This is a genomic window from Celeribacter baekdonensis (assembly GCF_900102315.1).
In the GTDB taxonomy this organism is placed as follows: domain Bacteria; phylum Pseudomonadota; class Alphaproteobacteria; order Rhodobacterales; family Rhodobacteraceae; genus Celeribacter; species Celeribacter baekdonensis.
Map to the genome: position 1 here is coordinate 1 of NZ_FNBL01000006.1, position 57671 is coordinate 57671.

General features: G+C 57.2%; 53 protein-coding genes, 1 tRNA gene and 2 pseudogenes (1 of these 56 running past the window's edge). 29 read left to right on the plus strand and 27 right to left on the minus strand.

Features of this window, described 5'->3' with window-relative positions:
- Positions 1-83 precede the first annotated feature (83 nt).
- Positions 84-1473 (plus strand): annotated as a pseudogene (locus tag BLT54_RS11195) (transposase).
- A 282-nt stretch (positions 1474-1755) separates the two neighbouring features.
- Positions 1756-3100 (plus strand): annotated as a pseudogene (locus tag BLT54_RS11200) (IS1182 family transposase).
- A gap of 451 nt (positions 3101-3551) precedes the next feature.
- On the opposite strand, the gene BLT54_RS11205 reads toward BLT54_RS11200, so the two are convergent.
- Together BLT54_RS11205 and BLT54_RS11210 are read right to left on the minus strand one after the other, a co-directional pair.
- Positions 3552-3628: transfer RNA gene (locus BLT54_RS11205), tRNA-Pro, on the minus strand.
- 48 nt (positions 3629-3676) lie between these two features.
- Entirely contained in the window at positions 3677-4621 is a 945-nt protein-coding gene (locus BLT54_RS11210) for a DMT family transporter (RefSeq protein ID WP_074645430.1), read from the minus strand.
- 102 nt (positions 4622-4723) lie between these two features.
- Here BLT54_RS11210 and BLT54_RS11215 point away from each other — a divergent pair, with 102 nt between their 5' ends.
- A complete protein-coding gene (locus BLT54_RS11215) occupies positions 4724-5008 on the plus strand; it encodes a hypothetical protein (protein ID WP_074645002.1) in 285 nt (94 codons plus the stop codon).
- A gap of 51 nt (positions 5009-5059) precedes the next feature.
- Here the strand turns inward: BLT54_RS11215 and leuB are convergent, their stop codons facing one another.
- The 3 genes from leuB to BLT54_RS11230 form a co-directional block, all read right to left on the minus strand.
- The gene (gene leuB, locus BLT54_RS11220; RefSeq protein ID WP_074645004.1) at positions 5060-6163 is read right to left on the minus strand and encodes a 3-isopropylmalate dehydrogenase; all 1104 of its coding nucleotides are present in this window, start codon (positions 6161-6163) and stop codon (positions 5060-5062) included.
- A 58-nt stretch (positions 6164-6221) separates the two neighbouring features.
- The gene (locus BLT54_RS11225; RefSeq protein ID WP_176832870.1) at positions 6222-7199 is read right to left on the minus strand and encodes an endonuclease/exonuclease/phosphatase family protein; all 978 of its coding nucleotides are present in this window, start codon (positions 7197-7199) and stop codon (positions 6222-6224) included.
- 71 nt (positions 7200-7270) lie between these two features.
- Complete coding sequence (locus BLT54_RS11230) at positions 7271-8107, minus strand: hypothetical protein (RefSeq protein WP_074645435.1); 837 nt, start codon at positions 8105-8107, stop codon at positions 7271-7273.
- Positions 8108-8472: 365 nt separating this feature from the next.
- Here BLT54_RS11230 and BLT54_RS11235 point away from each other — a divergent pair, with 365 nt between their 5' ends.
- The 3 genes from BLT54_RS11235 (at position 8473) to BLT54_RS11245 (ending at position 10326) form a co-directional block, all read left to right on the plus strand.
- A complete protein-coding gene (locus BLT54_RS11235; RefSeq protein ID WP_074645006.1) occupies positions 8473-9126 on the plus strand; it encodes a CoA transferase subunit A in 654 nt (217 codons plus the stop codon).
- Between the two features lie 11 nt (positions 9127-9137).
- Positions 9138-9794: a 3-oxoacid CoA-transferase subunit B gene (locus BLT54_RS11240; protein ID WP_074645008.1), complete on the plus strand. Its 657-nt coding sequence runs from the start codon at positions 9138-9140 to the stop codon at positions 9792-9794.
- 292 nt (positions 9795-10086) lie between these two features.
- Positions 10087-10326, plus strand: coding sequence for an EF-hand domain-containing protein (locus BLT54_RS11245; RefSeq protein WP_009570134.1), 240 nt, complete (start codon positions 10087-10089; stop codon positions 10324-10326).
- A gap of 40 nt (positions 10327-10366) precedes the next feature.
- Here the strand turns inward: BLT54_RS11245 and BLT54_RS11250 are convergent, their stop codons facing one another.
- The 4 genes from BLT54_RS11250 to leuC form a co-directional block, all read right to left on the minus strand.
- Entirely contained in the window at positions 10367-10885 is a 519-nt protein-coding gene (locus BLT54_RS11250; RefSeq protein WP_074645010.1) for an HdeD family acid-resistance protein, read from the minus strand.
- A gap of 116 nt (positions 10886-11001) precedes the next feature.
- Positions 11002-11607, minus strand: a complete 606-nt coding sequence (leuD, locus tag BLT54_RS11255) for a 3-isopropylmalate dehydratase small subunit (RefSeq protein WP_074645012.1) — start codon at positions 11605-11607, stop codon at positions 11002-11004.
- Between the two features lie 14 nt (positions 11608-11621).
- Positions 11622-13160, minus strand: a complete 1539-nt coding sequence (locus BLT54_RS11260) for a sialate O-acetylesterase (RefSeq protein WP_074645014.1) — start codon at positions 13158-13160, stop codon at positions 11622-11624.
- Between the two features lie 18 nt (positions 13161-13178).
- Positions 13179-14588: a 3-isopropylmalate dehydratase large subunit gene (leuC, locus tag BLT54_RS11265; protein ID WP_074645016.1), complete on the minus strand. Its 1410-nt coding sequence runs from the start codon at positions 14586-14588 to the stop codon at positions 13179-13181.
- 279 nt (positions 14589-14867) lie between these two features.
- Between leuC and BLT54_RS11270 the strand changes: the two genes are divergently transcribed.
- From BLT54_RS11270 to BLT54_RS11300, 7 genes are all read left to right on the plus strand, one after another.
- The gene (locus tag BLT54_RS11270) at positions 14868-16184 is read left to right on the plus strand and encodes a mechanosensitive ion channel family protein (RefSeq protein WP_074645018.1); all 1317 of its coding nucleotides are present in this window, start codon (positions 14868-14870) and stop codon (positions 16182-16184) included.
- 152 nt (positions 16185-16336) lie between these two features.
- Positions 16337-16726, plus strand: coding sequence for a ribosome silencing factor (gene rsfS / locus BLT54_RS11275; RefSeq protein WP_074645020.1), 390 nt, complete (start codon positions 16337-16339; stop codon positions 16724-16726).
- Entirely contained in the window at positions 16726-17196 is a 471-nt protein-coding gene (rlmH, locus tag BLT54_RS11280; RefSeq protein ID WP_074645022.1) for a 23S rRNA (pseudouridine(1915)-N(3))-methyltransferase RlmH, read from the plus strand. The genes rsfS and rlmH overlap by 1 nt, the downstream gene beginning before the upstream one ends.
- A gap of 103 nt (positions 17197-17299) precedes the next feature.
- Positions 17300-18826: a 2,3-bisphosphoglycerate-independent phosphoglycerate mutase gene (gpmI, locus tag BLT54_RS11285; RefSeq protein ID WP_074645024.1), complete on the plus strand. Its 1527-nt coding sequence runs from the start codon at positions 17300-17302 to the stop codon at positions 18824-18826.
- A complete protein-coding gene (locus tag BLT54_RS11290) occupies positions 18823-19956 on the plus strand; it encodes a murein hydrolase activator EnvC family protein (RefSeq protein ID WP_074645026.1) in 1134 nt (377 codons plus the stop codon). The genes gpmI and BLT54_RS11290 overlap by 4 nt, the downstream gene beginning before the upstream one ends.
- A gap of 42 nt (positions 19957-19998) precedes the next feature.
- The gene (locus BLT54_RS11295; protein ID WP_074645029.1) at positions 19999-21324 is read left to right on the plus strand and encodes a S41 family peptidase; all 1326 of its coding nucleotides are present in this window, start codon (positions 19999-20001) and stop codon (positions 21322-21324) included.
- 50 nt (positions 21325-21374) lie between these two features.
- The gene (locus BLT54_RS11300; RefSeq protein WP_074645031.1) at positions 21375-21854 is read left to right on the plus strand and encodes an RNA pyrophosphohydrolase; all 480 of its coding nucleotides are present in this window, start codon (positions 21375-21377) and stop codon (positions 21852-21854) included.
- A gap of 7 nt (positions 21855-21861) precedes the next feature.
- Here BLT54_RS11300 and BLT54_RS11305 read toward each other — a convergent pair whose 3' ends face one another.
- The 5 genes from BLT54_RS11305 to dapE form a co-directional block, all read right to left on the minus strand.
- Positions 21862-23124, minus strand: a complete 1263-nt coding sequence (locus tag BLT54_RS11305) for a lytic murein transglycosylase (protein WP_074645033.1) — start codon at positions 23122-23124, stop codon at positions 21862-21864.
- 99 nt (positions 23125-23223) lie between these two features.
- On the minus strand, positions 23224-25479 hold the full coding sequence (gene rnr / locus BLT54_RS11310; protein WP_074645035.1) for a ribonuclease R: 2256 nt from the start codon (positions 25477-25479) through the stop codon (positions 23224-23226).
- A 74-nt stretch (positions 25480-25553) separates the two neighbouring features.
- Entirely contained in the window at positions 25554-26144 is a 591-nt protein-coding gene (locus tag BLT54_RS11315; RefSeq protein ID WP_074645037.1) for a TIGR04282 family arsenosugar biosynthesis glycosyltransferase, read from the minus strand.
- A complete protein-coding gene (locus BLT54_RS11320) occupies positions 26141-26566 on the minus strand; it encodes a GNAT family N-acetyltransferase (protein ID WP_074645040.1) in 426 nt (141 codons plus the stop codon). The genes BLT54_RS11315 and BLT54_RS11320 overlap by 4 nt, the downstream gene beginning before the upstream one ends.
- Entirely contained in the window at positions 26563-27720 is a 1158-nt protein-coding gene (dapE, locus tag BLT54_RS11325; RefSeq protein ID WP_074645042.1) for a succinyl-diaminopimelate desuccinylase, read from the minus strand. The genes BLT54_RS11320 and dapE overlap by 4 nt, the downstream gene beginning before the upstream one ends.
- 427 nt (positions 27721-28147) lie before the next feature.
- On the opposite strand from dapE, the gene BLT54_RS11330 reads away from it, so the two are divergent.
- Complete coding sequence (locus BLT54_RS11330) at positions 28148-29146, plus strand: Hint domain-containing protein (RefSeq protein WP_176832871.1); 999 nt, start codon at positions 28148-28150, stop codon at positions 29144-29146.
- A gap of 59 nt (positions 29147-29205) precedes the next feature.
- On the plus strand, positions 29206-30258 hold the full coding sequence (locus BLT54_RS11335; protein WP_074645047.1) for a transporter substrate-binding domain-containing protein: 1053 nt from the start codon (positions 29206-29208) through the stop codon (positions 30256-30258).
- A 12-nt stretch (positions 30259-30270) separates the two neighbouring features.
- Here the strand turns inward: BLT54_RS11335 and BLT54_RS11340 are convergent, their stop codons facing one another.
- From BLT54_RS11340 to dapD, 4 genes are all read right to left on the minus strand, one after another.
- On the minus strand, positions 30271-31278 hold the full coding sequence (locus BLT54_RS11340; protein ID WP_074645050.1) for a TIGR00341 family protein: 1008 nt from the start codon (positions 31276-31278) through the stop codon (positions 30271-30273).
- 3 nt (positions 31279-31281) lie between these two features.
- Positions 31282-31632 (minus strand): hypothetical protein, encoded by a 351-nt coding sequence (locus BLT54_RS11345; RefSeq protein ID WP_074645052.1) that lies wholly within the window; start codon positions 31630-31632, stop codon positions 31282-31284.
- A gap of 95 nt (positions 31633-31727) precedes the next feature.
- Positions 31728-31970: a GlsB/YeaQ/YmgE family stress response membrane protein gene (locus BLT54_RS11350; RefSeq protein WP_074645056.1), complete on the minus strand. Its 243-nt coding sequence runs from the start codon at positions 31968-31970 to the stop codon at positions 31728-31730.
- Between the two features lie 90 nt (positions 31971-32060).
- Positions 32061-32888: a 2,3,4,5-tetrahydropyridine-2,6-dicarboxylate N-succinyltransferase gene (gene dapD, locus BLT54_RS11355; protein WP_074645437.1), complete on the minus strand. Its 828-nt coding sequence runs from the start codon at positions 32886-32888 to the stop codon at positions 32061-32063.
- 123 nt (positions 32889-33011) lie between these two features.
- Here dapD and BLT54_RS11360 point away from each other — a divergent pair, with 123 nt between their 5' ends.
- Positions 33012-33872: an LOG family protein gene (locus BLT54_RS11360; RefSeq protein WP_074645058.1), complete on the plus strand. Its 861-nt coding sequence runs from the start codon at positions 33012-33014 to the stop codon at positions 33870-33872.
- A gap of 2 nt (positions 33873-33874) precedes the next feature.
- On the opposite strand, the gene BLT54_RS11365 is transcribed toward BLT54_RS11360, so the two are convergent.
- The 4 genes from BLT54_RS11365 to BLT54_RS11380 form a co-directional block, all read right to left on the minus strand.
- Complete coding sequence (locus BLT54_RS11365; RefSeq protein WP_074645061.1) at positions 33875-34081, minus strand: hypothetical protein; 207 nt, start codon at positions 34079-34081, stop codon at positions 33875-33877.
- 26 nt (positions 34082-34107) lie between these two features.
- Positions 34108-34539: a hypothetical protein gene (locus tag BLT54_RS11370; protein ID WP_074645063.1), complete on the minus strand. Its 432-nt coding sequence runs from the start codon at positions 34537-34539 to the stop codon at positions 34108-34110.
- A 99-nt stretch (positions 34540-34638) separates the two neighbouring features.
- Complete coding sequence (rlmN, locus tag BLT54_RS11375) at positions 34639-35817, minus strand: dual-specificity RNA methyltransferase RlmN (protein ID WP_074645065.1); 1179 nt, start codon at positions 35815-35817, stop codon at positions 34639-34641.
- Between the two features lie 121 nt (positions 35818-35938).
- Positions 35939-36478: an invasion associated locus B family protein gene (locus BLT54_RS11380; RefSeq protein ID WP_074645067.1), complete on the minus strand. Its 540-nt coding sequence runs from the start codon at positions 36476-36478 to the stop codon at positions 35939-35941.
- A 179-nt stretch (positions 36479-36657) separates the two neighbouring features.
- On the opposite strand from BLT54_RS11380, the gene BLT54_RS11385 reads away from it, so the two are divergent.
- Positions 36658-37668, plus strand: a complete 1011-nt coding sequence (locus tag BLT54_RS11385; RefSeq protein ID WP_074645069.1) for an asparaginase — start codon at positions 36658-36660, stop codon at positions 37666-37668.
- Here the strand turns inward: BLT54_RS11385 and BLT54_RS11390 are convergent.
- Entirely contained in the window at positions 37665-38423 is a 759-nt protein-coding gene (locus BLT54_RS11390) for a TSUP family transporter (protein ID WP_074645071.1), read from the minus strand. The two genes, BLT54_RS11385 and BLT54_RS11390, sit on opposite strands and share 4 nt — an antisense overlap.
- Positions 38416-39309: a phosphoserine phosphatase SerB gene (serB, locus tag BLT54_RS11395; protein WP_074645074.1), complete on the minus strand. Its 894-nt coding sequence runs from the start codon at positions 39307-39309 to the stop codon at positions 38416-38418. The genes BLT54_RS11390 and serB overlap by 8 nt, the downstream gene beginning before the upstream one ends.
- Before the next feature lie 212 nt (positions 39310-39521).
- On the opposite strand from serB, the gene BLT54_RS11400 reads away from it, so the two are divergent.
- The 4 genes from BLT54_RS11400 (at position 39522) to BLT54_RS11415 (ending at position 45551) form a co-directional block, all read left to right on the plus strand.
- The gene (locus BLT54_RS11400) at positions 39522-40664 is read left to right on the plus strand and encodes a phosphoserine transaminase (protein WP_074645076.1); all 1143 of its coding nucleotides are present in this window, start codon (positions 39522-39524) and stop codon (positions 40662-40664) included.
- 74 nt (positions 40665-40738) lie between these two features.
- On the plus strand, positions 40739-42331 hold the full coding sequence (serA, locus tag BLT54_RS11405) for a phosphoglycerate dehydrogenase (RefSeq protein ID WP_074645078.1): 1593 nt from the start codon (positions 40739-40741) through the stop codon (positions 42329-42331).
- 87 nt (positions 42332-42418) lie between these two features.
- Positions 42419-43162 (plus strand): metallophosphoesterase family protein, encoded by a 744-nt coding sequence (locus tag BLT54_RS11410; RefSeq protein ID WP_074645081.1) that lies wholly within the window; start codon positions 42419-42421, stop codon positions 43160-43162.
- 205 nt (positions 43163-43367) lie between these two features.
- Positions 43368-45551, plus strand: a complete 2184-nt coding sequence (locus BLT54_RS11415; protein ID WP_074645083.1) for an ATP-binding protein — start codon at positions 43368-43370, stop codon at positions 45549-45551.
- Positions 45552-45570: 19 nt separating this feature from the next.
- Here the strand turns inward: BLT54_RS11415 and recQ are convergent, their stop codons facing one another.
- Together recQ and BLT54_RS11425 are read right to left on the minus strand one after the other, a co-directional pair.
- A complete protein-coding gene (gene recQ, locus BLT54_RS11420) occupies positions 45571-47643 on the minus strand; it encodes a DNA helicase RecQ (RefSeq protein WP_074645086.1) in 2073 nt (690 codons plus the stop codon).
- A 106-nt stretch (positions 47644-47749) separates the two neighbouring features.
- Positions 47750-48037: a YggT family protein gene (locus tag BLT54_RS11425; protein ID WP_074645088.1), complete on the minus strand. Its 288-nt coding sequence runs from the start codon at positions 48035-48037 to the stop codon at positions 47750-47752.
- A gap of 134 nt (positions 48038-48171) precedes the next feature.
- On the opposite strand from BLT54_RS11425, the gene BLT54_RS11430 reads away from it, so the two are divergent.
- The 5 genes from BLT54_RS11430 (at position 48172) to BLT54_RS11450 (ending at position 52677) form a co-directional block, all read left to right on the plus strand.
- Positions 48172-48708 carry an acyl-CoA thioesterase gene (locus BLT54_RS11430; RefSeq protein ID WP_074645439.1) on the plus strand — a complete coding sequence of 179 codons (537 nt, stop codon included), beginning with the start codon at positions 48172-48174 and terminating at the stop codon, positions 48706-48708.
- Positions 48709-48777: 69 nt separating this feature from the next.
- Complete coding sequence (locus tag BLT54_RS11435; protein ID WP_074645090.1) at positions 48778-50166, plus strand: MFS transporter; 1389 nt, start codon at positions 48778-48780, stop codon at positions 50164-50166.
- The gene (mepA, locus tag BLT54_RS11440; protein WP_143026800.1) at positions 50163-51086 is read left to right on the plus strand and encodes a penicillin-insensitive murein endopeptidase; all 924 of its coding nucleotides are present in this window, start codon (positions 50163-50165) and stop codon (positions 51084-51086) included. Before BLT54_RS11435 ends, mepA begins: the two co-directional genes overlap by 4 nt.
- Entirely contained in the window at positions 51059-51940 is an 882-nt protein-coding gene (locus BLT54_RS11445) for an esterase-like activity of phytase family protein (protein WP_074645092.1), read from the plus strand. The genes mepA and BLT54_RS11445 overlap by 28 nt, the downstream gene beginning before the upstream one ends.
- Before the next feature lie 95 nt (positions 51941-52035).
- A complete protein-coding gene (locus BLT54_RS11450; RefSeq protein ID WP_074645094.1) occupies positions 52036-52677 on the plus strand; it encodes a queuosine precursor transporter in 642 nt (213 codons plus the stop codon).
- Between the two features lie 258 nt (positions 52678-52935).
- On the opposite strand, the gene BLT54_RS11455 is transcribed toward BLT54_RS11450, so the two are convergent.
- Positions 52936-53853 (minus strand): LysR family transcriptional regulator, encoded by a 918-nt coding sequence (locus BLT54_RS11455; protein WP_074645097.1) that lies wholly within the window; start codon positions 53851-53853, stop codon positions 52936-52938.
- 162 nt (positions 53854-54015) lie between these two features.
- On the opposite strand from BLT54_RS11455, the gene chvE reads away from it, so the two are divergent.
- The 3 genes from chvE to mmsB all read left to right on the plus strand — a co-directional run.
- Entirely contained in the window at positions 54016-55068 is a 1053-nt protein-coding gene (gene chvE, locus BLT54_RS11460) for a multiple monosaccharide ABC transporter substrate-binding protein (protein ID WP_074645099.1), read from the plus strand.
- Between the two features lie 127 nt (positions 55069-55195).
- Positions 55196-56713: a multiple monosaccharide ABC transporter ATP-binding protein gene (gene mmsA, locus BLT54_RS11465; protein ID WP_074645444.1), complete on the plus strand. Its 1518-nt coding sequence runs from the start codon at positions 55196-55198 to the stop codon at positions 56711-56713.
- A gap of 12 nt (positions 56714-56725) precedes the next feature.
- A protein-coding gene (gene mmsB / locus BLT54_RS11470) for a multiple monosaccharide ABC transporter permease (RefSeq protein WP_074645101.1) crosses the window boundary here: on the plus strand, positions 56726-57671 show its 5' portion. 266 nt of this gene lie beyond the right edge of the window; only the first 946 of its 1212 coding nucleotides appear in the window; its start codon is at positions 56726-56728; its stop codon lies off the right edge, out of view.

The following is a 57671-nucleotide window of genomic DNA, read 5'->3' on the forward strand; positions in this document are numbered from 1 at the left end:
GGGCGTATTTTGTTGAAAAACTCGTGCTTGATCGAAGCGTAAGTTGCTGATTCAATTCTTCTGACGGGCGGGAGGGTTTGACGATGATGGGGCCGAGACAGGAAGCACAGGCAGCACTTTTCTACGAGTTCTCGCTTGAGGATCATGTCCCGCAAGACCACCTGCTGCGATCGATCGACCGGTTTGTCGACCTGAGCAGCATCCGTGCCCATTTGGCGGATTTCTACAGCCACACCGGCCGTCCCTCCGTCGATCCCGAGCTGCTGATCCGGATGCTGCTGGTCGGATACTGTTTCGGCATCCGGTCGGAACGACGGCTCTGTGAGGAAGTGCATTTGAACCTGGCTTATCGCTGGTTCTGCCGTCTCGATCTGAACGATCGCATTCCAGACCATTCGACCTTCTCAAAGAACCGCCATGGCCGTTTCCGCGAGAGCGAGCTGCTGCGCCATCTGTTCGAGACGACAGTTGCACGTTGCATCGAAGAAGGACTTGCCAGCGGGCAGCGCATGGCAGTGGACGCCAGCCTGATCGAAGCGGATGCGAACAAGCAGAACTCAACCCCGAAGGAAGAATGGGATGCGTCGACCATCGATCCGGCAGACGCGGGGCGCGCGCGCGGTCCGCGAGTATCTCGACACGCTCGACGATGCCGCATTTGGCGCTGCCAGCGATGTCCAGCCCAAGTTCACCTCGCATTCCGATCCGGCCAGCCAGTGGACTGCGGCCCGCAAAGGGCCTGCTTTCTTTAGCTATTCCGACAATTACCTGATCGACACGGATCACGGTGTTATTTTGGACGTCGAAGGCACCCGTTCGATCCGGCAAGCCGAGGTTGGATCGACGAAGACCATGCTGACACGGGTGAAAGACAAGTTCGATCTGGTCCCTGACTGGATGATTGCCGATACCGCCTACGGCTCCGGCCCGATGCTCGGCTGGCTCGTGGATCGCAAGATCGATCCTTACATCCCGGTGATCGACAAGGCCGGACGAGAGGACGGCACCTGGACACGCGCAGATTTCGACTGGGATGCGCAGAACGATCAATACATCTGCCCCGAGGGTCACGCGCTCAAGCAGTTCCGCCGGAATTACTCTGATCCAAACCGGGGGCCGACGGGCAAGGGCACCGCACGCTATCGCGCCTTGAAAGAAGTCTGCCAGGTCTGCCCGTCCAAGCAAAAATGCTGCCCCAACGCTGATGCGCGCAAGATCACCCGCGAGGAGCACGAAGATGCGCGTCAGGTCGCTAGGGATCTGGCCAAAACCGCAGAATACCAGATTGCAATGAAGCTCAGGAAGAAGGTCGAAATGCTCTTCGCCCACCTCAAACGCATTCTCGGGCTGGGACGACTGCGATTACGTGGGCCGTGCGGCGCAAATGACGAATTCCTCCTCGCCGCCACCGCCCAAAACCTCCGCAAACTAGCCAAGATCCTTCCTGCACCGCAGCAAACGCGAAAAGCCTGACAGAAAAGGCGCGCGCGCCCGATTTGGAACGGCTATTTCTGCGTTTGCAAACGTCTGTTTTTCCACAGAATCGGCTCTCAACAGCCATTCGCCGCAGTCTAAACGAAAGGCCGCGGTCGGGAAATGGGCCAAACTTTGCAAATTCCGTTTCCTGCGCATCGCTGCCGTTGGTCCTGAACGCAGCGAATGTCCCCAATCCGCCCATGCTGTTGAAAAAGTCTTTGTTGCGGCGCGGCAAGTCGTTTGATTCACTCAACTATGAGGGAATTGGAGGATTTCATCATGATGGGAACTCAGGACGCACCGGCGCAGTTGTTTTATGACTTCGATTTGGACCGGCACGTGCCCTCGGATCACATGCTCCGAGAGATTGACCGTTTCCTCGATATGGATGGCATGCGGGAGGTTCTGCGCCCGTTCTACAGCTCCCCTAGGACGTCCCTCAATCGACCCGGGCTGATCATCCAGATGCTGGTCATCGGCTATGTCATGGGGATCGGTTCCGAACGCCGACTTTGTGATGAGGTCCATCTGAACCTGGCCTATCGCTGGTTCTGTCGGCTCGGCCTTGAAGGCAAAGTCCCGGACCACTCGACCTTCTCCCGCTATCGCCACGGCAAATTCCGCGACAGCGATCTGCTTCGGCAGGTGTTCGAGGCGACCGTCGAGCGCTGCCTGAAAGAGGACCTCGTTTCGGGTGAAGGCTTTGCCGTCGACGCCAGTCTGATCCCGGCGGACGCGAACAAGACCCGGTCGATTGCCGCAAGCGATTGGGACGCATATGTCGCGCGCAAGGCAGGCAACAGGGCAGCGCGCGAATATCTGGAAACCCTCGATAACGCTGCCTTCGGAGCTGCCTCCTCGGTCCAGCCGAAGTTCGTCGCCAAGTCCGACCCGGCGGCGCAATGGACCCGCGCGGATGAAAGCCGCCCGTATTTCGCCTATGCCACCAACTACCTGATCGACATCAAAAGCTCAGTGATCATGGATGTTGAAGCCACGCGCGCCATTCGGCAAGCCGAGGTGGGTGCATCGCGCACGATGCTTGATCGGACCGAGAAACGGTTCGGCATTCGGCCGGAGTGGTTGGCTGGTCGAAAGGCGCAGCATCATTCCGTTCATCCCTGTCATTGATAAGTCGGAGCGCACGGATGGCACCTTCTTCAGATCCGACTTCGAATGGGACGAAAAGAATGACCAGTACATCTGCCCCGAGGGCCATGCGCTGAAACAGTTCCGCCACACCTATTCCGATCCAAACCGAGGTCAGGCTACCGTTGGAAGAAAGAAATACCGCGCTCTGAAGGCGGCCCGTCAGGTTTGTCCATCCAAGGACATCTGCTGTCCGAAAGCCAAAGCGCGATACGTGACCCGCGAGCCGCACGAGGAAGCACGCGAGTTCGCCCGGGCATGCCGCAAGACCAAAGCCTACAAGATCTCACGGGACAAAAGGAAAAGGGTCGAGATGCTATTCGCTCACCTGAAGCGCATCCTGAACCTCACGCGGCTCAGGCTTCGAGGACCGAACGGCGCAAAGGACGAATTTCTCATCGCCGCCATCGCCCAGAACCTGCGAAAACTCGCCAAACTCCGCCCGCAGTGCGTTCAAAAGGAGGCCAACGCATGACCTGAACGGTCAAAATAGCCGATCTCCGGCAAACCAACCGGCAAAATCCGTAGCCAAAGGGGCGCTCTGTCACCAACGACGCGAAAATTCTCCAAAACACTCCGACTTTTTCAACAGTATCCGCCCATTCCGTTGAAAAACTCTTTGCTGCATTTGCAAATTGCGGAAATGTGGGAAACGATTCCTCGACGAGCTGATTGCACCTCGTGATGCCGCTAGAGTTTGAATAATTCGGAATATTGTTCTGCCAAATTTGGCCCCAAAGCGCTGCATGAGAGTTTTTCAACACAATCCGCCCATACTCACAAAAAAAGCTTCACAAGGGATTAAGCTTATAAGATGCTTGAACCCCGAAATCATCTGACGAGGAAAGGTGCCTATTTTATGAGCCAGAGGCAGAACTATGGGGGGCAAAGTGGCAAAACTATGGGGCATACCCCAAAGGTTACATTGGTCGGGCTGAGAGGATTCGAACCTCCGACCCCCTGCTCCCGAAGCAGGTGCGCTACCAGGCTGCGCTACAGCCCGACCGTGACGGGCGGGATATAGCGACTTGCGCGGATTTGCAAGGGCCAATTAGCGCTGTTTTACACGGCGAATAAAGGGCGAGATTCGAAAGGAGGCGGCGGAGGAGGCCCGCGAGCGGGTTCTGAGCACGGGCGTGTTTTCCGAATGCCCGCCCCGTGATTCCCGGAACACGATGTAAAGACCAGACAGGATGATGATCCCGGCGCCGATCACCGTGGGCATATCGACGGTTTCGCCGAAGATAAAATAGCCAAAAATCGTTGCCCAGATGATTTGGGAATACTGCATCGGTGCCACGACTGCAGCCTCTGAGGCACGGTAAGCCAAGATCAAAAGCACCCCACCTGTGAAGCCCAACAGCGACACCATGCCGACACCGCCGAGGTCCAAAAGGGGCAGGGGTTTGTAGAAAAAGATCATCATCGCCCCCATGACGACGAAGTTGGCGATCAGCGGATAGAGCATCAAAACGGCGGTGCGTTCTTCGCGGCCGACTTTGCGCACCACGATGGAGGCAAACGCGCCGAAAAAGGCACAGGACAGCGCCGCCATATGGCCAAGTGTGAAGTCTGTCCCACCGGGGCGCAACACCACCAGCACCCCGATCAGCCCGGCAACGACAGCGGCCCAACGGTGAAATCCCACTTTTTCACCCAAGATCGGAATGGACAGGATGGTGATGACAAGGGGGGTGGCAAAGATCAGGGCGTAGACCTGCGCCAGCGGCAAAACGGAAAAAGCATAAAAGGCGGCGACCGTGTTGATCATGGCCGCCATGGTCCGAAGCAGGGTCCACAACGGGTACACCGGGCGCAAATGCCCCTCCGTGCGATCGCGGATCAGCATGAACATCACCAACGGGAAAGAGAACAGTGTTGAGAAAAAGATGATTTGAAACGGCGCATAGACACCGCCCAGGAATTTGATCACCACGTCATGGGTTGAAAAAATGGCAAAAGCCGCAAGGGCGTAAAATGCGCCTGTGATATTCATAAGATCATCCCACCTGCTGTTTGCGCTATCAATAGGCCAGATTTCAAAACACACAAGGGTGCATCCCTTGTCACAGCCATACATCAGCCCCACATTGGGCAGATGTATCGCACACATAAATCGGCAACCTGTTGTTACTGCGGCTCTAAAACCGTGCTGTCTTTCGGACAGGGTGCCCGGCATGAATTGCAATGTAAAGCCTGCGGTGCGCCTTTATCGCGGCTCAAGGCACTGCGCACGGATCATGTCGAAGACCCGTTTATTGTCAGCGGGAAAAAGCGTCCCCCTCCTGAGCGCGGGCCCAAAAAGAAGAAAAAGAAAAACCAAAAATCCATCGCGCATCGGTTGTTTGATGTGGCTGATGATGTGTTTGATCTGTTTGATTAAAGGGCACCCGTGAGGATGCCCTTTCGTATATGTCAATCGCAGTGCCGATGTTCAAAGCGACGCGTTCAGCGCCTCGATGATCTTGTCGCCCATCTCGGAGGTGGTCACAGGCGTTGCGCCCTCTTCCCCCAAAAGATCCGCTGTGCGCACACCATCGGCCAGCACTTTTTCAATCGCGGCTTCCAAACGCGTGGCCTCAGCGCCCTCATCAAAGGAATAGCGAAGCGCCATGGCAAAGGAGAGGATACAGGCGATCGGGTTGGCTTTGCCTTGACCGGCGATGTCGGGCGCGGAGCCGTGCACCGGTTCGTACATGGCGCGCGGGCGGCCATTGGCCATCGGAGCCCCCAAGGAGGCGGAGGGCAACATGCCAAGCGAGCCGGTGAGCATCGCCGCACAATCGGACAGGATGTCACCAAACAGGTTGTCGGTCACGATGACGTCGAACTGTTTCGGGGCCCGCACCAACTGCATCGCGCCATTGTCGGCATACATGTGGCTGACAGCGACCTCGGGGTAATCTTTGGCCACCTCTTCGACGACTTCGCGCCACAGAATGCCAGATTCCATCACGTTGGCTTTTTCCATCGAGCACAGCTTTTTGCCGCGCTTCATCGCCAACTCAAAAGCCGCAATCGCCACGCGGCGGATTTCGGATTCGGTGTAGCGCTGGGTGTTGATGCCAACGCGCTCGTTGCCCTCGGTGATGATACCGCGCGGCTCACCAAAATAGATGCCCGAGGTCAATTCGCGCACGATCATAATATCAAGTCCGGCGACGATGTCTTTTTTCAGCGAAGAGAAATCGGCCAGCGCATCAAAACATTGTGCCGGGCGCAGGTTGGCAAACAGGTCCAATTCTTTGCGCAGACGCAACAGCCCGCGTTCGGGTTTCACCGAGAAATCAAGCACATCGTATTTCGGCCCCCCCACGGCACCCAACAAAACGGCATCGACCTCATGCGCCTTTGCCATGGTTTCATCGGCCAAAGGCACGCCATGTTTGTCATAGGCCGCGCCCCCCACGAGGTCCATTGAGACATCAAAGTTCAGGCCGCGCTTGTCGCCGTACCAGTCAATGATTTTGATGACTTCGGCCATCACTTCGGGGCCAATACCATCGCCGGGCAGAATGAGGAGAGAGGGCGTGCTCATATCGCATCGAGTCCTTATTTTTAGGGTCGACCCGGCGTAACGGACCGCCGCGCGGACGTCAAGGAATCCGCGCGAGATCGACCCAGACAAGCCCATGTCGAAACGGATTTTCCAAACCTTCCGAGGGGGCCCAGGCCACCCCGGCATCCAAGACGGTCATCGCCTTGGACGGCAGCACATAATCGACCCGCAAATTGCCGGGCACAGGGTCACTCCAATCGGCGGTGTCCAAGGTCGGATCACCCAGATGATCGGGTGTGGCGATCGTAGCGTCCAAATCAGAGCGCGGTTTTGGGTCTTGCAGGCGCGGATCGGACAGCAAAGCCACCATATCCACCCGCAGCCCATCGCCATCGGAGGGATCAAGGTTGCTATCGCCAAGGATCACAAAGGGCGCATCGGGCGGTGGCAGGGCCAGCGCGCCATCGAGATACAATTGCCAAAACCGGGTTTCGTCGGCGTTGCGCCGGCCATTGCGATCCTCGTCGCCATCAAACACCGGAGAGGTGGCGGCATAGGTGAACAGATGCAATGGCGTGTCGTTCCAAAGCACGGGAACATCCCAATGGGCATGAGAGGAGAGGCGCAAAACGTCCAAATCTTTTGGATCAAAATAGCCCTTTGGAATGCGTGCACCGGGCAAATCCCGCCACAGCATTTCGGAAAAATCGCGGATGCCATCGACATCAATCGGCAAGCGCGACAAAAAAGCGATGCCACCCTGTCCGGTGAAGTCGCCGTAGGATTGCGCGTCTTCCGGTTCGCCAAACCGCCCGTCTTTGTCCATGTCGATGCCCGTTGAGCGACCGGAATTGCCCGAACGGGTGAAAAGATACGGATAGTCGAGTTCGCGGGCAAATTGCGCCAAGGCGTGGCCATCAAGGTCGGTGTCAAATCCAACGAGCAGCAGAATATCGGGGGACAGCGTTTTGATGTGAGTTTGAGCGGCGAGGATTTGAGCGTCATCGCCTTTGAGAATATCGCGCAGCAAAACTCCCGGCCCTTTGCGCGTCAGTTCGACGGTCCATGTTGCCACGCGCAGCCGATCTTGCGCTTGGCCGACAAGGGGCCAAACGACAAGGCAGAGGGTAAGGAAAAGACGGCAGATCACACCAGTTGGTGGTCGAAATCGGCCTTCGCGTAGGTCTGACGCCGCTTTTCGGCGATCATCGAGGCCACGCGCTCCATGGCGATGCCGCGCATGAACAAAGAGGATGGCAAAAACGCCCATGCGGTCACGGTCCAGATCAGGGATTGGTCGTTGGTGACACTCAAACCACCGAACAGGTTTGAGGCGGATTGTATCACGGCCGGGATGAGGAATGGCAATAAAAAGCCAATCACAATGTTGATCCGCGCATCGCGTTTGAGACGTGCAATCACGTCGCCACCGGCGGTGGGATCGAAGGTGGGCAGGTTGATCCAGACATTAAAGGAGCCGGATTTGGAGGGCCAATGGCCAAGCCGCAAAATGATCACAAAGACTGACAGGGCGACCAAGGAGATGAGATAGCTGAGGCCTGCGGCTTCGCGCATCATCTCAATCTCGCTCAAAGACGCGCCTTCGGGCAGGGCAAGCAACATGAGCCGCACCGGAGAGTAGGGGAAATCGAGCACATAGCCGATCAAAGCCCCCACTGAGGTCACAAAATCGGTGGCGATCGTGGGCTCGGTGGTTCCACGAAAAATCAACGTGAGCAACAAGACGGTGAGAAACAGCGACCCAAACCGCACACGATTGAACGGCGGTGCATCGCGAAACTCGACAAGACCCGGATAGGCGGAGACATATTCGAAAAAGGTCAAAGCCGCGCCGAACAGCGCCACGAGGGCAACGATTTGCGCACCATCAGCGGATACATTTGGCAACAAAACCGACGGCGTTGTGATCAGCATGACCACCAACACCGCGCGCACAATCGCTCCCAGGATGCGATATATCACTGCCCATTTCCCTTCAAACTGGTCGAGTGCGATACGATGCCGCTCTCTTTTCCCATTTTGATCCTGCCAAATATGGCCGACTGCCTCAATCTTGCCCAACTTTTGCCTTCTTTCATCTGCTCCAGCAAGGAATGGTTAAGGTTAACGGGGCAATTGGGGCCGTTTCGTGGACAAAGCGGTGCGATTTTACATCATTTTTCGCGAGCCTATGGGGGGCAAGCAAAGTCGCCACAATATGCTGTGTGCCTGCTCTGTCATCGTTTCTCCGCCCATGGTCTTTTGCCCCACGTTGACCGAGCGCATGGAAATGATCACCCATCCGTGATTTGATTACCCTTGAAAATGGAAAGGGAGGGAGGAAAACCATGCATCTTGCCATATCGCTCCATGACGCGGTCGATCTGATCCCGGATGGGGCCTCTGTGATGCTGTCGGGATTTATGGGCGTGGGCGTCCCCGACGGGATCGTTCATGCGCTGGCAGCGGCCGGCAAAAAAGACCTGACCCTGATCTCAAATGACACCGCGCGGGACACCACCGGGCCGGGGCCGCTGTTTGCCGCGCATTGCGTCAAGAAACTGATCTGTAGCCATATGGGGCTGAACACCATCGTTCAGGCGCAATATGCCTCGGGTGAGTTGGAGGTGGAATTGGTGCCGCAGGGCACATTGGTCGAACGCATCCGTGCCGCGGGTATGGGCCTTGGCGGTATTTTGACACCGACGGGTGTGGGTACGTTAGTGGCCGAGGGCAAACAGATCATCGAGGTCGATGGCAAAGACTATTTGCTCGAACTGCCGCTCTCCGCCGATTTTGCTCTGATCGCCGCGCGCTCCTGCGACTACGTTGGCAACCTGTCCTATATGCTCACCGCCACCAATTTTAACCCGATCATGGCGCTCGCAGGTCGCACCGTGATTTGCGAACCCGAAGAGATCGTGCCCGTGGGTGTGATCCCGCCCGATGCGGTCAAAACCCCCGGCGTTCTCGTTGATCACGTCATCCAAACCACGACATAAGGAGGCACATCATGGACCCCAAAGCCCTTATCGCCCGCCGCGTGGCGCAGGAGATTGAGCCCAACACATTGGTGAACCTCGGCATCGGCATTCCCACGCTTGTGTCTGATTATCTCGACGAAGATATGGGGGTGTTTTTTCAGGCCGAAAATGGCGCGGTCGGGATGGGGCATCGTCCGCCCGAAGGCATGGGCGACCGTCACCTCACCGATGCGGGCGGCAGGTTCGTGTCCTTCGTACCGGGTGCATCGACAATTGATTCCGCTTTTTCCTTTGGTCTGATCCGGGGTGGGCATCTTGATTTGACGGTGCTTGGCGCGCTTCAGGTCGATGAGGCCGGGCATCTCGCCAATTGGACCATCCCCGGCCAGTACACGCCCGGCATGGGCGGCGCGATGGATTTGGTGACCGGCGCGAAAAAGGTGATCATCGCGATGCTCCACAGGGCCAAAGGCGAGGCCAAAATCCTGCGTGAATGCACGCTGCCGCTGACCTCCCAACGTCGGGTCGATTTGATCGTCACCGAGCTTGGCGTGTTCAAACCCGAAGACGACGGCCTGCATCTGATCGAACGCGCACCAAACGTCACGCTTGAGGTGATCCTTGCGATGACGGAGGCCAGGCTCATTCACGACACAAATGTGCCGGAAATGCATCTGGGCTGTTGAATCCCTGCCGGAGGATCAGCGTATTTTATATCAAGGGGGGTCTATGCCGCCCTTTCTCATACGGGCGTCATCTCGCCGATTTTCGGCCTCAAACGCCGCCTATTCGCTGAAAGCTGCCGAAAAATGCGCAAGATGTTGCGAGGCTGTGGCGAGCTTGTGCGCAAAATATTCCAATATTTTTAAGCTCTTGTGCCTTTGCCTTTCAAACGTATCTCTCAAGGCAGCGGTTCAAAACCGTTTCAATGTGCCCGCAGATATGACGCGGGTGCCACACACTGAAAGGACACATGACATGACACGTATCGCTTTGACTTTTGGCGCACTGACTTTGCTCGCAGCCCCGGCTTTCGCGCAGATGACTCTGATGGATGCCGATGAAAACGGCACTTACTCCATGGAGGAAATGCTGATGGCCTATCCCGACATGACGGAAGATACCTTTGCGGCAATCGACACGGATGAGAGTGGGGAAGTGTCCATTGAGGAACTGGCCACGGCGCAAACCGAGGGTCTGCTTCCGCCCATGGAATAAAAGGACTGGATGCGGCGGCCTGTAAGGGCCGCCGTTTCCGTTATGAGCGATGGCTGCGCAGGAACAATCCAAATCCGACCAGACCCGCGCCATTCACCAAAAGCTCAATGCCAAGCAAGATGCCCAAAAGCGACAGCGACACGGCGGCAAAATTGGCAAAGATATAGCCAGCCAGCAGGACGGTCACGGCACCGGACAAGAGCATGGCCCAAAAGAACCGCGTCTGCCGCATTTGCCATGACATCACCAACCGGATCACACCGGAGGCCAAAAGAAAGGCCATGACCACCATGGTCAGGGACAGGGTGCCCTCAACCGGATTGGCGATAAAACTCACCCCGATCATCAAGCTGATCAACCCCCAAAGCAGGCTAAAGATACGGTGCCCTCCAGCCTCTGCGGAAAATCCGGCCCAAAGTTGCGCCGCACCTGTGATGGCGAACAGCGTGCCGAGAAGAATCGTGATGGCCAGCGAGGCGATCACCGCATTGCCCAGCGCCAAGACGCCAAAGAGAAAGGCCAAGGCACCAAGGCCGACCCAAGTTTTCCAGTTGATCATAGCGCCCTCCATGGGATTGGGGATTTTAGACAAGATATAAACACTCAGGGCCAAATTAAAACGGCGACCCGAGGGGCCGCCGCTTCAAATCTGTCGTGATGGTCTTTAAGTTGCGCTTAGACCCAAGGACGTTCCTGTGCCATTTTGGCTTCATAGGCGTCGATATCTTTGACATTCGCCATGGTCAGGCCGATGTCATCGAGCCCTTCCAGCAAGCAATGCTTTTTGAACGCATCGACTTCAAACGGGAACTCTTGGCCGTCCGAAGTGGTCACGGTCTGAGCCTCAAGATCAACGGTCATACGTGCGTTTGCACCCTTTTCGGCATCGGACATCAACACATCCACAACCTCTTGTGGCATCACAATGGGAAGGATGCCGTTTTTGAAAGAGTTGTTGTAAAAAATGTCGGCGAAAGAGGTCGAGATGATGCATTTGATGCCAAAATCCGCCAAGGCCCAAGGCGCGTGTTCGCGTGAAGAGCCACAGCCAAAGTTGTCACCGGCAACGATGACCTGAGCCTCACGATATTGCGGTTTGTTGAGCACGAAATCGGGGATTTCGTTGCGGTCGTCATCATAGCGCATCTCATCGAACAGGTTCACACCCAGACCAGAGCGTTTGATCGTTTTGAGAAAGTTTTTGGGAATGATCATATCGGTGTCGATATTCACAAGCGGCATGGGTGCCGCGATACCCGTGATCTTTTCAAATTTTTCCATGTCCACGAATCCTTTCAGGTCGTTTCACGCGCGGACAATGTCTCGCGCAATTTTTTGAGTTTCCATTTGGGGCCACCGACCTCAAGGCAACGGTCAATGGCATAAAGGGCAAGACCCGGGCGGCGCTCGGCGCTTTTGTTGGCCAGGGTCAGCCAATAGACTTTGCTGTCACGCCGCCGGTCGCGGGCGGCTTTGCGGATGTCATTCACGGGCGGGCCGTCTTCAAACAGACCTTCGAACAGAAGGGGCAGGGATTTGCTGTCCAAAAGCCGCTGCGCCACCTGATGCGAGGCCAGCGGAATTTTGATCAGGGACCACGTCTCATCGGTGTCAAACAGGGCAATCTGATTTCGGTCAGCATTGAGCGGATCATAGAACACAAGCTTTTGCGCCGTCGGCGACACGTGGTCCTCCATCCGATGCACAAACCCGTTGATCCGCTTTGCCGCTTTGCTCCACCGTTTTTCCCAAGGCACAATCGCCCGGTCGATGGAATATTGCGGAGCCACGGCCAGAACCCGATCCGCGCCCAAAGCCCCGGACAGCAAAAGCCCGCCATAAGCGCCCATTGAGGCCCCGTAGGCGACGAGTTTGGTCTCTTTCGGGACAAAGGCCCGGATCGCCCTGGCCATTTCAAAGACCTCATCGTCCTGAAACCAATTGGACATCCGCGCGCGGACATAGACCACAGCCGTGCCGCGTTTGCGAAAGAACCTTTGGCCAAAGCCCGGTTCAGCAAAGCCATCGTCAGCCACCGCATGAGGTAATGAGATCACGACACCATTCGGCGTCAGGGTCTCGCCCTCATACCATGCGTGATACTGGCCGCTGGTCCAAAGCCACTGGCGGATCAACACGCTGTCCTCAAAAGAAGACAGCGCATCGGCAAAGCGTTGCCCCAGTGCCGCAAGCCCGGAGGCCATCAGATGAATGCCGTCAGGACGATGCGCGAGGTCGCGGGTTTCCACCGTTTTGAACGCCGTTACGTCGGCAGAGGCTATGGCGTCGCGCACCAGATCAACGTGATCGCCCGGAGCCGTGATCAGCCCCGCCACAACCGGCAAATCGGGCACACCGAGGTCTTGTCGCAACCGGGCGACAAAACCTTCGAACCGTGCGCCGTAAGCCTGTGCATCCTCAAGATCCAAGGCATCGCTTTCGCCCTGCATCCAAAGTAAGCCCCGCAACCGCATTGGCCCTGTGGCCATTGCGGCGCGCGCCTCGGCCACCAAACGCTGGTAGAGCGGACCACCACGCCCCTCGGCGGACCAGCCGCGGGACAGGTAAGACCCGCCTTTGGCCAGTTTGACGATGGACAGGGGGCGTCCGGTCTGGACTTGCCACTGACGTGCAAAGCTCAGTTCAGGGCCAAACCCCCGTTTCTGATAGCCCGCATCAACGCCGAGCGGCACCCAAGCCCCATCGGCCCAAATGCGCGCACCCTCGATCAGACCCCGCTCTGTTTCAGCGAGATCATCCACACCAACCTTGTGGCCAGCCATGTTGCTTTGGCCAGCCATCAGGATCAGATCAGAGGGTGTGTTTTGCACCATACCCGTGGCCCAAGCTGCTTAGAGCATCTCGCGCACGTCGGTCAGATGACCGGTGAGCGCCGCCGCCGCTGCCATGGCCGGGGACATCAGGTGGGTGCGTCCGCCGCGGCCTTGCCGACCTTCAAAGTTGCGGTTTGAGGTGGCGGCACAGCGCTCACCCGGCGCAAGCTGATCCGGGTTCATCGCCAAACACATGGAACACCCGGCCAGACGCCATTCAAAGCCCGCGTCGATAAAGATGTCGGCCAAGCCCTCCTCTTCGGCTTGCGCGCGCACAAGGCCGGAGCCCGGAACGATCATCGCTCGCATGCCGTCTTTGATCTTTTTGCCTTTGAGGATCGCGGCGGCTGCACGCAGATCTTCGATCCGGCCGTTGGTGCAGGACCCGATAAACACGGTGTCGATTTTGATGTCGGTCAGTTTCTGACCCGGTTCGATGCCCATGTAGTCGAGCGCGCGTTTGACCGCGTCAACCTTGCCGCCGGTGAAATCGTCGGGCGAGGGGACAACTGCGGAGATCGGCAACACGTCTTCGGGCGAGGTGCCCCAGGTCACAACCGGCTGAATGTCTTCGCCTTTCAGCGTCACGACCTTGTCAAAATGGGCGCCTTCGTCGGTGTAGAGGGTTTTCCACCAATTCAGAGCCGCGTCCCACTGTGCGCCTTTGGGGGCGTGTGGGCGGCCTTTGACATAGTCAAATGTGGTTTCGTCCGGTGCGATCAGGCCCGCGCGCGCGCCGCCCTCAATCGCCATGTTACAGACGGTCATGCGGCCTTCCATCGACAGATCGCGGATCGCTTCGCCACAATACTCAATCACATAGCCGGTGCCGCCGCCGGTGCCGGTTTCGCCGATCACCGCCAGAGTGATGTCTTTCGCGGTCACGCCGGGCTTCAACTTGCCGGTGATTTCGACCTTCATGTTTTTGCCCTTGCGCTGGATCAGCGTCTGGGTGGCCAGAACATGTTCGACCTCAGAGGTGCCGATGCCATGCGCCAAAGCGCCGAATGCGCCGTGGGTGGCAGTATGGCTGTCGCCGCAAACCACGGTCATGCCGGGCAGGGTCCAACCCTGTTCCGGGCCAACAATGTGCACGATGCCCTGACGGATGTCAGACACCGGATAGTAATGCACACCGAATTCCTTGGCATTGGTGTCGAGCGCCTCAAGTTGGATGCGGCTCTCTTCATTGGCGATGATGCCAGAGACGCGATCCAGTGTGGTCGGCACATTGTGATCCGGCACGGCGATCGTTTTTTCCGGCGCGCGGACTTTGCGGCCGGTCATGCGCAGACCTTCAAAGGCCTGCGGGGACGTCACTTCGTGAACGAGGTGACGGTCGATGTACAGCAAACAGGTGCCATCTTCGTCCTCGTGGGTCACGTGGGCGTCCCAGATTTTATCATAGAGTGTCTTCGGGGCGGTCATTTCGCTCTCCCGTGGATATGTGAGTGAATTTTAGGAATATGGGTGGCGTGCGGACACACCTGTCCAGGCCGCATCAAAGTCGGGCAAGGACTGAGCACATCGCTCCGAAGAAGCGCCAGGGCAACCAGGCCCGGTCAGCGATTTCAAACATACGTTCCATGCGGATCACATATAGATTGGCATTGAGTCCCGCAAGGGAGTTGACACGTTGCGGGGTCGCTGCGCTTGCGCGCTGGCGCTTTGCCGTGCCAAGCTGACCCAAACACCAAAGGACTGCGCGTGGAACCGACCCAGATCACTGAGCTTTTGAACCAAACCGGCGGTGATATCCTCGGGTTTCTCCAAGGCCTGCTCAGACGGTGGAACCTCTATCAGATCGGCATCACCCTTGTGACGCTCGCTGGCGCGATCTTGATCGGGCGCATTCTCAGCGCCCGGATGCGCAATTGGATGCGCAGCTTAGAAGGTCGGCCAAAATGGCAATTGCGCCTGCTTTTGGCAATGGAAAAGCGGCTGCCTTTGTTGGTTTGGGCGCTGCTCCTCTGGGCCGTCTATCTCGTGATGCACGAGATCACATGGCCGTCGCGCTCCTATTTGATCGCCATCATCGCGCGGGTCGTCTCGGCGTGGTTCGCGGTGGAATTTGTGGTGCAACTGGTCCGCAACCGATCCTTGCGTCGCACGGTACGCTGGGGGCTATGGGCCTATGTGACGCTCTATTTCTTTGGTGGGTTGGGCTGGGCGGCATCGTTTTTAGACAGCATCGCGGTGGAGTTTGGCGATTTTCGCCTCTCCGCCCTTTCGCTGTTGAAGGCCTTGGTGGTGACGGGTCTTTTGGTCACCTTCGCCCGCATCACCGCACGCCAAACCTCGACCCGCATTCGGCGCAACGAAGACATTTCGCCCTCAATGCGCGAACTTATCATCAAAGGCGTTCAGGTGGTTCTCTATGGTGCCGCGTTTTTCATCGGGCTGAAAGCGGTTGGTTTTGATCTGACCGGGCTTGCGGTCTTGTCCGGGGCAATTGGTGTGGGGCTTGGTTTTGGCTTACAGAAAGTTGTGTCAAACCTCGTGTCCGGCGTGATCATCCTTTTGGACAAATCCATCAAACCGGGCGATGTGATTTCGCTGGGCGATACCTTTGGGTGGATCAACACGCTGGGCGCGCGCTATGCCTCGATCACCACCCGTGATGGCAGAGAGTTTTTGATCCCGAACGAAGACCTGATCACCGGGCAGGTGGTCAACTGGTCGCATACAAACGATTTTGTTCGCCTCGACATCTTTTTTGGCACCGCATATGACGATGATCCGCACCAAGTCCGCCAGATCGCAATTGACGCCGCCAAAGCCGTTAATCGGGTCCTGACCACCAAACCGCCCGTCTGCCATATCGTTGGATTTGGCGACAGTTCGGTGGATTACATCCTGAGGTTTTGGATTTCCGATCCCACTGGCGGACTGACCAATGTGCGCGGCGATGTCTATCTTGCGCTTTGGGATGCATTCAAAGAGGGCGGTATTTCCATCCCCTTCCCGCAACGCGAAGTCCGCGTTTTGGAAGGGTCACAGCTTGTCACAAAGGGGGTTGATTGATCGGCGCGCAGGGTACATTGAGATTTACCTCTACTGATGTTATATTGACTATATGCCCAGCGCCGGGGCATGACGGCGCGCTTTGATAGGAGGACTATGTCCTGTCTCAAACTCAGACCGCAGCCCTTGACGCTGCACATTCGGAGATGCCCATGACAGGCGCAGCCTCTGAAAAATTTGGTGGCCAGAAATTGTTGAATTTCATCACCGACTTCCTTGACCAAGACAAAGCCGAAGACATCGTGACCATCAGCTTGCAGGGCAAGTCTGAAATGGCGGATTATATGGTGATCTGTTCCGGTCGCTCGACCCGTCAGGTTTCTGCGACCGCCGAAAAACTCTCTGCGGCGCTGAAAATGGAACACGAGGTGTTTTCGCGCATCGAAGGCAAAGATCAGGGCGATTGGGTTTTGATTGATGCGGGCGACGTGATTGTTCATATTTTCCGTCCCGAAGTCCGCGAATTCTACCAGCTCGAAAAAATGTGGATGTCGGCAGAAGACTCCCGCGCTGCGTCGAAGTCCAAACCGACTGAGAGCTGATGAAAGTTCACATCAATGCCGTGGGCCGGCTGCGTGCCGGTCCTGAAGCGGTGTTGATTGAGGATTATACCACCCGGTTTGACCGCACCGGGCGCGCGCTTGGCCTTGGGCCTTTGATCCTCTCTGAGGTTGAGGACAAAAAGGGCGGCGGGATGAAAGCGGAAGCGGTGCTTTTGGAACGGGCCTTGCCGAAAGGTGCGGTGATCGTGACCATGGATGAGCGTGGCAAACTGCTCACCTCCCCTGAATTTGCAGATAAGTTAGCGGGCTGGCGCGATGCCGGGCGCTCTGATGTGGCCTTTGTCATTGGCGGGGCAGACGGGATTGACCCCTCACTGCGCGCACAGGCGGATTTTTCAATCTCTTTGGGCAAAATGGTCTGGCCGCATATGTTGGTTCGCGCCATGCTCACCGAACAACTCTACCGTGCCGCCTCTATTCTGGCCGGATCGCCCTATCATCGCGAATGATCCAAGTATTTTTGCTGCAATGAAGCCCTTGGTGGTTCAACAAGCGGTGACGGCACGTTAGATAGGGTGCAACTGCTTTGCTCTGTTTAGAAGGAAGCCCGTCATGGCCACACCGAAACCCGTCGTCCTTTGTATTCTCGATGGCTGGGGGATTGGCCCAACACCCGAGGCAAACGCCCCCGTTTTGGCCAAAACCCCAACCTTTGATCGGCTGATGGCGGAGTGTCCGCATGACACGTTGATCACATTTGGCCCGGATGTGGGCCTGCCGAGCGGACAAATGGGCAACTCCGAGGTCGGTCACACCAACATCGGCGCAGGGCGGGTTGTGGCGATGGATTTGGGTCAGATTGATTTGGCGATCGAAGACGGGTCTTTCTTTCAAAACGCCGAAATTGTCGCCTTTGCCGAAAAGGTCAAAGCCGCGGGCGGCACCGCGCATTTGATGGGCGTGATCTCGGACGGTGGTGTGCATGGCCATATCGAACACACGCTGGCCGCCGCCAAAGCCATCACGGATCATGGCGTGCCGGTGATCCTCCATGCCATCACCGATGGCCGCGATGTTGCACCGCAATCCTCGGCAACATTCATCCCCGATCTTGTTGCTCGTCTGCCCATAGGCGCATCCGTCGGCACCGTCATTGGTCGCTATTACGCGATGGACCGCGACAATCGGTGGGAACGGGTGTCCCAGGCTTATTTCGCGATGATCAATGGCACAGGGGTTGAAACCGCCGCCACGACCAAAGACGCCGTCACCGCCTCTTATGCGCGCGGCGAGCATGATGAGTTTATCAAAGCCACGGTGATTGGCGATTACGCGGGCGTCAAAGATGGCGATGGCTTTTTCTGTCTCAACTTCCGCGCCGACCGCGCCCGTGAGATCCTGCGCGCCATTGGCGAGCCGGGGTTTGCCGAGTTTGACACTGGCCCGCGTCCGCGCCTGTCGGCATTCTTGGGCATGGTCGAATATTCCGTCAGCCACGGCGCCTATATGACCACCGCCTATCCCAAAAGCGACATCGTCAACACGTTGGGGGAATGGGTGGCCAAGAAAGGCCTGAGACAATTCCGCTTGGCCGAGACCGAAAAATATCCGCATGTGACGTTTTTCCTCAATGGCGGCAAAGAGACGCCGGAGGTGGGCGAGGATCGGTTCATGCCAAAATCGCCGAAAGTGGCGACTTATGATTTGCAACCTGAAATGAGCGAACCCGAGGTGGCCGAGAAATTCGTCTGGGCGATTGATGAAGGTTATGACCTGATCGTCACCAATTTCGCCAACCCCGATATGGTCGGTCACACGGGCATCTTGGAGGCCGCAATGGCCGCATGTGAGGCGGTGGATGATGGTCTGGGCAAGGTTGTGGCCGAGCTTGAAAAAGTCGGGGGCGCGATGTTGGTGATTGCCGATCACGGCAATTGCGAAACCATGATCGACCCGATCACGGGCGGGCCCCACACCGCGCATACCACCAACCCGGTTCCCGTGATCCTGTTCGGTGGCCCCAAAGGCGCGCGGTTGCGTTCGGGCGGGCGTTTGGCGGATGTGGCACCGACGATCCTTGAGTTGATGGGGCTCGATCAGCCCGCTGAAATGACGGGCGAAAGCCTCATCGTCACATGAGACTGGGGATTGTCGCTGTTTGTTTTGCGCTTCTGACCGGGGCCGCACTGGCGCAGGAGGAAAGCCCTGCTGCGCTGGCCGAAGGGGCCGTGGCGCAATTCAATATGGCGCATTCTGAATTGGAAGCGGCGCAATCTGCCGGGGATCGGGTCAAGGCCCTGACCCGTGTCGTGCGCGCCTATGAAGACGGCTTGGAAGCGATGCGCGCGGGGCTACGGCAAGTGTCCCTGCGCGAAGGTGAGTTGGCCCGTGAGTTTCAGGATGAAAGCGGCCAAGTCGCGCAACTTCTTGGCATTTTGATCAACCTCAAACCCAATGCCTCCCCCGAAGCCTTGGTGCATCCGACCGGGCCTTTGGGTCACGCGCGCGCGGGCATGTTGGTCTCTGCGATCACGCCCGCGATGCAGGCGGATGCCGATGCACTTCGGATCAAACTCGAAGAGGTCTCTATTTTGCGGGAATTGCAAGATGAGGCGCTTGAGACCCTTGCCCGAGGTCTCAAAGACGCGCAACAGGCGCGCACCGACCTGTCTCAGGCGATGTCGGAGCGCACTGACCTTCCGCGTCGGTTCACCACTGATCCCGATCGCTTAAAGACCCTGATTGACAGTTCCGAGACACTTGAGGCCTTTGCCTCCGGCCTTGCCGTGATGGATGTGGTGGATGGGATCAGTCCCTTGCCCGATCTGGACGCGGCAAAGGGCACATGGCCGATGCCAGTCAGCGGCGTTTTCATCCGCGGCTATAAAGAACCCGATGCGGCGGGCGTGGCACGTCCGGGATGGCTTTGGGCCACGCGGGCGCTGTCCTTGGTCTCAACGCCATGGCCCGCCACCATCCGCTACAAGGGCGCGTTTCTGGACTACGGAAATGTGATCATACTTGAGCCTGGAAATGACGTATTGCTTGTTTTGGCAGGGCTTGATGAGGTCTACGGTGAAGTTGGCGAGGTGATCCCTGCTGGCACAGCCGTTGGCCTGATGGGCGGAGCCGCGCCCGATTTGGACGCCTTTGTGGAAAATGCCACCCAGGGCACTGGCGCTGGCCTGTCAGAGACGCTTTATATAGAGGTCAGAGAAGGCGGAAAGCCGGTGAACCCGGAGCAATGGTTCGCGAACGCACCGCTTTAGTCGATCAAGGGCCCGCATGGCGGGCGGGTGAGAGGAACAAGAATGAAGAAATATTTGATGGCGGGCGTGGCCGGTATCCTTGCAGGCACATTGATCTCGACGCAATTCGCCGGCCCGCTTTTGGCGCAAGAAGCCGAGAAGTCCAGCAACGTCTACGAGCAGCTTGATCTTTTTGGTGACGTGTTTGAACGCATCCGTGCGCAATATGTCGAAGAGGTTGACTCCGAAGAACTGATCGAGGCGGCCATTGACGGCATGCTCTCTTCACTTGACCCGCATTCCTCCTATCTGTCCCCCAAAGACGCCGCCGATATGCGGGTGCAAACCTCCGGCTCCTTTGGCGGGCTTGGCATTGAGGTCACGCAAGAAGAGGGCTTTGTCAAAGTCGTCGCCCCGATGGACGGCACGCCCGCCGATATCGCAGGTGTCGAAACCGGCGATTATATCACCGCCGTGGATGGCAGCAGCGTGATGGGCATGACCCTTGATCAAACGGTGGAATTGATGCGCGGGCCGGTTGGGTCCGAGATTGTCATCACCGTGGTGCGCGAGGGGGTTGAAGAACCGTTTGACATCTCCATCATCCGCGACACGATCAAATTGACCGCCGTGCGCTCGCGAGTCGAAGGCCACACCATTGTGCTGCGTGTCACCACGTTCAACGAACAAACCTATCCGAACCTCGAAGATGGCCTGAAAAAGGGCGTTGAAGAACTGGGCGGCATGGCCAATGTTGATGGCATCGTCGTCGATTTGCGCAACAACCCCGGCGGGCTTTTGGATCAGGCGATCAAGGTCTCTGATGCTTTCCTGGAAGAGGGTGAAATCGTCTCGACCCGTGGCCGCACGCCCGAAGACAGCGAACGCGTCAATGCGCGTCCGGGCGATTTGGCCGAGGGCAAACCGATTGTCGTGCTGATCAATGGCGGTTCGGCCTCGGCCTCTGAAATCGTCTCGGGCGCCCTGCAAGATCACCATCGCGCGGTTGTTGTCGGGACGAAATCCTTTGGCAAAGGCTCGGTGCAAACGGTCATGCCACTGCGCTCTGATGGTGCGATGCGCCTGACCACGGCGCGCTACTATACGCCGTCGGGGCGCTCGATTCAGGCGCTTGGCATTTCGCCCGACATCATCGTCGCACAACCGCCGCGCCAGCCCGAAGCCGACGAGACGGCGGATGCGCCGACGTTGCGTTCCGAGGCGGATTTGCGCGGGGCGCTCAACAACGACAGCTTCACCGAGGATGAGCGCCGCAAAATCGAAGAAGAACGCGCCGCCGCCGAAGAGGCCGCGAAACTGCGCGATGAGGATTTCCAACTCGCCTATGCGATCGACTTGCTGAAAGGTCTGTCGAAAATCGGCAATTGATCCTATGGAGAGGGGGCCCGCGTGGCCCCCTTTTTTCTTGCGAGGACCTGATGACCAAAGACCTATCCACTCTGCCCTACCGCCCTTGCGTGGGGATCATGTTGTTGAATGCCGAGGGACGGATTTTTGTCGGTGAACGCATCGACACGCCCGGTGCGTGGCAGATGCCGCAAGGCGGGATTGACGCCGGTGAAACGCCGGAGGAGGCCGCTTTACGCGAGCTTTGGGAAGAAATTGGCGTGAATTCAGATCATGTCGAGGTGCTCGCGCAGTCCGCGGATTGGCTGACATATGATTTGCCGGATCACCTTTTGGGCAAGGTCTGGAAGGGCAAATATCGCGGTCAGAAACAGCTCTGGTTTGTGCTGCGCTTCAAAGGGCCAGAGAGCGCCATCAATATCGACACCGACCACCCGGAATTTGCCCAATGGAAATGGACCGATTCAGCCGGATTGGTGTCAGATATCGTGTCCTTTAAGCGCGATATTTATCAGGCCTTGGTGACGGAATTCTCAGGCCATTTGGCCTGAGATCCTCTTATTTCAACAGTTTCAAAAGCGTCTGTGACGGATAACCATCCGGCGTCACGCCGACCGCGTTTTGAAACGCCCGGATCGCATTGATCGTGTTCGGTCCGATGATGCCATCCACCTTGTCGTCCAAGAAGCCTTTGCGCTTCAAAATCCGCTGCATCTGCATCTTTTCTTTAAACGACAACGGCGCATAGCCGCGCGGCCAAGAGGCCTGAATCGCCGGGCCACCACGCAGCCGGTCGGACAGATGCCCAACCCCGATCACATAGGCATCTGCCTTGTTGTAGCGCTCAATCACCGCGAAGTTGTCAAAGATCATAAAGGCCGCGCCTGACGCACCCGCAGGCAAAAGGATCGAGCCTTTGCCGTAGTTCGGCACGGGCCGCCCGTCGATTCCCATTACCCCCAAGGAGGCCCAATCGGACGGGGCACGCATGGTGTCGCGGCGCGCCGAACTATAGTCAAATCCAGCCGGAAGTCGCACTTCCACGCCCCAGGGCTGCCCTTTTTTCCAACCGTGTTTGGCCAAATAGGCGGCCGTGGAGGCCAGCGCATCGGTCGGATCATTCGACCAAATATCGCGTTTGCCATCGCCGTTGCCATCGACCGCAAAGGCCAGAAAGGAGGTCGGAATAAACTGGGTGTGGCCCATAGCGCCCGCCCAACTGCCCTTCATATTATGAGGCGAGGTGTCACCCGACTGAAGGATTTTCAAAGCCGCCAAAAGTTGGCTTTCAAAAAACCGCCCGCGTCGCCCGTCATAGGCCAGCGTCGCCATGGCTTCGATCACATTGGTGTCGCCGCGGGTCGCGCCATAGGCGCTCTCAACGCCCCAAATCGCCGCAACCACATGTTTATCGACGCCATACACCCGTTCGACCCCGTCCAGAACCGCCGCATGTTTGCGCATCGCCGCCTGACCGTTCGACACCCGTGTGGGGGAGGCGGCACTGTCGAGATAATCCCAGATTTGCTTGGTAAATTCGGACTGTTTGCGATCCTTGGCGATCACATCCTCATTGTATCTCACACCGCGAAAGGCGCGATCAAAGGTGGTTTGAGAAATGCCTTCACGCATGGCGCGTGTTTTGAACCCGGCGATCCACGCGTCCAACCCGGCTTGTGATGTGGATGAGACCAAAGTCACGGCGCTCTCCCGATTAAGATGATGCGGAAATTCCGCCATCGGCCCCGAAGGTTGTGCGGTGGCGGAGGTAAGGCCAAGCCCGAAAAACAGACCAAAGACAGAGAGGAAAACAGGGCGCATTCTAACAACTCCAATAACAGTTACTCGACCGTAAACCAAAACCTTGGCGGGGTTGAAGCCGTGACCTCGGAGGCGGCGATAATCCGCTATCCGCGCCGTTTAACTCCGCCGCCGTTGTACCTTTTTACGGATTTTTTCCTTATGTGCCTTGCCTTTATTGTACTTGCGCGACACCACGCGGCCTTTGGCCCGGCGCGGTCCGCGCGGCATCAAAGCCCCGTCAATCGACAGCAATTCCAACTCCAACCCGCCGGTCACAGGCACCGCCTCGGCAATGCGCACGACGACCTTTTGACCAATCGAAATTTTCATGCCGGTGTCAGCCCCCATGAGCGTTTGCTCGTCTGGGTCGTAATGGAAAAACTCTGCGCCCATCGTGCGGACCGGCACAAGGCCATCGGCGCCAGTTTCATCCAGTTTGATGAAAGCGCCAAATTTTTGGATGCCCGAAATATGCCCGGTCATCTCATTGCCGATCCGTTCGCTCAGATAAGAGGCCAGATAGCGGTCATTCGTGTCGCGCTCCGCCGTCATTGAACGGCGCTCGGTTTCCGAGATGTGTTTGGCCGTCGCCTCCAAGCGCTCGATTTCCTCCGCAGACAACCCGTCCTTGCCCCAACCATGGGCCGAAATCAGACCGCGATGGACGATGAGATCGGCATAGCGGCGGATCGGCGAGGTGAAATGCGCGTAAGAGCGCAGGGCGAGACCGAAATGGCCGTAATTCTCAGGGTGGTAATAGGCTTGGGTCATCGAGCGCAGGGTCGAAATGTTGATCAATTCGTCCTGCTCCGTGCCTTCGGCCTGAGCCAGAAGTCTGTTCAGATGCGAGGTGTGGATCACCTGTCCCTTGGCCAGCGTAAAGCCGGAGGCCTGCGCCACTTCGCGCAGCGCGTCAAGTTTCTCGCCCGAGGGTTCTTCATGCACACGGTAGAGCAGCGGTCGGTTGCGATGAAACAGTTCTTCGGCGGCGGAGACATTGGCCAGCACCATGAATTCCTCGATCAACCGATGCGCATCAAACCGTTCGGCCAGAGCAACAGAGGCGACACGCCCATCTTCGCTCAAAACGATTTTGCGCTCAGGCAGATCCAAATCCAGCGGCTGACGGTCATGGCGCGCGCGTTTGAGAGCCTCGTAAGCCTCATAAATCGGCCCGATCACCGTTTCCATCAACGGGGCACAGGCCTCATTCGGTTGCCCATCGCGGGCCGCTTGCACTTCGGCGTAATTCAGGGCGGCGACCGATTTCATCAAGCCGCGCATGAAGCGATGCGATTTCTTTTTGCCGTCGGAATCAATCACCATCCGCACGGCCAAACAGGCACGCGGCACCCCTTCGTGCAGCGAACACAGATCGCCAGACAGGCGATCCGGCAACATCGGCACAACCCGGTCCGGGAAATAGGTCGAGTTGCCACGATTCCACGCCTCGCGATCAAGCGCGGAACCGGGCGTCACATAATGCGCCACATCGGCGATCGCGACCCAAAGGATGAAACCTCCGATATTGGCTGAATCAGGGTCGAATTCGGCCCAAATCGCATCATCACGGTCGCGCGCATCGGCCGGATCAATCGTCACCAGAGGTAGATCGCGCAGGTCCTCGCGGCCCTTGAGACCCGCCGGTTTGGCGGCATCGGCCTCGGCGATCACATCATCGGGGAAATCATCGGGGATGCCATGTTGGTGGATCGCGATCAGCGACACGGCCTTGGGCGCACTTGGGTCGCCCAAACGGGTGATGATACGCGCCATTGGCAGGCCCATACGTCCCTTTGGCCCGGCCTGTTCGGCCTCAACCAATTCACCATCCTGCGCGCCATAGTCATTGCCCGACCGAACCAGAAAGTCTTTTTCGTTGCCTTTGTCGATCGGTACAACCCGCCCGCCTTCGGCATCTTTGCGATAGACACCTATGATTTTGCGTGGATTAGAGCCTATCTTGCGGATCAGGCGGGCCTCATATTGATGATCCTCGCCCTTCACCTCTTGCAGCTTGGCTAAAATCCGTTCGCCTTCGCCCAAGGCAGCATCGCTTTCACGCAGCACCATCAAGATCCGGGGCTCGGGGCCTTCGCCGGTCCATTCCAGCGGGCGCGCAAACAAATCGCCCTGAGCGTCAGGGGCAAACACGGACAAAACCGACACCGGGGGGAGTTTGTCCGGATCGCGATAGGTCTTGTGCCGCTTTTGCAGGTGACCCTCCGCCTCAAGTTCTTTGAGGATACGTTTCAGGTCAATCCGCGCAGCACCTTTGATGCCAAAAGCCTTGGCAATATCGCGTTTTGCGCTCTCAGTCGGGTGATCGGAAATCCATTGGAGGATTTCGTCTTTGGTGGGGATCTTGTTCATAGGACGAATCTACCACGGCCCGCTGCGCCTCACCACTGACAAAGCAGGGGATGTGATGAAATCATCATGGGCGGTCAGTCGCGCTTACTCAGCCGGCGCAGATCAGAGAGGTCATCGACATCTGAAAGCGTCTCTAACTCGGCCCAACTCATCTCTTTTGCCGAAGCAAGCGTGTCCTCTCGCGCCCATCGTGTTGACCAGCGCACAGAGGTTAAAAATCCGGCGGGTTGCCGTGCCGAATGGCGCAGTCCGATGAGCCAATATCCCCCATCCGTGGCAGGGCCGATCACAGCAGAATGCGACCCTAATCCCGCAAAAGCCTGTCGAATGTGGGATTTTTTCAGACCCGGAATATCGGCGCCAATGACACAGGTTGGATGCGGAGCGCAGGCCCGCATCACGCGCGCCATGCGGGCACCGAGGTCGCCGGGGCCTTGGGGGATTTTGATAAGATCAGCGGGCCAAACCCGACTTAAAAGACCTTCGTGATCTGGCGAGACAGCCAACACAATATCCCAACGAGGATCGCGTAGGCGTCGGATGGTCCCAAGCGCTTGGTGGCGGAACCACCACGCCGCGCGGACCATACCGATGTCGCGGCCCAGCCGGGTTTTGACCCGACCGGGATGCGGCTCTTTGACCATAAGGACCAGACGTGGCCTCACAGGGCGAGGACCATGTCATGATGTGGGATGCCACCGTCCATATATTCGTCGCCAATCACGCGAAAACCGAAGCGTTCGTAAAATCCGATGGCGTGATTTTGCGCGCCGAGTTTCGCGGTTTTGATATGCGGGCGGGTCTTGAGATCGGCCAAACACGTCTCGATCAAAGCCGCCCCAAGACCCGTGCCTCTTTGTGATTTTTCGACACAAACCCGGCCAATTTTACCGATTTCACCAACTTCGATGATGCGCGCGGTGCCAACAGCCATACCTGCCTCATCTTCGGCAAGAAAATGCGTTGCCACATCGTCAAACGCGTCGATTTCTTCTTCAAGTGGGACGTTTTGTTCCTCAACAAAAACCACCAGCCTCAGCGCCAAACAGGCCTTGATGTCGTCAGTCTTGCGAATGGTGATACTCATGCGAAATAGTCTCCAATCAGGCGGGAATAGACCCTTTTTAGGTCCTTGATTTGTGATACGGGCACCTGTTCGTCGACCTTGTGCATGGTCTTGCCGACGAGGCCGAATTCGACCACAGGGCAGTGGTTTTTGACAAACCGCGCATCCGACGTGCCGCCCGTGGTTGAGAGTTCCGGGCGCAGGCCTGTGACCGCTTCAACCGAGCCGGCCACCAAGTCCACGAAGGCTCCGGGAGGGGTCAGGAAACTTTCGCCCGAAATGGAAAACCGCACCTCGATCTCGATCCCGGTTTCCTTGGCCATGCGCGCGGCTTTGGCGCGCAGCCACTCAGACAGCGATGCGCCAGAATGAGCGTCGTTAAAGCGGATGTTGACGGTGGCCTGACAGAGTGCCGGAACCACATTGGTCGCCGGATTTCCCGTATCAAATGTCGTGATTTCGAGGTTGCTCGGGTCAAAATGCGCCGTGCCCTGATCCAGCGTATGCGCCGAAAGATCGGCCATCAGCCGCGCCAAAACCGGGACCGGATTATGGGTCTGATGCGGGTAGGCGACATGGCCCTGCGTACCGCGCGCGGCGAAATAGGCGGTAAGAGAGCCACGCCGTCCTATTTTCATCATCTCGCCCATGGTGTTCGGACAGGTCGGTTCGCCGACGATGCAATCACTCATCGCCTCGCCGTTTTGCGCCATCCAATCGAGCAAAGCGATGGTGCCATCAGTGGCATCGCCCTCTTCATCGCCTGTGATGGTGATGATGATGGCATCATCTTTGGGCTGGGTTTGGGTCGCATAGTCGCAAGCGGCGGCAACAAAAGCCGCCACGCCGGATTTCATATCCGTGGCCCCACGCCCCCACAAAACACCATCGGCAATCTCGCCACCAAACGGATCATGGGTCCAAGCCGCAGCATCGCCGACGGGGACAACATCTGTGTGACCATTAAAGCCCAAACTGCGGGTCGCGCCCTTTTTGCCCCAGCGGGCAAACAGGTTTGGCGTGCCATTGCGATCGACCCGAACACAGGTAAAACCGGCCTGCGTCAACACGCGTTCCAAAAGGACCAGCGCACCGGCCTCGTCTGGTGTGACACTTGGGCAGCGGATCAGGTCGGCTGTCAGTTGAACGGGATCGAGCGGTGTATCGAGCGCCATTGCGGTCTCCTTTGGTCCCCAAATATGGCCTCAAGAGTTACCCGCCCAGCCCGCGCGGGGCAATCCGAAGATTGTTGCGCGGCTGTAACAGATCACACCGCCATTCTTGTGCGGGCGGAAAAGTGTTAACTAAATCTGAATTGCATGTTTGAGTATGATCAAAACAAAGATGAGGCAGGCGTCAGACCCAGTTGCGGGCAAACCCGAACGGTTCTGTCACCCATTAACAAGTCAATAAAACGCGGGTTTCCGTGTGGTTTCCCAGGTGTTGGATCTGCGTCATCGGCACTGTGCAGATTATGGTCTTTGCACAAGGTCATGGTCATGAGGGGGCGGGCATCATATGGCGTGGCTTGGGGCAGTGGCAACAAAGTGCCACCCGGTTTACAACTCACTTGGATTGCAGCAAGGCGCCGCGCGTGGGCCTGTGAGCCGCCGTGTCTTGCACAGCGGCAGTGTGATCCTTGAGACTGCGATCCCGGACCAATTTCGCCAGCCGCTTGATCTGGTGGACTATGAGCGCCACGCTGACGTTCGGCGCAGTTTCCATATGGTGATGGGGCCCAATGGTCGGCTTTGGGTGGCCGTCGAACAGGGTCGAACCCTCTCTGTTCTCTCTCTTGATCTATCCGCATGGCGCAAAGAGACCCCCATTCGCATCACCTACAGTTGGTGTTGTGAGGCGAATAACGCGTGGGTTGGTGCCGAGAATCTTGAGACTGGCGCCATAACATCCAAAGCATCCGCCGAGCGTCCTGTGCCCTTACACGAAGACGACCTTGCGCGGATTTTGTTTGCCATCGACGGCCCGTCTCTGACCTCCGATGTCACCTGTTTTGCCTTTTCTGATCATGTTGAACCTATAGGGTATTCCGAAGGTATCGCCGCCAACGCGTTGGTCGATACCGAACACGGGCCCCGCCCGATCGAAACGCTCACACCGGGGACACTCATTTCCACCCATTCCGGCGGCCTGTCGCCTTTGGTGGCCCTGATCGAAACCACATTGCCAAACATCGGACGCATGAGGTTGGTCCGCCTGCGCCGTCCGTTTCAAAACCTGCTCCAAACCCTCGACGTCACACCGAGCTGTGAAATCCTGACGGAAGGGGTTGATACCGCCTATCTCTTTGGCGTCGAAGACGTGTCGATCAAAGCGATGCACATCGCGCCTTTCCTTCCGGTCACGACCTCTTCGGCCGGATTGGTGTCGAAGCGCTACAATCTCCTGCTTGCGGAGTTTCAGGCCTACCACGTCGCCGGCATTCGCGTCATGCCCCTCGCCTTGAACCATGACCCACACCAATCTGCGTCAACCCGGCTGTCGCATCTCAACGCGATACAGATCCCAAAACGATGCGGTCATGACCCCGCATCCCTGTTGCGCCATGAAGCCCTCGCGCTTCTTTCCGACCGCTACCTGTGATCCGCGATTGAAAGCGAGGCCAAGCTTATGCCATATGCGATCTGGATGGGGGTGATGCTATGAATCACATTTTCCGCCTTTGGGCGTTTCTTTTGCTGTTGTTCAGTCCTATGTCGGGCTGGGCACAAGATCTTAAAATAATGACCGTCTCTCGCGTGCCGTTTTCTATGGTCGAGGCCGGGCGTGACACCGGCTTTTCCATGGAGCTTTGGGACGCATTGGCCACTGAACTTGGCTGGAGCTATGCCATCGAGCGGGTGGACAGCTTTACAGAGATGCTTGGCGCGATTGAGAATAACACGGCAGACGTCGCTATCGCCAATATTTCGATCACCGCAAGCCGCGAGTCGGTCTTGGATTTTTCCCAGCCGATCTTTCAGGCCGGCCTGCAAATCATGACCCCGCTGGGCAATGACAGCAGTTCCATTTGGGCCGTTATCCTCTCAAAAGATCTTTTGATCGCTTTGGCGGGGGCTTTCGCGCTTTTGCTTGGGGGTGGCATGTTGATGTGGCATTTTGAAAAGCGGCATCAAGAGTATTTTGACATGCCCGCCAGCCAAGCGATGTTCCCGGCCTTTTGGTGGGCCTTGAACCTTGTCGTCAATGGTGGGTTTGAGGAACGGCAACCACGCTCGCCTATGGGCCGTCTGTTTGGCGTGTTTCTGGTGATTTCGTCTCTGTTTTTGGTGTCCGTTTTTGTTGCGCGCATCACCGCCGCACTGACAGTGGATGCGATCCAAGCCAATGTGAACGGGCTTAATGATCTCTATGGCAAAACCATCGGCACGGTTGAGCGCTCGACGGCTGCGGAGTTCCTCACTCGGCGTGATCTGACCTTCACGCCTTATCATGATCCCGCGACGTTGATTGAGGCGTTTGAACAGGGCGAGATTGACGCGGTGGTTTATGATGCTCCAATCCTCGCGTATTATGTGACCCAAAAGGGTCGGGGCAAAGCGCGGCTCATTGGGCAAGTCTTTGTGCCAGAAAACTATGGGATTGCGCTGCCCTCGGGGTCTGAGCTGGCCGAGCCAATCAATCAGAGCCTTTTGGAACTGCGGGAAAATGGCACTTATGATGCGATTTATCGCAAATGGTTTGGGTCGAAATAGACCCGAACCGCTTTAATTGTGCCAAAAATCGGGATGTCCAAAACCCCATAACGCCAGCGTCACCAACAGGACCAGCCCGACAGAGATCGCAAGGCTCACGCGCACAGATGTGGCGTGGGCTTTGCTTTTCCACCGTCTTGGGCGGATGCCTTTGAGAACAAAAACCACCTGTGCGGCGAGGTTGATGGCGACGATGTTGACGGCCACGCTCGCCAAGGCGCGCAAGGCCATGTCCCAGTTTTGCCCCCCGATCAAAAGACCGAACCCCGCCAGCGGTGGCAAAAGCGCAGCGGCCACCATGACGCCAATCAAAGCGGAGGTGCCACCAGAGGCAACCATAAGTGCGGCGGCCGCACCTGAGGCCAAGGGCAAGATCACGGTCTGAAGCGACAGGACGCCGGAGTAATCCAAAAGGCCCGTGTCCTGAGGCGCAGGAAACACCTGCCCGATCACCGCACCGACCAGGACCGACACCAAAACCCCCGCCGCCAAAGAGCGCGCCGAGAGTTTCAACAAAGCGAGGTTCCCGAGCGCCGTGCCAAAGGCAAAGGCGATGATCGGACCCAAAAGCGGGGCGATCACCATAGCGCCAATGACCACCGCAACTTGACCTGATCTCAGCCCAATTGCCGCGACACAGGTCGCTAGGGCGGACATGATCAAATAGTCTTTGGTCAGCGCGGCACCGGCACGAATATCACCGTATATGTCTTCGCGTGTCGCCGCCGTTTCCTTTTGGGCGATCCGTTCCTGTTCGTCCTCATCGGTGTTTTCAGGCAGGCTGGATTCCGTGGCCAAGGCATAGAGCCGCCAGCCTGTGCGACCGTCCAATGTCTCGGCCAGACGGTCGACAACCTCTTGGGCATCCGTTTTGTGCAGGGCAATAAAAACCGTCACCCGCCCGTCATCACCGCCACAGGGCACTTGCCACCAATCACGGGACGACATGTCGGCAAGACAGTCAGAGACATCCTCGAAATCTTGTTTTGAAATCACAAGCTGGACGAGGCGATCCGCCATGGCTTAGTGCCTCACACCATCATCGCCTTCAAAAAACGGCGTCAGTTGCGCAACGATGACCGAATTTTCATCCAAGGCCCGCTGCATCAGCTCTCGTTCGTCGTCGGAAATATCGTGGCCCTCGGCCAACCGCTCCTCCAACGTGCCATAGCCCGTCACATCAAGCGGCGCGAGGTCGGCCTGTTTCAGGATCGCAACGCTTTCACGCACGGCCTCGGCTTCGTCCACGCCAGAGGCATAAATCATAAGCGCGCCGCCGGTGGCCCCTTTGGGCAACCCGTCGCCTTCTTTGCGACCCACTTCGACCAACAGGGTGTAGACCTTTTGGCGGCTGATTTTTGGTTCTTTTGTCATGCCATCCGTTTGCTGAGGCGACAGGGGAAAGTCAAGCCTCAGCGGATTGACAAGTGATGATCCCGCCAAACAGGGGCGGGATCATGATAGGCGGCTCAGCGCACCCGGCGCGCCACCCAGATCAAAAGGCTTGCGCCAAGAACGCTTACGACAAGCTGCGGGAGCCAAGCATTCGCGGCGTAAATCCCCATAAGCGACAGGATCAGGTTCAACACAAAGGCGCCGACAATCCCCAGAACGATGTTCATCAGAAGGCCTGTGTTGGCTTTCATCAGGTTGCTTGCGATCCAGCCCGCAATGCCGCCGATGATGATAGATGCGATAAGTCCAAGTCCCATAAAACACTCCACATTTACTGACATTTAAGAACGAAAAGGGCGCGCAAAGGTTGCCCTCCGCGCGCCCGCTCTCAACAAGTATAGGATAGATCAGTCGCGAAGCAACTCATTGATCCCGGTTTTCGAACGCGTTTTCTCATCCACGCGTTTCACGATGACCGCGCAATAGAGGTGCACACCGTTTTTCGATGGCATGGACCCCGCGACGACGACGGAATAGGGCGGCACTTCGCCGTAGAAGACTTCGCCCGTGTCGCGGTCGAGGATTTTGGTCGATTGGCCGATAAACACGCCCATGCCCAAGACCGAGCCTTCGCGCACGATCACGCCTTCGACGACTTCAGAACGTGCACCGATGAAACAATTGTCTTCGATGATGGTCGGGCCGGCCTGCATCGGTTCCAAAACGCCACCAATGCCCACACCGCCGGAGAGGTGCACATGTTTACCGATCTGCGCACAGGAGCCAACGGTGGCCCATGTGTCCACCATCGTGCCTTCGCCGACATGCGCGCCGAGATTGACGAAAGACGGCATCAACACCACGCCCGGCGCGATATAGGCGGATTTACGAACCACGGCGTTCGGCACGGCGCGAAACCCGGCGGCTTTCCATTGATTGTCGCCCCAGCCTTTGAATTTGCTGTCGACCTTGTCCCACCAACCAGAGCCTTGCGGGCCGCCAGCGTGCTCTTCCATGTCCTTGATGCGAAAGCCAAGCAAAACGGCCTTTTTCGCCCATTGATTGACGTGCCAATCGCCGTTCTCCAGCTTTTCAGCCACACGCAATGTGCCGCTGTCGAGCGCGTTCAACGTCTCTTCGATCGCCTCGCGGGTTTCGCCCGTGGTGGCGGAGGTGATCGTGTCGCGCGCCTCCCAGGCGGCTTCGATGGCGGCTTCGAGCAGTGCATTGGACATGTGGGTCTCCCGGATCAACATGGAATATCTGTTGGCAGAGGCTATAGTCGGTCCAGACCCCCCGCGCAACGCGTACGACAGCAAAGCGCGGCAAAGCATAACACTTGTGAGGCACTGCACATCATGACCGACCACCCCAAAGCCCCCTCCACGCGCCGCCATCCGTTGCGTGACAGCCATATGGATATGGAAACGGCACGGCATATTCCCGATACGCCGCAAACCCGTTCGCCGTCTTATGCTTTGGCGTTTACCGATGGCACGTTCATGTGCCGTGATGAATTGCGTCCGGTGCGGCTTCAGTTGGAACTGCTGAAACCTGAATTGATGATGGCCGAATATGGCGTCGAAAGCACGATTGTGCTGTTCGGCGGTGCGCGCATTCCCGAACCTGCCAAAAAGGACACAGCCCGGACCAAGACCTTGGCCGAACTGACGAAATACTACGCGGAGGCGCGCAGTTTTGCCCGAATGATGACCGAGCGCGCCAAGGTGAACGGGCATCGCCATAATGTGATCGTCACCGGCGGCGGGCCGGGGGTGATGGAAGCGGGCAATCGCGGTGCCAAGGATGCGGGCGGGGTGTCAATCGGTCTCAACGTCGTGCTCCCGCATGAACAAGCGCCAAACGAGTATGTCACGCCGGAGCTGTGTTTCAATTTCCACTATTTCGCGATCCGCAAAATGCATTTTCTGATGCGCGCAAAAGCGATTGCGGTGTTTCCGGGCGGGTTTGGCACGCTTGATGAGATGTTTGAAAGCCTGACGCTTATTCAAACCGGGCGGATGAGCCGGGTGCCGTTCTTGTTGTTTGGTCGGGCCTTTTGGGAAAAGATCATCAATTGGGAGGCCTTGGCCGAGGCCGGAACGATTGCCCGGTCCGACCTCGATTTGTTCAAATTCGTCGAAACCGCCGAAGAGGCCGTGGCGGTCATTGATGCGTGGCCCATGGAGGGCGCGCGCGATCATATCGACGGGCGCTGAATTTAGGTTTTTTGGGCGACGGAGACGTCGGCGTCCAAAAGATACTCCGCCGCGCTGTCGGCAAACCGAACACCGTCCATCGCCCGGTGCATGTAGCGATCAAGGGCCATTTCATGCACCACGGTGCCGATGGTTTGACCGCTTTCGCGCGCCAAAAGATGTAGCATTTCAACCGTCGATTCAGACAGCAAAAGGGTGATTTGTTCCATTTTGGAACCTCCTCGCGGCATGCGCGTTAAAAGGGCAGGGTGGCCTGACCCAGAGAGCGTTGAGCCAAGTGCGTATGCGCGTGCCCGGCAAAGGGCGCGCCAAATCGTTTCATCAGGGCCGAGTGAGGTTGGCCAATCTGGGAGGTCTTGCACAGGCGTTCGCCTTCGGTGGTGTGCAAGATCAATCCACCCCCGCGTTCGGTCAATTCATAGCCCTTGGCGCGCAGCACGTCCTGAAGATCCTCCCAGCCAGAGGCATAGGCGAAATCATGAGCCAAATAGGCCTGAAGCGCATGGGGGTGTTTGGGGCCTTTGTAGCCGAACGCCCCTTCACCGGGGCGCACCGCAACGTCTAATATGTCGCGAATATACGCGCCCATGGGTTGACCGGCACATTGGGCCGCGTGTTGAACGCGGGTGCCAAGGTCGTCATCGAATCTGATCTGTATCCATTCCATGTCGGGGACTGTGCCCGGACATGGTTAAAGCCACGTTACCGTTCAAGAACCAAGCGCGAACACACTGTTTCCACAACGTGGTTTCCACAATGTGGAGCGTCACTTCCCGGCTTCGGCTTCGATTTGCTTGCGGGATTTGCGTTCGCGTTCGGTCGCGGATTTGAGCTGACCACAGGCGGCCATGATGTCCTCGCCCCGCGGGGTGCGAATGGGCGAGGCATAGCCCGCCGCCAGGAGGATTTTGGCAAAGGCGTGGATGCGGTTGTTCGACGAGCGTTTGTAGGGCGCACCGGGCCATTCGTTGAACGGGATGAGGTTCACTTTCGACGGGATGCCATCGAGCAGCTTGATCAAACGATAGGCGTCTTCGTCGCTGTCATTCACGTCTTTGAGCATCACATATTCAAAGGTGATGCGTTCAGAATTGGACACTTTCGGATAATCGCGCAGCGCGTCCAACAGCGCCTCGATATTCCAGCGTTTGTTGATCGGCACCAACATGTCGCGGGTCTCATCGGTGGTCGCATGGAAGGACACGGCCAAAAGACAACCGATCTCTTTGGCGGTGCGGTGAATTTCCGGCACAACCCCGGAGGTGGACAGTGTGATCCGGCGCCGCCCAAGGGCAATGCCATCGCCATCCATCACGATTTTCATCGCGTCGCGCACGTTTTCAAAATTATAAAGCGGCTCGCCCATGCCCATCAAAACGATGTTGGACAAAAGCCGTACATCCGGTTTGCGCGCGCCTTTTTCGGGCCATTCGTCCAAATCATCGCGCGCCATCATCACCTGACCGACGATCTCGCCCGCCGTGAGATTGCGCACCAATTTTTGCGTGCCGGTGTGACAGAAAGAACAGGTCAGTGTGCAGCCAACCTGCGAGGAAATGCACAGCGTGCCACGCCCCTCTTCGGGGATATAAACGACCTCGACCTCATGACCGCCATTGATGCGGACAAGATATTTGCGGGTGCCATCCTCGGAGACCTGTTTGGACACAACCTCGGGGATGCGGGCTTCGAACTTTGCGTCAAGCTCGTCGCGGTAGGCTTTGCCCAGGTTCGTCATCTGGGTGAAATCGCGCACACCCCATTGATAAATCCATTGCCAAATCTGGCCTGCGCGCATCTTTGCCTGTTTCTCAGGCGTGCCGTTTTCGATTAAGACCGCGCGCAGGTCCTCACGGGACAGACCGACAAGATTGATCTTGTCGCTGGGGTCCTCCTTGCGGGGGATGGTCAAAACATCCTGCGTGATCGGGGCGCGGGTTTGCATGCTCGGGGTCTCTTCTGTGATGGATTAGCGCGGCACATACAGGATTCTGCCTTACAAGGAAACCCATATGAAAAGGGCCCCGCCGTGACAGCGAGGCCTTTAGGGATGTAGCAAAATGGGTTCAACCGCCGCAGCGTTTGGCGGCCTCTTCAACAGAGGCGGTAAAGCCCAAAAGCGAGAACGTGTCTTTGGTGATCGTGCCGCGTGCAGAGCGCGCGGTCAGTGTCGCCGCAGAGCCACGTTTCATCGCCGCAATGATTTTTGCGTCATCTTCGGGGGTCACGGCCCAGGCCGTTTCATCCTCGGATTTGGTGAACAGGGTGAAATCTGATCCGCCAATGTCGAGGCTGACCTCTGAACCGGGGGCAAAAGGATAGCCGCCCAAGAACGACACCTGACCGTTGACACCGCTGGCCGGACCGTAGGTCACGAACAACAGGATTTCACTGCGGGTGACCGATTTCAAACGGCCCGCGCTGTCGGTGTTGACGGTTTCTTTCGGTTTCGACACCGCCCAACAGGTCTTTGACGGGGCGGCCTCTTCATAAACGTACCAATCGGTGTTTGCGCCGACTTGATTGGTGCTTTCCTGCGCGACTGCATGGCTCGCAACCATAGCAAACCCCACCGCAAGAAGGCCCTGTTTCACGGAAAAACTCATGTTATCTCGCTGCCTCTAGCTATCATGGCCCATATTCGATACGCCTCCGCCGTCTATAGCTGCGGTTTCGTGGCGTGATGAGACCTTTTTCGATGTTCCGCGGGCACAGTAACGTAAATCCGCTGATTTGGGAAAGGCCCCTTGGCGGAAATTCGCTGAAACGTGAAAGGAAAGAGCAAATGGATCAAAAACGCCCCTCCGCGCACCCGATGGTCGACGTCTGGCGCGGACCGATTTGCGAAAGCCGACATGATGGGTTTGCGGTGATTTGCAATGCAAAAGGCGAGGTCATTGAGGGCTGGGGCGATCTCGATACGGTGATCCTGCCGCGCTCTTCGGTGAAGATGATCCAAGCGCTGCCTTTGGTCACATCGGGTGCCGCCGATGCCTTTGGTCTGAGTGTTGAACAACTGGCGCTGTCTTGCGCCTCGCACCAAGGCGCGCCGATCCACACCACGCGGGTTCTGAGCTGGCTGAATGGGCTGGGGCTGAGCCAAGAGGATCTGATCTGTGGCCCGCAACGGCCATGGGACACGGACACGCTTCACGCACAGATCAAAGCGGATGAGAGCAAATGCAAGGTGCACAACAATTGCTCCGGCAAACATTGCGGATTTTTGACTCTGACCCAACATTTGGGCGCGGGGCCGGATTATGTTGATCCTTCCCACCCGGTGCAGGTCGCGGCACTTGAGGCCTTTGAAACGGTGACGGGCGAGACCTCGCCGGGCTACGGTATCGACGGTTGTTCCGCGCCAAATTTCGCCACCACCGTGCGCGGGCTTGGTCGGGCGATGGGATATTTTGCCGGTGCGCGCGAAGAGGGCGACACGATGGAGCGCGCGGCGTTTCGATTGGCCAAGGCGATGCGCACCCATCCCGATCTGGTCGCCGGAGAGGGCCGCGCCTGTACCGAATTGATGCGCGCCGCCGGGGGCAAAGTCACGATCAAAACCGGGGCTGAGGGCGTGTTTACCGCGATTTTGCCAGAGCAAGGCTTGGGCATTGCGTTGAAAATCGCCGATGGGGCCACACGCGCCTCCGAATGTGCGATTGCCGCACTTTTGGTCAAGCTAGGTGCCTTGGATGCCAATGATCCGATGGTGAAAAAGCACCTGAACCCGGATGTGCCAAACTTTGCCGGAATCAACACTGGCGAGATCAAAATAGCCCCCGGATTTCCGGCCTAAAACCAGTCAGCCATGAGTTTCAACGCCAATGCCGTGGAGGCGATGACCAACACCGGTTTGATCAGCTTTGCACCGACACGCGTGGCCAAGGTTGATCCAACATAGGCTCCGGCAATCTGCGCCGCACCCATCGCCAAACCCAACACCCAAAAGGGTTTGGCGACCAGGATAAACCCGGTCAAACCGCCAATATTTGATGCGAAATTCAACAGCTTGGTGTGGGCCGTGGCTTTCAAAATGCCATAGCCCGCAAGACCGACAAAGCCGAGCATGAAAAACGCGCCTGTGCCGGGACCAAGCAGACCATCGTAAAATCCGATGAACGGCACAAAGGTTGTGGCAAAGACCACAGGTGTGATGCGCTGGGTTCGGTCCACATCGCTCAGCCCCGGTTTAAACGCAAAGAACAGCGCGATGGCGATCAACAGGATCGGCAGGCCAAGACGGATCACATCGGTCGGCAGAGAGCTTGCCAACAGCGCGCCGACCAAAGCCCCGACAAAGGACAAAAGCGCCGGGCCGATTTGGCGTTTGAGGTCCACATGCCCCGCACGCGCATAATTGATCGCGGCCATGCCCGCGCCAAACAGCCCCTGCACTTTGTTGGTGGCCAAGGCGGTGATCGGCGGCAGGCCTGCGAGCATCAAAGCGGGCACGGTGATCAAACCACCCCCGCCCGCGATACTGTCGACAAAACCCGCAGCAAAGGCCGCCGCGATCAACAGAAACAGAAGGTCGGTTGAGACCTCAAACATTCTGGCATTCAACGTGGGCGAACTCGGATTTGGCATAGCCTTGGATATAAAGCAGTGCCGTCAGATCGCCATGATTGATGCGAATGTCGCATTCGGCGGCGACAGTTGGCTTGGCATGAAGCGCGACCCCGGCCCCCGCCAGCCCCAACATGCCCAGATCATTGGCCCCGTCGCCCACGGCCATCACGTCATCATGGCCAAGGCCAAGGCGGGCGGTGATGTCTTTGAGCGCTTGCACCTTGGCTTCGCGACCAAGGATCGGCATCCCCGGCGCGCCGGTGAGTTTGCCATCCTCGATCAACAGGGTGTTGGCGCGGTTCTCATGAAACCCAAGGGTCTGTGACACATAGCCCGTAAAGGCGGTGAATCCGCCCGAGACCAGCGCGCAATAGGCCCCATCGCGTTTCATCGTCGCCAAAAGCGCACAGCCACCCGGCATGAAAGTGATGCGTTCGTCGATCACCCGTTGAATGACGGATTCGGGCAGACCTTTGAGCAAGCCGACCCGTTCTTTCAACGCGCCTTCAAAATCCAATTCGCCGTTCATCGCCTTGGCAGTGATGGCTTTGACGTGATCGCCGACGCCCGCGACATCGGCCAATTCATCAATGCATTCCTGTTGGATCATGGTGCTGTCCATATCCGCCAAAAGCATTTTTTTACGTCTATTTTCAACAGGTTGAACGATCATGTCGATCCCCTGTCCTTGAAGTCCCGCCCACACGTCCCAAAGGTTTGATGGCACAACCTCAAGCAAAAACTCCGCCGCATCGCCCATGGACAGCCACCGCAATGCCCCCCCGCCCCATGCAGAGCGCAGCGCTTCAACGGTGGTGAGATCAAGAGCGGGGTTCTTGGGGTCGGTCAAAAGCGTGACAGCGTACATGGGGACAGCTCCAAAGGGGTCATTTGGCTGGGTGATAGCGCGACCCGCGGCCGCTTTCCAGTTTTAACCGCGCGCTGATCTTGCTGCGACAAATCAGGCCTAAATCGCTGTGCTCACAAAATTGGCAATTGCCAGACTCGTTTGAACCCACTACATGCGTCGACGGGACACCTCTCCCCAACGAGAGGCATTTATCTGTAAGGATACCAGCAATGGCTACTAAGCACCCGCAATCGCGTCCTGCGAATCCGCGTTTTTCCTCCGGCCCCTGTGCCAAAATCCCCACATTTTCTCTCGATCTTCTGGCTGACGCCCCTCTGGGTCGCTCGCACCGTGCCGCTGTTGGCAAGGACAAGCTGAAGGCCGCGATTGAGACGACCCGCGAGATTCTCGGCATCCCCGAGGACTATAAAATCGGTATCGTTCCGGCCTCTGACACCGGCGCTGTCGAGATGGCCATGTGGTCGCTCCTGGGCGCACGCAAAGCCACGATGGTGGCTTGGGAATCTTTCGGCGCGGGCTGGGTCACCGATGTTGTGAAACAGCTCAAAATCGACGCCGATGTGAAAACCGCCGACTATGGCCACATTGTCGATTTCGCCGAGATTGATTTCGACACTGACGTTGTCTTTACTTGGAACGGCACCACCTCCGGTGTGCGCGTCCCAAATGGCGATAAAATCCCGGCGGACCGTGACGGTCTGACCATCTGTGATGCCACCTCTGCGGCCTTTGCGATGGACCTGCCTTGGGACAAACTCGACGTCACCACTTTTTCCTGGCAGAAAGTGATGGGCGGCGAAGCGGCTCATGGGATGATCGTCCTGTCGCCGCGCGCTGTTGAGCGTCTCGAATCCTACACCCCTGCATGGCCGATGCCGAAGATTTTCCGCATGACCAAAGGCGGCAAGCTGATCGACGGTATCTTTAAGGGTGAAACCATCAACACGCCCTCCATGCTCGCGGTCGAAGATTACCTTGTGGCACTTGAGTGGGCGCAAAACATCGGCGGTCTGCCGAAGCTGATCGAACGCTCCACCACCAACGCAAAAGTGCTTTGGGACTTCTGTGACCGCAACGACTGGATTGCCAACCTGGCCGAGGATGAGACCACCCGGTCCAACACCTCCGTATGTTTGAAATTCACCGACGATCGCATCAAAGACGGTGCGGCTTTTGCAAAAGCAGTGGCGAAAAAGCTTGAAGACTACAACGCCGCTTATGACATCGGCGCGTACCGCGATGCTCCGGCTGGCCTGCGCGTGTGGTGTGGGGCGACAGTTGAATCCTCTGACATTGAGGCGCTGACGCTCTGGCTCAAATGGGCCTTTGAAGAGTGCATCAACGCGCAGTAACGCGCCGGATTTTCAAACATTCAGTCGGGCGAAACACGCCCGACACCCCATCCAAATTCTCAGGAGTGCCCATCATGGCCCCCAAAGTTCTCGTCTCCGACAGCCTGTCTGAAACCGCTGTTCAAATTTTCCGTGACCGTGGCATCGAAGTGGATTTCGAACCCAAACTCGGCAAGGACAAAGACAAACTCGCCGAAGTGATCGGCAAATATGACGGTCTCGCGATCCGTTCCGCGACCAAAGTGACCGCCGCCCTTTTGGAACATGCCACCAACCTCAAAGTGGTCGGTCGTGCAGGCATCGGCACCGACAACGTCGACAAAGAAGCCGCTTCGAAAAAAGGCGTGATCGTCATGAACACGCCGTTCGGCAACATGATCACCACTGCCGAACACGCGATTGCGATGATGTTCGCCGTGGCGCGTCAATTGCCCGAAGCTTCTGCCTCGACCCATGCCGGCAAATGGGAAAAATCCAAATTCATGGGGGTCGAGCTGACTGCGAAAACCCTTGGCGTCATCGGCGCGGGCAACATTGGTGGCATCGTGTGCAACCGTGCGCTTGGCCTGAAAATGAAAGTGGTCGCTTATGACCCCTTCCTCTCCGAAGAGCGCGCCTCTGAGATGGGTGTTGAGAAAGTTGAACTCGACGAGTTGCTCAAACGCGCGGACTTCATCACCCTGCACGTGCCGCTGACGGATTCCACGCGCAACATCCTCTCGAAAGAGAACCTTGAGAAAACCAAAAAAGGCGTGCGCATCATCAACTGTGCCCGCGGTGGTTTGGTGGACGAGATGGCTTTGGCCGAATTGCTGAAATCCGGCCATGTGGCTGGTGCGGCCTTTGACGTGTTTGCCGTCGAACCCGCCACCGAGAATCCGCTGTTCAACCTGCCGAACGTGGTCTGCACCCCGCACCTTGGCGCCTCCACCACGGAAGCCCAAGAAAACGTGGCACTGCAAGTGGCCGAACAAATGTCCAACTACCTGTTGGACGGCGCGGTTGAAAACGCATTGAACATGCCGTCGATGACCGCAGAAGAAGCCAAAGTCATGGGGCCTTGGGTCAAATTGGCCGAAAGCCTTGGCTCCTTCATCGGTCAGGTCACCGAGGAAGCCATCGAAACCATCAATATCACCTATGATGGCGTGGCCTCCGAGATGAACGTCAAGGCGTTGGAAGCCGCCGTGATCGCAGGTATCATGCAGGCGGTGAACCCGGACGTGAACATGGTGTCGGCACCGCTGATCGCCAAAGAGCGCGGCATCCAGATTTCCAAAACCACCCAAGATGCGTCTGGCACATTTGATGGCTTCATCAAACTCGACATCCAAACGGTTGAGAAATACCGCACCATCGCGGGCACCGTGTTCTCCGATGGCAAGCCGCGCTTTATCCAGATCAAAGGCATCACCATTGATTCCGAGATCGGCGAGCACATGCTTTACACCACCAACAAAGACGTTCCGGGTGTGTTGGGCAAACTCGGGACATTGTTGGCCGAGCATGACGAAAACATCGCGAATTTCACGCTGGGCCGCGCCTCCGAGGGCGGTGATGCGATTGCGATGACTTTCCTTGATACGCCGATCAAAGCGGAAACTGTGACCGCGCTGAAAGACACCGGATTGTTCCAACGCGTGATCCCGCTGCATTTCAAAGCGTAATCAAAGCAACAGTCACGAAAAGATCACCAAGGGCCGCTGGAGTTTTCCGGCGGCCCTTCTATTTTGGCCTCAGCACAGGAGAGACACATGCGCATCTACGCCATCGGAGACATTCACGGACAACTCGACATGCTCAAGGCCGCCCATAAGCGGATTGAAGCGGATAAGGTGCGCGTTGGTGACCCCGATGCGAAGATCATCCACCTTGGGGATTATGTCGATCGTGGCCCGGACAGCAAAGGTGTGATCCAATATCTGATGGATGGGATGGCGGCGGGTCAGCCATGGTTGGCCATTCGCGGCAACCATGACCGGATGTTCACCCGCTTTGTGCGCCACGGGATCGCCCATGATGCTCAGATCAAATCCGGCAAAAGCTGGCTGCACCCGGCGCTTGGCGGGGTCGAAACGCTGGCCTCTTATGGTGTTGAGGCCAAAGACGGAGACTTTGAACTTTGTCACATGCGGGCCCATAAAGGCGTCCCTGCGGCCCATTTGGACTTTATCGAAAACCTGCCGCTGACCCATCAATGGGGGGATTATCTTTTTGTGCATGCGGGCATTCGGCCCGGTGTGGCACTTGAGGATCAAGACGAAGAGGATCTGATCTGGATTCGCGAAGGCTGGCTCGATTATCACGGGACGCTACCGATGATGGTGGTGCATGGGCACACGGCCTTGGACGAACCCACCCATTTTGGCAACCGCATCGACATTGATTCGGGCGCGGGCTATGGCCACCCGATGACGACATTGGTGATCGAACACGGCCATGAAGAGGTGGTGACCGAGACCGGTCGCAAGCCTTTGACACACGCCAAACCCGGATAAGCTGCGACATCGCACGGCCTCGCCATCGGCAATCTGACAGCCTCAACGCATGACATCTCTTGTGTGATCGCGCGGATTTGCGCCTCTGCGCAGTCTTTTCCTGTCAATTTTCGCAATTTGATTAAGACTCTTTTCACCCTGTCTGGACCATTCTACCGCAAAGCCCCGGTTGAACAGGACCGGGCAGGGTTTGAAGAGGTCCCACATGTCATTGTCTGAAACGTTTTCTCAGGAACGCCGCGCGCGTCTTGCCGCTGAACGGCTTCTGGAACTCAAACAGGCCGAGCTTTTCGAAGCCAATCGCAAACTGTCGCAACACGCCCGTCATCTGTCTGATGAGATCATCGTCAAACGCGAAGAGACCGAGGTGCTGCGTGGCGAAAACATGCGCACCAAAGAGGATTTGGAAAAGGCCAATGTGGCCGTCCATATCGCCGAACGCCGCCTTTGGGATTCGCTTGAAACCATTCAGGACGGGTTCGCCGTTTTTGACCCGTCTGACATCATGATCGCCGCCAACCCCGCCTATCTTCGGGTGTTTGACGGGCTCGAAGACATCCAACCCGGCATCAGCTATCCCGACATTCTCAAACTCGCGGTCGAAGAGGGCATCATCGATATCGGTGATCTGACCCGCGATGCCTTTATCGAACGGGCGATGGCGCGTTGGCGTGCGCCGTCGCGTGAACCCCATGTTCTGCGACTTTGGAACAACCAATTCGTCAAACTCGTCGACCGCCGCTCATCGGATGGCGACATGGTGTCCTTGGGCCTGAATATCACCTCGACGATCCGCTATGAAGAACGGCTCAAAAAGGCGCGGTCCAAGGCCGAGGCCGCCAACCGCGCCAAATCCGCGTTTCTGGCCAATATGAGCCACGAAATCCGCACGCCTATGAACGGCATGGTTGGTATGGCCGACCTCTTGGCGGAAACCGAATTGAACGAGGAACAAATCCTTTACGTCGAAACCATCAAATCCTCGGGCGAGGCGCTTTTGGGATTGATCAACGATGTATTGGATTATTCGAAAATCGAAGCTTCAAAACTGTCCTTACACCCGGAACCCTTTGATCTTGAACGCTGTATTCAGGATGTTCTGGTGCTGTTGCAACCGAACGCGACCCAGAAAAAAGTCGATCTGATCATCGACTATGACATGTTCTTGCCGACCAACTTTATCGGTGATCCAGGCCGGATGCGTCAGGTTTTAACCAATCTAGTCGGCAATGCGGTGAAATTCACCCATTCGGGTCACGTCATCGTCCGGGTGGTTGGTCTGCCCGAAGAGGGCGGCAAACGCCAGCGCGTCCATGTCTCTGTCGAGGACACCGGGATCGGCATTGCCCATGATATGATCGAGCATATTTTTGGTGAGTTCAATCAAGTCGAAGACGAGCGCAATCGGAAATTCGAAGGCACCGGCCTCGGACTCGCGATCACCCGTCAGCTTGTGCAATTGATGGGGGGGGAGATTTGGGTCGATAGCGAAGAGGGCGTGGGATCCTGCTTTGGCTTCCACATCACCATGGACGTGATTGCCCAGCCCGAGGATCAGCGCCTGCCCTCATGGATGCACAAAGCCGCGCTTTTGGATCATATTAATGCCAATTCCTTGATCTTGGAAAAACAATTGACGGTGCTGGGGTTTGAGGTCTCGCCCTTTGAAAGTGCCGACGCGCTTTTGGCGTCTCCACTGGATGCGCAGGTCTATTTGATCGACAACAATATGCCACACACCGACATTGGCACGCTGATAAAAACGCTGCGCATACGTGGTGTCACGGCGCCGATCCTGTTGATGACCTCCGGGCCGGTTTCGGCGGGGTCTTTGGACGGGCATGATGCCACAACACTGCAAAAACCACTGTTGCGGGCAAACCTGTGGCGCACCTTATCGTCAATCATCCCAGAAGAGTTGAGCCAACCGATATCCGCATCCGGCCGTCGCATGCGGGTTTTGGCGGCTGAAGACAATAAAACCAACCAGTTGGTGTTTGGTAAAATGCTCAAATCCCTCAACATCGAATTGCGCTTTGCCAACAATGGGCGCGAGGCGGTGGAGCAGTATCAGGGTTTTCAACCGGATTTGATTTTTATGGATATTTCCATGCCCGAGGTGGATGGCAAAGAGGCCACTCGTCAAATCCGCGCGCTTGAAATTGACACCGGGGCGCATGTCCCAATTGTGGCACTGACGGCGCATGCGATGGCGGGCGATGAACAAGACATTCTTGCGGCGGGCTTGGATTATTATATGACAAAACCTCTGCGTAAGGCGTCAATTATAGATCGTATTTTGACGGAACTTCCCAAGGGTTGCTGTTCGATTCTCCCGGAAGAGACCACCGCACGTTCCGTCAGTGGGACCGTCATGGCGGGCGAATGATCCGCCAAGTGTTTCGGGTTTAAGCCGCCGCGATCGCGTCCAACATGGCCGGTCCAAACCGCTCGGCGGGCTTTTCACCGATGATGCGAGCCATCGCGGTAAGATCTCGCGGACGCAACTGGACGATTTTGGCAATCTGTCCGGGCGAAAGCGTCAGCGGCTTCAACGTTCCGCAATCGCCGCGCGCGAGCTGACTCTGAATCTCTTGCAGGTGATCAAACAGATCGCCACCGCCAGAACTCGCAAGTTTACGTCGAGACGGATGCACCTCGGGGCTGGGCGCGCCTAAGATGACCGAGAGAAAGGCATCCCCATAACGTTCGAGCTTTTTGGCTCCAACGCCGCCAATCCGCCCCATGTCATCCAGACTCTGTGGCCGTGTTTCGGCCATTTCGATCAGGGTGCGATCAGCAAACACAACATAGGCTGGCACACGTTGCTCTTCGGCAAGGGCGCGGCGTTTGGCCTTGAGCGCGGACAAAAGCGGCGCGTCTTCGTCCGACACCAGCGCCTTGGCCACCGGGCCTTTGTGCGCTTTCGCCAATGTGTCGCGGCGCAGGGTGATGCTGGCCTCGCCTTTGAGGATCGGCATCGCGGGTTCGGTCATGAACAACGCGCCAAACCGATCCGGGTTGGGCCGCACAAGATCGGCCCCCATCATTTGCCGAAACACCGCATTCCATTGCCGTTTGTCATACTCTTTCCCAACGCCGAACACCGACAATTGGTCGTGATTCCATTGCTTGACCTTATCCGTCAGCGTCCCGGTGAGCACGTCGATCAGATGGCCCGCGCCAAAGCCCTCGTCACACCGCAACACGGCAGACAGCGCCTTGCGCACCGCGACCGTGCCATCAAACAGCGCAGGCGGACTGTCGCACAGGTCACAATTTCCACAAGGCGCCGAGGTCTCACCAAAATAGGAGAGCAAGGTTTGGCGCCGACAGGTTTGCGCCTCCGCCAATCCCAACAGCGCGTTCAAGCGAGCATGATCGGCGGCGCGGCGTTCGGAAGGGGCCGGACTTTCGTCAATCTGGGTGCGGCGAAACCGGATGTCGTCAGGACCAAAGAGCGTGAGGGTTTCAGCCGGCGCGCCATCGCGGCCCGAACGCCCGATTTCCTGATAATAGCTTTCGACCGATTTCGGTAGATCGGCATGGGCGACCCAGCGGATGTCCGGCTTGTCGATGCCCATGCCAAAGGCAACGGTGGCGACGACGATCAGCTCGTCCTCTTGTTGAAACTGACGTTCAACATCGCGGCGGCGCTCCGGCTCCATGCCGCCATGATAGGCCTGCGCGAGGTGGCCCGCATCGGTGAGCGCCTTGGCGAGGCTTTCGGTTTTGGCGCGTGTGCCGCAATAGACGATGCCGGATTGGCCCTTGCGCGCAGAGGCAAAGCCAAGGATTTGGCGGCGGGGCTGATCCTTGACCGCGAAGGCGAGGTGGATGTTTGGCCGATCAAAGCCGCGCAGAAAGGCCTCGGGCGTTTGACCGTCAAACAGCCGGGTGATGATTTCGCCACGGGTTTCTTCGTCTGCGGTCGCAGTAAATGCGGCCAATGGGACATCAAGCGCGCGGCGCAGATCGCCGATGCGCAAATAATCGGGCCGGAAATCATGGCCCCATTGCGACACACAATGCGCCTCGTCCACGGCAATAAGCGACACATTGGCCCGACGCAGCAGGGGCAAAGTGCCACCAGAGGCCAAACGTTCGGGGGCCATGTACAGGAGTTTGAGACGGTTCTCAGACAGGGCTGCGAAGACCTCATCGGTCTCCTCATCGGTGTTGCCAGAGGTGAGCGCGCCCGCCTCGACCCCCACCGCCTTGAGCGCCTGAACCTGATCGCGCATCAGGGCAATCAGGGGAGAAATGACCACGGTCAGCCCGTCACGCACCATCGCGGGAAGTTGGAAACACAGCGATTTGCCGCCACCCGTCGGCATGATCGCCAAGACATTGCGCCCCGCGATGACGGCATCAACGATCTCTTCCTGGCCGGGACGAAACGCGTCAAATCCGAAAACGGAAGAGAGAAGCGCGCGCGCGTGGTCTCCTGTGTGCGTCGGGTCCGCCTGTAAGGTGTCCATGTGATCCTGCTCTTTGTTGCGGGCAGAATCGCACGGGCAGACGTGAGGCTCAAGGGCTTAAGGTGTTTCGGGTTTAAATCATGTCTGAACTTAGCTTTGAAACGCTTTAGTAGAACATGCCCGCGTTGTTGTAGATGATCCGCTCCAGCGCATAGATGGCAATGAAGGCCACAAGCGGGGCAAGATCCAGACCGCTCATCGGCGGCAGGATTTTACGGATCGGGCGATAGATTGGCTCAAGCAGACGCGAGAGGCCTTCCCAGATTTGATAGACCAAAGGCTGGCGCACGTTGAGCACCTGAAAGTTGATCAACCAACTCATGATGATCTGAACGATCATGACGAATTTCACAATGCCGAGGATCATGAGGAGAATGTCGAAAATTGATTTCATCGCTTGGGTCCGCTGTTTCAGATCAAATAGACACCTAAGGGCTCTGTCCCGATCGTGCAAGATGGACGATGCCGCATCCTGTGCCGCAACGTCCCGGCTTGACCGAATTTGCCGCGACTGCGAAAGGTTTACGCATGTATCCATTTGTCCGCATGATCCATCAAGCTCGAAAAGTGCGTAACACGCCGAAACTTGGCCTGTTCGACGCACATCTGTCGCATCACTATTGCCTGCCTTGGGACATCGACCTTTGGCTTGAGTTGAATAACGGAAGAACCTTAACACTCTTTGACCTTGGTCGAATTCCGATGTCGATCCGCAATGGCACGGCACAGGCCGCGAAAGCCGGTGGGTTTGGCATGGCTGTGGCTGGGGCCTCGGTGCGCTATCGCAAGCGGGTGACGACGTTTCAAAAGGTCGATATGTGGACCAAACCTTTGGGGTTTGACGACAGGTTTCTCTATATCGAACAATCCATGTGGGACCAAAAAGGCGAATGTTGTAACCACATTTTGCTTCGGGGGGCCGTGATCAAGAACCGCAAAATGGTACCGCCACGCGACCTTTTGACGATGATCGAGCCTGAGGTCGAAAGCCCAGCCCTACCCGAGTGGGTTCAAAATTGGATTGAGGCGGATAACACGCGGCCATGGCCACCTGTGCGCGATTGATGTCTTAGGCGTTGCGCACGTCACGGTTTGCCTGTTCTATCGCGTCAAATGAGGTGAGAAGGCAGGACCATGGGCGCACCAAGTCACAAAAAACGTATCTGGGGCTGGATGATGTATGACTGGGCGACGCAGCCCTTTCACACGCTCATCATCAGCTTTATTTTCGGGCCTTATTTTGCTGAACAGGTGATTTCTTATCTGACTGCTGGCGGTATGGAAACGCTGGAGGCCAAGGCACAGGCGCAATCCATCTGGGGCTATGGTTTGACCGTGACCGGATTGTTGATTGCGGTCAGCGCGCCTTTGCTCGGCTCCATCGCGGATGAAAGCGGCAGCCGGATGCCGTGGATCAAACTGTTTTCAGCGCTTTATGCCATTGGCGCGGCGGGGCTTTGGCTCGCGGCACCGGGCGATTTTCCCACGGTTCTTGTGCTGATTTTCTTTGGGTTGGGCCTTATTGGGGTCGAATTCACCACGATTTTCACCAACGCGCTGTTGCCTGCTTTGGGCACGCGCGCCGAGATTGGCAAAATCTCAGGCGACGGTTGGGCTTGGGGCTATGTCGGCGGGATCATTTCACTGGTGATCATGCTGTTGCTCTTTGCCGAAAATGCCTCTGGCGTGACGCTTTTGGGCATCCCGCCCCTGTTCGGGTTTGACCCGGAGATGCGCGAAGGCACGCGGTTTGTCGGCCCTTTCGTGGCGCTTTGGTTTGTGATCTCGATGATCCCATTTTTCCTTTGGGTCAAAGAGCCAAAGGTCAAAGGCCTGTCGCTCACCGACGCTGTGTCAAAGGGCATTCGTGATCTGGGTCGCACGCTCGAATCCCTGCCCTCGCGCAAATCGTTGTTCTCCTATCTGATCTCGTCGATGTTTTACCGCGATGCGTTGAACGGCGTGTTCACCTTTGGCGGAATTTACGCCCTTGGTGCGCTCAACTGGAGCGTGGTCGACATTGGCGTGTTCGGCATTTTGGCGGCGCTCACCGGCGCGATTTTTACCTATTTTGGCGGCTTTGCAGATCAAAAATTTGGCCCCAAACCCGTGATCGTTTTCTGCATCCTTGTGCTGGTTTCGACCTGTTTGGTGATCTTGACCATCACCCGCGACAGCGTGTTGTTCATGGCTGTAGATGCCACAAGCAAACTGCCGGATGTGGCGTTTTACATCTGCGGCGCGGTCTTGGGCGCTGTCGCGGGCGTGATCCAATCGGCGAGCCGCACAATGATGGTGCGTCAGGCTGACCCGGATCGGATGACAGAAGCGTTCGGACTTTACGCATTGTCGGGAAAAGCGACGTCTTTTCTGGCACCTGGCTTGATCGCTGTGATGTCTGATGTCACAGGATCGCAGCGCCTCGGCATTATGCCGCTGATCGGGCTTTTCCTTCTTGGGCTTGTGCTGTTAGCTTGGGTCCATCCTGAGGGAACGCAAGAAGGAACGAAGGTGTCAGAATGATGCGTAATTGGGTTGGCGTGTTGGCCTGTGTGATACTTGTCGCCTGTGTGGGCGGCGCAAAAGACCGCGCGCCCGCGCACAAGGTCCCCGCGCACAAGGTCACGGTGTCCTCGTCGGATCACAGGCCCGCCAAAGAGGTCTTTGGTCCAATCGCGGCCCCCTCAAGACAAGACCCCGCCTCCTTTGGCAGCTATGCCAAGGGCTGTATCGGAGGGGCGGCGCAATTGCCCGAAACCGGGCCGACATGGCAAGCCATGCGCCTGTCACGCAACCGCAATTATGGCCATCCTGTTTTGATTGATTTCCTCGAAGATTTGTCTCGCAAAGCGGCCGTGCAACCGGGATGGGTCGGCATTTATGTGGGTGACATGAGCCAGCCGCGTGGCGGACCGATGTCCTCGGGCCATGCCAGCCACCAGATCGGACTGGACGCTGACATTTGGATGCTGCCGCCGAAACGGTTGGATTTGACCGCGTCGGAACGCGAAAACATTTCGTCGATTTCGATGCGACGCGCCGCTGGTGCCTATGTCAACGACAGTTGGACGCCACAGCATCATCAGGTTTTGAAAGCGGCGGCAAGTGACCCTCGCGTGGCGCGGATTTTTGTCTTTCCGGGCGCGAAAGTTCAGATGTGTCAGGATGAAACGGGCGACCGGGCGTGGCTGCGCAAAATCCGCCCATGGTATGGTCACCACTATCATTTCCATGTGCGGCTGAATTGTCCGAAAGGCGATAGATCCTGTGAGGATCAAGCCCCGCCACCGCCGGGCGATGGCTGTGCCGATGCACAGGACTGGGTGAACAACATCCTCAATCCGCCGCCGCCAAATCCCAATGCCAAGCCTGCGAAACCGAAACCCCTAATCACCCTCGCAACACTGCCTGCACAATGCTCCGCCGTAGCCTTCTCGCGCTGATCGCGAGCCTTGTCCCGCTCACAGGACAGGCCGAAAGCGCGCGCTACCTGGGCAGATTTGTGTGGTCCTCAACTGAGGAGCGTTTTGGTGGGTTTTCAGGATTGGAAATCTCTGAAGATGGGCGTCACTTTTACGCGCTCTCAGATCGCGCAAACCTGTTTTCCGGGACATTGACCCGCACGGAGAATGGCGCCGTGTCCGCAGCTCAGATTGAAACGATTCAACGCCTTAAATCAAAGGATGGTATCGCTTTGGGGGTGGTCAAAGGCGATTCTGAAGGGTTTGCTTTGGCACCAAACGGCACCGCCTATGTCTCCTTTGAAGGCAAACATCGGGTCGCGAAACTGTCGCTGGCAAATGGTCAGACGGTGGATCTCAAGGGCCACCCCGATTTCGCCAAGATGCAGGCCAATTCATCGCTTGAGGCCATTGCCGTGGATGCCTCCGGCGCGATTTTTACGCTACCGGAACGCTCCGGGGCGATGGAGCGACCCTTTCCGCTCTATCGTTATCGCGCCGGGACAGGCTGGGATCAGCCATGGTCGATCCCACGGCAAAGTGGCACGGATTTCCTGCCCGTCGGGATGGATTTTGGCCCGGATGGGAAACTCTATCTTTTGGAACGTTGGTTCACCGGGATCGGGTTTTCAAGCCGTGTGCGGCGGTTCGATATGACGCCCAATGGCCCCGCCAATGAGGTCGAGGTGTTGCGCACAATGACGGGCACACATGACAATCTTGAGGGCATTTCCGTTTGGTCCGATGCGGCGGGGATTCATTTGACGATGATCTCCGACGACAATTTTCGATTCTTCCAACGCACCGAATTGGTCGATTACCTGATCCCGAAATAGCGCTTGAATTACATCTATGCTGGGGTTAAACGCGCCCATCGCCTCGCAGTCGCGGGGCCGAGTTGCCGTCACCTTCGATAAAAAACGGATCACATATGAAACGCATCCTTCCTGGCATTCTTGCCATGGCCGCCATTGTTGTGGCCTCCAATATCCTCGTTCAATTCCTCATCGCTGATGGGCTTCTGACTTGGGGCGCATTCACTTACCCCTTCGCCTTTCTCGTCACCGATGTGATCAATCGCGTCTATGGCGTGCAATCTGCGCGCAAGGTGATTTTTGCAGGCTTTGCCACCGGCATCCTGTGTTCGCTCATCGGGACGCAAATCATGTTGCAAGGCGATGGCTACACCTACGCCGCAGTCGCGTTGCGCGTGGCTGTGGGGTCTGCCACGGCGTTCCTTGTCGCTCAGCTTGTTGATGTCTTTATTTTCAATAAGTTGCGGGATGGGGCATGGTGGAAAGCACCATTTGCCTCCTCCTTCATCGGATCGGCCTTGGACACCACGATCTTTTTCACTCTCGCCTTTTCTCAGTCCATTGTTTTCTTTGGCGAAACTGCGGACATGGAAATTTCCTGGGCCTGGGACGCGGTGCCGTTTCTTTTGGTCGGGCCTGCTGTTCCGCTCTGGGTCTCGCTCGCAGTGGCCGATTGGGGTGTAAAACTTGCCCTCGCCTTAATCGCTCTTGTGCCTTTCCGCCTCATTGTTAGGCGGATGACGGCACCTTTGGTATAATTTTACTTGCCATATACCAAATCTGTGCCACGATCCAACTATCGGCAATTCATCGAAAGGAGGTGGTCCAGTGTCTAGAGTGATAGTGGAGAATGAGGTCAAGACAGTCGGGGGGGCCGCGACCTAGAGGCAGTCCTTTGGGTTAAACACCCCTGATTGGGCCTTTCCTAACTGGCCCATCTCCGAAGATCTCGAAGGGCTGTCTGATCTGGACAGCCCTTTTCCTTTGCCCGTCTCTTTGGCCAAAGCGGAGCCAACTCAGATGCGCAACAACACCTCGTCGTAGAAATCCTTGGCGGCCTGTGGCAGCTCCTTGAAGCGGTTGCGGATGATGTAATAGGGCGAAACGGTGATCTTTTCCGCAAGGTCAATGGTGGTCAGATGCCCGCCTAAAATGGGGCCGCTGAGCAAGCTCGCAACCTCTTTGGATTGCGGTGCAATCACGTTCAAACTTTCGAGCATGGCCAACACGATCAACAAAGACGAACTGTTGATAATGCGTGGTGGCGTGGGTTCGCCCGCGCTGTGAAACGCCTCTTCTACCGCAAGCCGGATGGGTGAACCGCGTTCCTGAATGACCCAATCATAGTCATGCAAATCCTCAAGCCGCACATTGGCGCGGCCCGCCAAAGGATGGGTGTCGCGGATGATCAGACGGACGATTTCCTCCTGTGCCGGATGCACCAAAAAATCCCGGCTGTCTTGTGTTGCCGGGATACGGGCAAAGATGAAATCGAATCGACCTTCGTCCAGCCCCCGCACCAGATCGACGGAGGGACCAACCTCGATGGTCACGTCAATATGCGGCGAACGCGCGCGCACCGCCTCAAGCGCGGGCATCAGGGTCGAGACCGCAGGGCCTGTGACGGACCCGATCCGAACCTCCCCCGCCTGTCCGCTTTTGAGCCGCTGAACGTCTTTGTCCAAACCATCGAGTTCCGAGAGGATCACGCGGGCATGGCGGACAAAGGCCATGCCAAGCGGCGTGACCTCCATGCCCTTTGGCCCGCGCTTAAACAGCGGCGCACCCACGTTTTTTTCTATATCGGCCAAGATACGAGAAGCGGCAGGTTGCGACATCGCCATGGAAGACGCGGCCTTTTGCAACTGCCCCACTTCGGCGATTTTGAGGATCAATCCAAGGTGGGTTGCTTTGGTTTGTCGCAGATGGGCCATGGGGATACGCCTTACATAACTTAAATGATATGCAAAACACGCATAATAGAATTTTACAGTTATGTGAACCCTGCCTAGGGTCCGTCCGCAGGGGATCAACCCTGAAACGGGACGTGGGAGACGGCCGGGGAGGCCGTGTGGAGCGTCCGATTGGGAGGAACTATGAAACTCAAAACCATTCTTGCCGCAGCCACTGCGGCAATCGCATTGTCGGCGGCGGCCTATGCAGACGGGCTTGTGGGCATTGCCATGCCGACCAAATCCTCGGCGCGTTGGATCGCGGACGGGGACAATATGGTCAAGGAACTTGAAGCGGCAGGCTACACCGCCGATCTTCAATATGCAGAGGACGACATTCCAAACCAATTGGCGCAGATCGAAAACATGATCACCAAAGGTGTGGACGTGTTGGTGATTGCGGCAATTGACGGCACCACCTTGTCGAACGCCTTGGAAAATGCGGCGGCGGCTGGCGTGAAAGTCATCGCCTATGACCGGTTGATCCGCGACTCGGGCGATCTTGATTACTATGCTACCTTTGACAACTTCAAAGTCGGTGTGCAGCAAGCAACCTCCATCGTTGAGGGCCTGAAAGCGCGGTTTGGCGACGGGCCGTATAATGTCGAACTCTTCGGCGGCTCGCCGGACGACAACAACGCCTATTTCTTTTACAATGGCGCGATGTCGGTTCTTCAGCCTTTGATTGACGATGGCACGGTCGTTGTACAGTCCGGCCAAATGGGCATGGACAAAGTCGGCACCCTGCGCTGGGACGGCGCTGTTGCGCAGGCCCGGATGGATAACATCTTGTCCGCCAATTACACCGACAAAGAGGTCCACGGCGTGTTGTCGCCCTATGACGGCCTCTCCATCGGCATCCTGTCCTCGCTCAAAGGCGTGGGGTACGGCTCCGGCGATTTGAAAATGCCGATCGTGTCCGGTCAGGACGCAGAAGTGCCGTCGGTGAAATCCATCTTGGCAGGCGAGCAATATTCGACCGTGTTCAAAGACACGCGCGAGCTTGCAAAAGTGACCGTTGGCATGGTGAACGCGGTGCTGGGCGGCTCAGAGCCGGAAATCAACGACACCACCACCTACGACAACGGCGTCAAAGTCATCCCTTCCTACCTGTTGGAACCTGTCGCAGTTGACGCCAGCAATTGGGAAGAGGTGCTGATCGGCTCCGGGTATTACAGCATGGATCAGATCAAGTAACCTCCACTTGATTTGAGATCAGCGTCGTCCGGGTCCTTTCCGGGGTCGGGCGACGCGTTTCCTTTGTCCCACCGGGGTGGGCGCGGACAAAGGCGGGACGGAGCGCGTGGCGCTCAAAGGGGACATCATGACCATACTTCTCGAAATGCGAGACATCACCAAAGAGTTCCCCGGCGTGAAGGCGCTTGATCAGGTGAACCTTGCGGTAAAAGGCGGCGAAATTCACGCCATTTGCGGCGAAAACGGTGCCGGAAAATCAACCTTGATGAAGGTTCTGTCCGGCGTCTATCCGGCAGGCAGCTATGACGGCGAGATTCATTTTGAGGGCGCTTTGGCGCAGTTTCAGGGCATCCGCGACAGCGAAGATCGCGGCATCATCATCATTCACCAAGAGTTGGCTTTGGTGCCGCAACTGTCGATTGCTGAGAACATTTTCCTCGGCAATGAGACGGCCAAAGCCGGTGTGATCAATTGGTATGAGGCCAACCAACGCACCAGCGCGCTTTTGAAAAAAGTTGGCCTCAAAGAAAGCCCGACCACGCTGATCGACAGTCTTGGTGTCGGCAAACAACAACTTGTCGAGATCGCAAAAGCGCTCTCCAAGGATGTGAAGCTTTTGATCCTCGACGAGCCGACAGCGGCGCTGCAAGAGGGTGACTCGCGCAAACTTTTGGACCTGATGTTGGAACTCAAGGCGCAGGGCGTCACCTCTATCATCATCTCGCACAAGCTGGGCGAGGTGCGTTATGTCGCCGACACGGTGACTGTGATCCGCGATGGTCGGTCGGTGTCGACATTGGACGCTAAGGCGGGCCTGTCCGAAGATCAGATCGTGCGTGATATGGTGGGGCGCGACATGTCCGACCGCTATCCGGCACGCACCCGCCGGGCGGGCGAAATGTTGATGGAAATCAACGGGTGGAACGTCTGGCACCCCGAACATTCTGAGCGTCAGGTGATCAAAGACATCGCGTTCAATGTCCGCGCCGGTGAAGTCGTTGGCATTGCGGGCCTGATGGGGTCAGGACGAACCGAATTGGCGATGTCGATTTTTGGCCGCTCCTATGGGCGGGGCATCACGGGCACGGTCAAATTGCATGGCAAAGAGGCCGACGTCTCTCGCGTCGATCGCGCGATCAAGGCGGGCTTGGCCTATGTCACCGAGGACCGCAAAAGTCTTGGGTTGATCCTGGACGAAACCATTCGGTTCAACACCACTTTGGCCAATCTGGAAGGCGTGTCCAAAGGCGGAGTTTTGAACGCCAACGCAGAGACCAAAGTGGCCGAAGGTTACCGCGAGGCGCTGCGCACCCGCACGCCTTCGGTGTTTCAAAAGGTCGGCAATCTGTCAGGCGGCAACCAGCAAAAGGTGGTTTTGGCCAAATGGCTGAACACCTCGCCCGAGGTTTTGATCCTTGATGAACCGACCCGCGGCATCGACGTGGGCGCGAAATATGAAATCTACGCGATCATCAATGAGCTCTCGGCACAGGGCAAAGGGGTCGTGATGATCTCTTCTGAGATGCCGGAACTCCTGGGCATGAGCGATCGCATTTACGTCATGAACGAAGGGGCTTTTGTCGGCGAACTCTCCGCCGAAGAGGCCAACCAGGAGCGCATCATGTCGCTCATCGTCAACGAATAAGGGACCGTGGAAATGGACACTCAAACCAAAGGGATCAAGGCACATTTGGCCGCCCATATGCGCGATTTCGGTCTGTTGTTTGCACTGATCGCCATCATGGTGTTTTTTCAAATCGTCACCGGCGGCACGTTGATGCGCCCGGTGAACATCACCAACCTGTTCTTGCAAAACAGCTATGTGATCATCATGGCGCTGGGGATGCTCATCGTCATTGTCTCAGGCCATATCGACCTGTCTGTCGGCTCGGTGATGGGATTTGTCGGCGCTTTGGCCGCCGTGTTGATCGTTCACTACAATATGCCAGTGGCAGTAACTGTGCCGATATGTTTGATCGCGGGGGCCGCCATTGGCGGTGCGCAGGGCTATTTCGTGGCCTATTGGCGCATCCCGTCCTTCATCGTGACCTTGGCGGGCATGTTGGTGTTTCGTGGGCTGTCGCTGTGGCTGCTTGAAGGCCAATCGGTTGGCCCCTTCCCCAAGAGTTTTCAAATCATCTCAACCGGCTTCGTGCCGGAGCTTTTCCCGGCAAGCTGGGGCGAAGGTCTGGCGATGCTTTTTGACGCGCGCAAATTCAACGTGCTGTCCTTTGTCTTGGGCCTTGCCGCCGCAGCCACTGTCATCCGCATGGGTTTGAAGGCGCGCAAACGCGATATGGACTATGGCATTGAGAGCGAACCTGCGGGGCTGTTCTGGGCCCGTACGTTGATCGTCAGTGCGGCAATCGTGTTCCTGATGTTCAAACTCTCGACCTTCCGTGGTCTGCCCAATGTGGTGGTGACCATGGGCGTGTTGATCATGATCTACGCTTTCGTCACCGAACGCACCGTCATTGGCCGCCGCATCTATGCGCTGGGCGGCAATGAAAAGGCCGCGAAACTGTCGGGTATCAAAACCGAACGTCTGACCTTTTTGGCCTTTGTGAACATGGGCGTTTTGGCCGCTTTGGCCGGGTTGGTCT

Excerpts from the sequence above, each read along its gene's own strand:
- BLT54_RS11210 (WP_074645430.1), bottom strand. The coding sequence starts at position 4,621 with ATGAATATCACAGGCGCATTTTACGCCCTTGCGGCTTTTGCCATTTTT.
- BLT54_RS11215 (WP_074645002.1), top strand. The coding sequence starts at position 4,724 with ATGTATCGCACACATAAATCGGCAACCTGTTGTTACTGCGGCTCTAAA.
- leuB (WP_074645004.1), bottom strand. The coding sequence starts at position 6,163 with ATGAGCACGCCCTCTCTCCTCATTCTGCCCGGCGATGGTATTGGCCCC.
- BLT54_RS11235 (WP_074645006.1), top strand. The coding sequence starts at position 8,473 with ATGCATCTTGCCATATCGCTCCATGACGCGGTCGATCTGATCCCGGAT.
- BLT54_RS11240 (WP_074645008.1), top strand. The coding sequence starts at position 9,138 with ATGGACCCCAAAGCCCTTATCGCCCGCCGCGTGGCGCAGGAGATTGAG.
- BLT54_RS11245 (WP_009570134.1), top strand. The coding sequence starts at position 10,087 with ATGACACGTATCGCTTTGACTTTTGGCGCACTGACTTTGCTCGCAGCC.
- BLT54_RS11250 (WP_074645010.1), bottom strand. The coding sequence starts at position 10,885 with ATGATCAACTGGAAAACTTGGGTCGGCCTTGGTGCCTTGGCCTTTCTC.
- leuD (WP_074645012.1), bottom strand. The coding sequence starts at position 11,607 with ATGGAAAAATTTGAAAAGATCACGGGTATCGCGGCACCCATGCCGCTT.
- BLT54_RS11260 (WP_074645014.1), bottom strand. The coding sequence starts at position 13,160 with ATGGTGCAAAACACACCCTCTGATCTGATCCTGATGGCTGGCCAAAGC.
- leuC (WP_074645016.1), bottom strand. The coding sequence starts at position 14,588 with ATGACCGCCCCGAAGACACTCTATGATAAAATCTGGGACGCCCACGTG.
- rsfS (WP_074645020.1), top strand. The coding sequence starts at position 16,337 with ATGACAGGCGCAGCCTCTGAAAAATTTGGTGGCCAGAAATTGTTGAAT.
- rlmH (WP_074645022.1), top strand. The coding sequence starts at position 16,726 with ATGAAAGTTCACATCAATGCCGTGGGCCGGCTGCGTGCCGGTCCTGAA.
- gpmI (WP_074645024.1), top strand. The coding sequence starts at position 17,300 with ATGGCCACACCGAAACCCGTCGTCCTTTGTATTCTCGATGGCTGGGGG.
- BLT54_RS11290 (WP_074645026.1), top strand. The coding sequence starts at position 18,823 with ATGAGACTGGGGATTGTCGCTGTTTGTTTTGCGCTTCTGACCGGGGCC.
- BLT54_RS11295 (WP_074645029.1), top strand. The coding sequence starts at position 19,999 with ATGAAGAAATATTTGATGGCGGGCGTGGCCGGTATCCTTGCAGGCACA.
- BLT54_RS11300 (WP_074645031.1), top strand. The coding sequence starts at position 21,375 with ATGACCAAAGACCTATCCACTCTGCCCTACCGCCCTTGCGTGGGGATC.
- BLT54_RS11305 (WP_074645033.1), bottom strand. The coding sequence starts at position 23,124 with ATGCGCCCTGTTTTCCTCTCTGTCTTTGGTCTGTTTTTCGGGCTTGGC.
- rnr (WP_074645035.1), bottom strand. The coding sequence starts at position 25,479 with ATGAACAAGATCCCCACCAAAGACGAAATCCTCCAATGGATTTCCGAT.
- BLT54_RS11320 (WP_074645040.1), bottom strand. The coding sequence starts at position 26,566 with ATGAGTATCACCATTCGCAAGACTGACGACATCAAGGCCTGTTTGGCG.
- dapE (WP_074645042.1), bottom strand. The coding sequence starts at position 27,720 with ATGGCGCTCGATACACCGCTCGATCCCGTTCAACTGACAGCCGACCTG.
- BLT54_RS11335 (WP_074645047.1), top strand. The coding sequence starts at position 29,206 with ATGAATCACATTTTCCGCCTTTGGGCGTTTCTTTTGCTGTTGTTCAGT.
- BLT54_RS11340 (WP_074645050.1), bottom strand. The coding sequence starts at position 31,278 with ATGGCGGATCGCCTCGTCCAGCTTGTGATTTCAAAACAAGATTTCGAG.
- BLT54_RS11345 (WP_074645052.1), bottom strand. The coding sequence starts at position 31,632 with ATGACAAAAGAACCAAAAATCAGCCGCCAAAAGGTCTACACCCTGTTG.
- BLT54_RS11350 (WP_074645056.1), bottom strand. The coding sequence starts at position 31,970 with ATGGGACTTGGACTTATCGCATCTATCATCATCGGCGGCATTGCGGGC.
- dapD (WP_074645437.1), bottom strand. The coding sequence starts at position 32,888 with ATGTCCAATGCACTGCTCGAAGCCGCCATCGAAGCCGCCTGGGAGGCG.
- BLT54_RS11360 (WP_074645058.1), top strand. The coding sequence starts at position 33,012 with ATGACCGACCACCCCAAAGCCCCCTCCACGCGCCGCCATCCGTTGCGT.
- BLT54_RS11365 (WP_074645061.1), bottom strand. The coding sequence starts at position 34,081 with ATGGAACAAATCACCCTTTTGCTGTCTGAATCGACGGTTGAAATGCTA.
- BLT54_RS11370 (WP_074645063.1), bottom strand. The coding sequence starts at position 34,539 with ATGGAATGGATACAGATCAGATTCGATGACGACCTTGGCACCCGCGTT.
- rlmN (WP_074645065.1), bottom strand. The coding sequence starts at position 35,817 with ATGCAAACCCGCGCCCCGATCACGCAGGATGTTTTGACCATCCCCCGC.
- BLT54_RS11380 (WP_074645067.1), bottom strand. The coding sequence starts at position 36,478 with ATGAGTTTTTCCGTGAAACAGGGCCTTCTTGCGGTGGGGTTTGCTATG.
- BLT54_RS11385 (WP_074645069.1), top strand. The coding sequence starts at position 36,658 with ATGGATCAAAAACGCCCCTCCGCGCACCCGATGGTCGACGTCTGGCGC.
- BLT54_RS11390 (WP_074645071.1), bottom strand. The coding sequence starts at position 38,423 with ATGTTTGAGGTCTCAACCGACCTTCTGTTTCTGTTGATCGCGGCGGCC.
- serB (WP_074645074.1), bottom strand. The coding sequence starts at position 39,309 with ATGTACGCTGTCACGCTTTTGACCGACCCCAAGAACCCCGCTCTTGAT.
- BLT54_RS11400 (WP_074645076.1), top strand. The coding sequence starts at position 39,522 with ATGGCTACTAAGCACCCGCAATCGCGTCCTGCGAATCCGCGTTTTTCC.
- serA (WP_074645078.1), top strand. The coding sequence starts at position 40,739 with ATGGCCCCCAAAGTTCTCGTCTCCGACAGCCTGTCTGAAACCGCTGTT.
- BLT54_RS11410 (WP_074645081.1), top strand. The coding sequence starts at position 42,419 with ATGCGCATCTACGCCATCGGAGACATTCACGGACAACTCGACATGCTC.
- BLT54_RS11415 (WP_074645083.1), top strand. The coding sequence starts at position 43,368 with ATGTCATTGTCTGAAACGTTTTCTCAGGAACGCCGCGCGCGTCTTGCC.
- recQ (WP_074645086.1), bottom strand. The coding sequence starts at position 47,643 with ATGGACACCTTACAGGCGGACCCGACGCACACAGGAGACCACGCGCGC.
- BLT54_RS11425 (WP_074645088.1), bottom strand. The coding sequence starts at position 48,037 with ATGAAATCAATTTTCGACATTCTCCTCATGATCCTCGGCATTGTGAAA.
- BLT54_RS11430 (WP_074645439.1), top strand. The coding sequence starts at position 48,172 with ATGTATCCATTTGTCCGCATGATCCATCAAGCTCGAAAAGTGCGTAAC.
- BLT54_RS11435 (WP_074645090.1), top strand. The coding sequence starts at position 48,778 with ATGGGCGCACCAAGTCACAAAAAACGTATCTGGGGCTGGATGATGTAT.
- mepA (WP_143026800.1), top strand. The coding sequence starts at position 50,163 with ATGATGCGTAATTGGGTTGGCGTGTTGGCCTGTGTGATACTTGTCGCC.
- BLT54_RS11445 (WP_074645092.1), top strand. The coding sequence starts at position 51,059 with ATGCTCCGCCGTAGCCTTCTCGCGCTGATCGCGAGCCTTGTCCCGCTC.
- BLT54_RS11450 (WP_074645094.1), top strand. The coding sequence starts at position 52,036 with ATGAAACGCATCCTTCCTGGCATTCTTGCCATGGCCGCCATTGTTGTG.
- BLT54_RS11455 (WP_074645097.1), bottom strand. The coding sequence starts at position 53,853 with ATGGCCCATCTGCGACAAACCAAAGCAACCCACCTTGGATTGATCCTC.
- chvE (WP_074645099.1), top strand. The coding sequence starts at position 54,016 with ATGAAACTCAAAACCATTCTTGCCGCAGCCACTGCGGCAATCGCATTG.
- mmsA (WP_074645444.1), top strand. The coding sequence starts at position 55,196 with ATGACCATACTTCTCGAAATGCGAGACATCACCAAAGAGTTCCCCGGC.